Genomic DNA, 57,671 nt, shown 5'->3' with positions numbered 1-57,671 from the left:
ACTTTATCTAGCGCACCATGCACCCGCTTTTCGATTTGTTTATGGTGTGTGCCCTCAATAACCAGTGGCAAGGCAACGTTATCAAAAATAGTATGACGTTCTAATAAACGGTGATTTTGAAAGATAATCCCGATATCGCGGCGAACGTAGGGAATTTGTCTTGATTTAACAGCACTTAAATCAACACCATTAATTAATACCTGACCGGCAGATGGGCGTTCCATTAAACTAATTAATTTAAGTAAGGTACTTTTACCCGCCCCACTGTGGCCGGTTAAGAAAGCCAGCTCACCAGGTTTGACATGGAAACTTACTTTTTCCAGTGCTCGGTGGCCACCTGGGTATGTTTTACTGACTTGCTGAAAATTTATCATTCTTATCCCTCAGCTAAAAAAGGCCTAAACCAGTTTGGTTTAAGCCCTTTTTTAAAAATTTATGCTTCGTCCTCGTCTTGGCTAAACAGCGCATCGATAAAGTCGTTACTATTGAATGCTCTTAAATCATCAATACTTTCACCAACACCAATATAGCGGATCGGAATATTAAACTTATCAGCGACGGCGAAGATCACACCACCTTTAGCTGTACCATCTAATTTAGACAGGGTAATACCTGTTAAGCCAACACACTGATTAAATAGATTTACTTGGCTAATTGCATTTTGCCCCGTACCTGCATCAATCGTTAGCATGACTTCATGCGGCGCATCAGGGTCAATTTTCTTCATTACACGGGCTATTTTTTCAAGCTCTTGCATTAAGTTATCTTTATTTTGCAAACGCCCTGCTGTATCTGCGATTAACACATCGATATTACGGGCTTTCGCCGCTTGAAAGGCATCAAATACTACAGATGCACTATCCGCACCGGTATGCTGCGCAATGACAGGAATTTCATTACGCTCACCCCATACTTGCAACTGCTCTACCGCAGCGGCACGGAAGGTATCACCTGCTGCAAGCATCACAGACTTACCTTCGTTTTGAAATTGCTTAGCAAGTTTACCGATTGTCGTGGTTTTGCCAACACCGTTAACACCCACCATTAAAATAACAAATGGTTTTTTATCGGCAGGTATTTCTAATGGTTGCTCTGCTGTTTTCAGCATTGCAGCCATTTCTTGCTTCATTAATTCGTAAAGTGCATCGCCGTCTTTTAATTGCTTACGATCGGCGGCATCAGTTAGGTTATCAATCAGCTTCATGGTGGTATCTACACCTAGATCAGCTGTTAATAATTGTGTTTCTAACTCTTCAAACAGATCATCATCGATTTTCTTGCCGCTAAATATCGACGCAAAGCCAGAGCCTATATTTAGTTTGGTTTTAAGTAAGCCTTTTTTAAGGCGAGAGAAAAACCCTTCTTTTTTAGGCTTTTCAGCCTGTTTGGCTTCATCTTTGGCAAGCTCTGCAGTTAAGCGCTCTTGCTCTATGCGTTCTGCCTCAGCTTCTGCGGCAATACGTTCTTGCTCTAAACGTTCAGCCTCTGCTTTCTCTGCTGCAATACGCTCTTGCGCTACACGCTCAGCCTCTGCTTTCTCTGCTGCGAGGCGTTCTTGCTCTAAACGCTCAGCCTCTGCTTTCTCTGCAACAATACGCTCTTGCTCTACACGTTCAGCCTCTACTTTTTCTGCAGCAAGTCGTTCTTGCTCTACACGTTCAGCCTCAGCTTTTTCTGCAGCAAGTCGTTCTTGCTCTAAACGCTCAGCCTCAGCTTTTTCTGCAGCAAGTCGTTCTTGCTCTACACGCTCGGCCTCAGCTTTTTCTGCAGCAATACGCTCTTGCTCTACACGCTCGGCCTCAGCTTTTTCTGCAGCAATACGCTCTTGCTCTACACGCTCGGCCTCTACTTTCTCTGCAGCAATACGCTCTTGCTCTACACGCTCGGCCTCAGCTTTTTCTGCAGCGATGCGTTTTTGCTCTAAACGCTCGGCCTCAGCTTTTTCTGCAGCAAGTCGTTCTTGCTCTACACGCTCGGCCTCTGCTTTCTCTGCTTTCTCTGCAGAGATGCGTTCTTGCTCTAAACGTTCAGCCTCTGCTTTCTCTTCAGAGATACGTTCTTGCTCTATACGCTCGGCCTTTTCAGTCGCAATGCGTTGTTGTTCTAATTCAGCATCATGTTGCGCTTGCTCTGCTGCTTTGCGCTCAAGCTCCAAACGCATTGCTTCTTCTTGCTGTGCTAAGCGCTCAGCTTGCTCACGACGAAGTTGCTCAGTCTGCTCTGCTGCAAGTAGCTGCTCATGCGCTTTTTCTGCTGCAATACGCTCTTGCGCTGCACGCTCAGCCTCTGCCTTTTCTGTAGCAATACGCTCTTTCTCTAAAAGTTCAGCCTCTGCTTGTTCTGTAGCAATACGCTCTTGCTCTAAACGTTCAGCCTCTGCCTTTTCAGCAGCAATGCGCTCTTGCTCTAAGCGTTCAGCCTCCGCCTTTTCAGCTGCAATGCGCTCTTGTTCTAAACGTTCAGCCTCTGCCTGTGCTGCTAATTGCTTTTGGTTATCAGCCTCTGCTGCCTGCTCTGTTTGTTGTTTGTTTTCTGATTTGCCAAAACCTAGCCAAGACAGGAATTTACTTTTTTTTGCCATAGTTGCTAATAACCACTTATAAAAATCTGATAAACTAATGCAAATAGTTTTATTACGAGCACTTTTAAAGCCGTTGTTAAAACTATTGTCCAAGATGCTTATGGTAACACTTTTAGCGCAGTTGAAAAATGACGCGCTACGATATCAGTACAATATTATCTGAGCCGCGTAATAGATTCCATTTTTTAGTGAGTTAAATGAGAAAAAAATCATCACAAAAACAGCCAACTAATAAATCAACAGATGGCTTTATTCGCATAATTAGTGGTCAGTTTCGCGGTCGCAAACTACCAGTAAAAGATGTGCAGGGTCTACGCCCCACCACCGATCGTATTAAAGAGACTGTATTTAATTGGTTAATGCAAGATACCCGTGATGCTAAAGTACTTGATTGCTTTGCCGGCTCTGGCGGTTTAGGTTTTGAGGCTTTGTCTCGTTTTGCACGCTGTGCGACCTTTTTAGAAATGGACAAATCCGCTGCAGGCCAATTAACAGCAAATGTCAATATGCTTAAATTGGACAACGCCACTGTAAATTGCACCGATAGTTTGCATCATCTAAAGCAAAACCCAAACGAACAGCAGTTCGATTTGGTCTTTGTTGATCCGCCTTTTCGTCAAAATTTAGCTAAACCATGCTGTGATTTACTTATAAAAAATAACTGGTTAAGCGAACAAGCAGTTATTTATGTTGAAGTTGAAAGTGAACTTAATAATTTAGATCTTCCTAGCAATTGGTTGTTATTAAAAGAAAAAGTCGCCGGACAAGTACTTTGTAGACTCTATCAATTGCAGTGAAATTAATAACATACAAGTATTTTTAGTTTACTATTAGAACAGACAATATTTATCCTTTACATGTGGTGCGGCTTCAGATTACAATACCGCACCATTTTTGAACCACTTGATCATTGTTTGATCAACTTGAGCAACGCTCATTATTTAGGTAGGTGAATTTTTAATGCCAGTAATTAAAGTAAGAGAGAACGAACCGTTTGACGTAGCACTTCGTCGCTTCAAGCGTTCATGTGAAAAAGCAGGTATCCTTTCAGAAGTTCGTCGTCGCGAGCACTATGAAAAGCCAACAGCTGAGCGTAAGCGTAAAAAAGCTGCAGCGGTTAAGCGTCACATGAAGAAGCTTTCTCGCGATAACGCACGTCGCGTTAAATTATACTAATCGTATTTGGTCTTGTATAAATGAGCCTTTTAATAACGCTAAAAGATGCACAAAAAGATGCGATGCGAGCGAAAGACAAAGCACGTCTTAACCCAATTCGTATGGTACTTGCTGCAATCAAGCAGCGTGAGATTGACGAGCAAATAACACTTGATGATGACGGTATTACCGCAGTCCTAGTGAAGCTTGTTAAACAACGCCGCGATTCTTACACTCAGTACAAAGATGCTGGGCGTGATGATTTAGCTGAAGTTGAAGCCAGTGAGATTAAAGCACTTGAAGAGTTTTTACCTCAACAATTGAGTGAAGACGAAATCATTGCCCTCATTGATGCGGCTATTGCTGATACTAATGCAGCAGGTATGCAAGACATGGGTAAAGTAATGGGTATAATCAAAAGCAAAGCCGAAGGTCGTGCCGATTTAGGTAAGATTTCAGTTTTAATTAAGCAACGATTAACAGCCTAATACTCCCACATACATAAAGTATGATTGAAGCAAACCGAGCCAAGTGCTCGGTTTCTTCGTTTAGCGCTTTTATAAATTTGCATTGTGTGTTGAAATTACACCTCATCAATTGCTAGGACTACTTACACAGCATGGCCGGAAAGATCCCACGAAATTTTATTGACGATTTACTCGCCAGAACAGATATTGTCGAGCTCATTGACTCAAAAGTAGGTCTTAAAAAAGCCGGAAAAGATTACCAAGCCTGCTGCCCCTTCCATAACGAAAAGTCGCCTTCGTTTACTGTTTCACAAGATAAACAGTTTTATCACTGCTTTGGCTGTGGCGCTAATGGCAATGCTATCTCTTTTGTGATGGAATACGACAAACTTGAATTTGTTGACGCGATTGAAGAGCTCGCAAGCCTTTTAAACTTAGACGTTCCACGAGAGCAAGGTAATACTAACGCTGGCCCACAAAGAACCGCTGAGCAAAAACGCTCTGATTACGATCTAATGCTGCACGCCGCCCGTTTTTATCAGCATCAATTAAAACACCATGCAAATTCTGCTGATGTTATTGAGTATGTGAAAGGTCGCGGCTTAAGTGGCGAAACCGTGAAAAAGTTTATGATGGGCTATGCCCCGAGTGAATGGGAAGGCTTATGCCTACAACTAGGCCGTAACAAAGAACAAAAAGAGCAGCTAGTAGAACTAAAACTTGCTTCAGAGAAAACCCCTGGCAGACAGTTTGATTTTTTCCGTGGCCGCTTAATGTTTCCCATTCGAGATAAGCGAGGTCGTGTAATCGCTTTTGGCGGCCGAGTCATGCAAGCTGATCAAGGTCCAAAGTATTTAAACTCCCCTGAAACCCGTATTTTCCACAAAGGCTTTGAGCTATACGGTTTGTATGAAGCTAAGCAAGCACACAAAAAATTAGATCATATCCTCATTGTTGAAGGATATATGGATGTGGTGGCGCTCAGCGAGCAAGGAATAGAATACGCAGTTGCAGCACTAGGCACGGCGACAACAGCCGAGCACATGCATACTTTGTTCAGAACCACTGACAAGGTAATTTGTTGTTACGATGGTGATCGTGCAGGTCGTGATGCCGCTTGGCGTGCACTTGAAAATGCACTGCCCTATTTGAGTGATGGTAAAGCACTGCAATTTGTATTTTTGCCTGATGGCGAAGACCCTGATTCACTCGTGCAACAAGAAGGCAAAGACGCGTTTGAGCAACGCTTAGCTAAAGCGGATAACTTTACGCAAGTATTGTTTAATAAGCTAAGCCAAGAAATTGATTTAACAACTGATGCAGGTAAAGCAAAGTTACTTAGTGCGGTACTGCCTCTGATTGAAAAAATCCCTAGTGAGTTTTATCAAGAAAACTTACTAGAGCAACTAGGTCGCCTTATTGGGCGAACTAAAGAGCAGTTAAATAGTCGCTTAAAAACACCGAAACAACAGCACTCTATTGAGCGTAAATTTAAAATAACGCCGATGCGCCGCGCTATTGGTTTATTGGTACAGCACCCTAATTTAGCAAATGCAGTGCCTTATTTACCCGATCTTGCGCAAATGAACATAGCGGGTATCGCTTTATTAATAAAAATTCAGCACTACGCATTACAAAAACAAGCTATCACGACTGCCCAATTACTTGAGGCATTTAGAGAAAGCCCTGAATATGAAGCACTTATCAAACTTGCTACCTGGCGCCATGAGATTAATGACGACCGGTTAGAGGATGAATTTAAAAATACTTTTAAATTTATTGAAGATCAGTGTTTAAATTATCGACTAGAGACCCTATTAATAAAGGACAAGACCCAAGGGTTAAATAGCGATGAACGACTTGAGTGTCATTTATTGACTCAAGCGTTAAAAGGCACTAACGGCTAGTCAAAATTGATAAATGCTGTTATACTGTGCTATTCACTGCGTCAAATTATACTTAGCTTGGCTTTATATGTAAGCAAGCTGGCGCCTGTTGTATCAACTTATCAGAGTGGAAGAAACAATCTCTATGGATCCAACTCCTCAGTCACAATTAAAACTTCTGATTCAAAAAGGTAAAGAGCAAGGTTATTTAACTTTTGCAGAAGTTAATGATCACCTTCCACAAGATATTATCGATTCAGATCAAGTAGAAGATATCATTAGCATGATCAATGATATGGGTATCAAGGTTAGCGAAAACGCACCTGATGCCGATGAATTGATGATGCAAGAAACCACGACAGATGAAGACGCAGCAGAAGCCGCAGCCGCTGCGCTTGCTACTGTAGATAAAGAAATCGGCCGTACTACGGATCCGGTTCGTATGTACATGCGTGAAATGGGCACAGTTGAACTACTGACCCGTGAAGGCGAAATTGTCATCGCGAAGCGCATCGAAGAAGGCATCAACCAAGTACAGATCTCAGTTGCTGAATACCCTGAAGCAATTACTTACTTGCTTGAGCAATGGGACAAATTTGAAGCAGAAGAAATGCGCTTAAGCGACATTATTTCTGGTTTCTTTGATCCTAACGAAGATGAAACGCAAATTTCTGCAACCCACATTGGTTCTGAGTTAAGCGAAAAAGAGCTTGATGAAGAAGATGAAGACGATGCAGATAGCGACGATGATGATGACGAAGAAGAAGTAGATACAGGCCCAGATCCAGAAGAAGCCCGTGTACACTTTGAAAACCTTCGTGATCTTTATAACAAAGCGCGCGAAACTTTTGATAAAAAAGGCCGCTCGCACCCTGATTCTAAAGCCGCTATTTTTGAAATCGGTGAGTTATTCAGAACATTTAAATTAGTACCTAAGCAGTTTGATCGCATGGTTAATAACATGCGTGAAATGATGGACCGAGTGCGTGTGCAAGAACGTCTTATCATGAAGCAAGCGGTACAATTTGCTAAGTTACCAAAGAAAACCTTTGTTAAGCACTTTGCAAATAATGAAACAGATGCAGCATGGCTCGACTTAGAAATTGCAGCTAACGAAAAGCACTCAGCGAAACTCGAAGAAGTGAAGCCAGAGATCATTCGTTGTATTAACAAACTATGTGTAATTGAAGAAAGCACAGGTTTAAGCATTGAGCGTATTAAAGACATCAACCGTCGTATGAGTATTGGTGAAGCAAAAGCCCGCCGTGCGAAAAAAGAAATGGTTGAAGCAAACTTACGTCTTGTAATCTCAATTGCGAAAAAATACACCAACCGTGGCTTACAATTCTTGGATTTAATCCAAGAAGGTAACATTGGTCTGATGAAAGCAGTTGATAAGTTTGAATATCGCCGTGGTTATAAGTTCTCAACTTATGCTACGTGGTGGATCCGTCAAGCAATTACTCGTTCAATTGCTGACCAAGCGCGTACAATCCGTATTCCGGTACATATGATTGAAACGATCAATAAATTGAATCGCATTTCACGTCAAATGCTACAAGAAATGGGTCGTGAGCCAAATCCAGAAGAATTAGCAGAACGCATGATGATGCCTGAGGATAAAATCCGTAAGGTACTTAAGATTGCCAAAGAGCCAATTTCGATGGAAACACCAATCGGTGATGACGAAGATTCGCATTTAGGTGACTTTATCGAAGATACCACCATTGATTCGCCAATTGACTCGGCAACAATGGAATCTCTTCGTGGTGCTACCAACGATGTTCTTGCTGGCCTAACAGCCCGTGAAGCTAAAGTATTACGTATGCGTTTTGGTATCGATATGAATACCGACCATACTCTAGAAGAAGTGGGTAAACAGTTTGACGTAACACGTGAACGTATTCGTCAAATCGAAGCGAAGGCATTGCGTAAATTACGTCACCCATCGCGCTCTGACTTATTGAAAAGCTTCTTAGACGCTAAGTAATTAGCAAAAAAACATGTAATAACCTAAAAGGCCGCTGTAGCGGCCTTTTTTCTATTTCAAGGAAATAATCATGGCTTGGATCCAAATCCGTATCAATGCTAACGCAGCAACCGCTGATGCAGTCAGTGACTTATTAATGGAAGCTGGCAGCGCATCAGTTACATTTATTGATGCTAAAGATACGCCTATCTATGAGCCTAAAATTGGCACCGTCGAGTTTTGGGCTGATACCACCGTAATTGGTTTATTCGAAGCTAATCACGATATGAACGCGGTTATTGAGCTATTAAAACGTCATGACGAGATAAGAGACTCGTTGGTTTATAAAGTAGAACAACTAGAAGATAAAGACTGGGAACGTGAATGGATGGATAACTTCCACCCTATCCAATTTGGTGAAAAGTTGTGGATTTGCCCAAGCTGGCGCGATATTCCAGATCCAGATGCCGTAAATGTACTCCTTGATCCGGGCCTTGCCTTTGGTACTGGCACTCATGCCACTACCGCATTGTGTTTAAAATGGCTAGAAAGCCAAGACTTAACCGGTAAAACCGTTGTCGACTTTGGTTGTGGCTCAGGCATTTTAGGCATTGCAGCAATCAAATTGGGGGCTGAGCGTATGATAGGCATCGATATCGACCCTCAAGCACTTGAGGCAAGCCTTGATAACGCACAGCGCAATGGCGTTGCCGATAAGCTTGAAGTCTACTTACCAGAAAATCAGCCTGAATTTACAGCTGATATTGTGGTTGCCAATATTTTAGCCGCGCCATTACGTGAACTACACAGTGTGATTTTAGGGCTGTTAAAACCAGGCGGTAAAATTGCCATGTCAGGTATTTTAGAAGAACAAGCACAGTCAGTTGCTGATGTTTATGCACCATTTATTGCACTTGATGAAATTGCTGTAGAAGGTGAATGGACACGAGTCAGTGGCGAAAAGCACGCTAATTAATCCAGTTTACTGTTTTAAGTATTAGCTCTAAACACGTTTGTAAAGCCTGTAATTAACAGGCTTTACCTATTATTCACACATTTATTTACTGTGCAAATTTTAGCTTTAAATTTGTTTTGTATAAATATCAAACAAATCAACCCGCCTGTCAAACTGTTATCAAAAGTCAATACGAAAAAGGCAAAAAAAAGTTACTTTTGTTCAATTTATAGCCTTTGATTTTTAGGAAAAACACCGTAAACTTAGCGCCCCTTGAAAAGAGGCCTATTGAATACAGTGCGTATCGGTTCATACCAACTTGAGAACAATGTAATTGTCGCGCCAATGGCAGGCATTACAGACAGACCATTTAGACAGCTTTGCCGACGCTTAGGTGCGGGGCTTGCCGTGTCTGAAATGCTATCGTCAAATCCAAAGGTTTGGAAAACCGAAAAATCGATGAACCGTATGGATCACAGCGGTGAGTCAGGAATACGCGCGGTGCAGATCGCAGGAGCTGATCCTGAGCTGATGGCTCAGGCCGCACAATTCAATGTCAGTAATGGTGCACAAATCATAGATATAAATATGGGGTGCCCAGCTAAGAAAGTGAACAAGAAACTCGCAGGCTCAGCGTTATTGCAGTTTCCTGAGTTAGTCGAAGAGATTATTGATGCAGTAGTTAATGCTGTTGATGTACCTGTGACACTAAAAATCCGAACTGGATGGGATCAGGACAACCGTAACGGTGTAGAGATTGCGAGAATAGCTGAACGTTATGGCATTGCTTCATTAGCCGTACATGGGCGTACACGCGCATGTATGTATAAAGGTGAAGCAGAGTACGCCACAATTAGGGATATTAAACGTTCAGTGTCGATACCTGTTGTTGCCAATGGTGATATTACATCACCTGAAAAAGCAAAGCAGGTTTTGGACTATACGGGTGCAGATGCCATCATGATTGGTCGAGCCGCCCAAGGTCGCCCTTGGATATTTAGGGAGATAGACCACTTTTTGCGAACCGGAGAACATTTACCTACACCTCCAATTGAGGAAGTACGTGGTATTTTGATGGAACACTTAGTGAACCTTCATGCGTTTTACGGGGAACCAATGGGAGCGCGCATTGCTCGCAAACATGTATCTTGGTATTTGCAAACCCATGACAGTGACGGTCAGTTTAGGCGAGTATTTAATGCTCTCGATAATCCACAGGCACAAATCGAGACATTAGAGCAATACTTTAAAACACTAGCAGCTAACTAAGAAAGAAAGAGATATAAACAATGTTCGAACAAAACGTGACTTCTCCATTTATCACTAACCCTCATGTTCAGTCACACGAGAAACCGCAGCCATTACGCGATGCAGTGAAAAAAGCTGTTCATCACTATTTAAAACAGCTTAACGGTCAAGATGTACAAGACGTTTATGACCTTGTTCTTTCTGAGCTAGAAGCACCATTACTTGAAGAAGTAATGACTTACACTCGTGGTAACCAAACACGTGCGGCAATCTTACTAGGTATCAACCGTGGTACTTTACGTAAGAAACTAAAGAAATACGGCATGAACTAATACTGCGCAGTGAAAACTTTCACTGCCATGTTAAAAAAGCACCTTCGGGTGCTTTTTTTATATCTTTAAAAATCCTCACCCTTTAATTATCGTTTTTTAAGCGATATTCAGTTAAAATAGCGCCTTTCTAAGCTAGCTCAAACACTGAGGTAATCAAACTACAATGGATACACATCGTCCAATTCGTCGCGCACTACTAAGTGTGTCAGATAAAACAGGTATCGTTGAATTTGCTCGTGCACTTGAATCACAAGGTGTCGAACTTTTATCAACTGGCGGTACTTGTAAATTACTTGCTGATAACGGCATTAAAGTCACTGAAGTATCTGACCACACAGGTCACCCTGAGATCATGGATGGTCGCGTAAAAACTCTTCATCCAAAAATTCATGGCGGCATCTTAGCGCGTCGTGGCCAAGATGAAGACGTAATGGCTGAGAATAACATCTCTGCTATCGATATTGTTGTAGTTAACTTATACCCCTTTGCGAATACCGTCGCTCAAGAAAACTGCAGCCTTGAAGATGCCATTGAAAACATTGATATCGGTGGCCCAACTATGGTTCGTGCCGCAGCTAAGAACCACAAACACGTGACTATCATAGTAAATGCAAAAGATTACGATCGCGTGATCAGCGAAATGCAAAGCAATGATGGCTCAACAACGTATAAAACACGTTTTGATCTTGCCATTGCCGCTTACGAACACACCGCACAGTATGATGGCATGATTGCTAACTACTTCGGTAAAATGGTTGCTGACTACACTGAAGAAGCGGCAGAGGAAACAAAGTTCCCACGTACCATCAATATGCAGTTCACGAAAAAGCAAGATATGCGCTATGGTGAAAACTCACACCAAGATGCGGCTTTTTATGTTGAAAACGACGTACAAGAAGCCTCTGTAGCAACAGCCGTACAACTTCAAGGTAAAGCCTTATCGTTTAACAACATTGCAGACACTGACGCGGCCCTTGAATGTGTTAAAGAATTTGACGTGCCAGCCTGTGTTATCGTAAAACACGCTAACCCTTGTGGCGTATCAATCGGTGAAAACATTCTTGAAGCCTATGATCGCGCATTCAAAACAGACCCTACATCTGCGTTTGGTGGCATCATCGCGTTTAACCAAGAACTTGATGCCGACACTGCAGAAGCGATTGTTGCACGTCAATTTGTTGAAGTAATCATCGCACCTAAAGTATCTGATGCAGCTGCTCAAATTGTTTCGGCTAAACAAAATGTACGTTTGCTTGAGTGTGGTGAGTTCTCTGCTAAAGGCACAGGCCACGACATCAAACGCGTTAATGGCGGTGTGTTAATTCAAGACCGTGATTTAGGTATGGTTACTCAAGGCGACTTAAAAGTTGTCTCTAAGCGAAAGCCTACTGAGCAAGAGTTGAAAGATTTATTATTCTGCTGGAAAGTCGCTAAATTTGTTAAATCAAACGCCATTGTATATGCCCGTAATGGTATGACAATTGGTGTTGGTGCTGGCCAAATGAGCCGTGTTTACTCAGCTAAAATCGCCGGTATTAAAGCAGCCGATGAAAACCTTGAAGTGAAAGGTTCAGTAATGGCATCAGATGCATTCTTCCCATTCCGTGATGGTATCGATGCAGCTGCAGAGGCCGGCATTACTGCTGTAATTCAACCAGGTGGTTCGATGCGCGATGAAGAAGTTATCGCTGCAGCTGACGAAGCTGGCATGGCAATGGTGTTTACTGGCATGCGTCACTTCCGCCACTAATCACACAAAGAGCTAGCTGTATAAGTTAGCTCTTTTTGTTTGCACCAAATTCACGTATTCTGCTTATTCTATAACCTCTTTGAAAATTATAATGTGAAGGAACAGACGATGAAATTTGCACTAAAAACATTACTGGTTGCTACTTTAGCTGTCACTGCAACTGCCGCCGTTGCTCATAATCACGGCCATGATTCAGCATTAACCCATGCAGTTAAAGCGACAGAACGTAACACTGAACGCGATCAATACCGTCATCCAGTACAAACCCTAGAGTTTTTTGGTTTTAAGCCAACAATGACCGTGGTTGAAATTGCCCCTGGTGGTGGTTGGTACAGTGAAATTTTAGCGCCAGCACTAAAAGAGCAAGGCACGTACTATGCCGCGCACTTCCCTGCTGATTCATCTGTTGGCTATTATCAACGTTCACTTGCTGGCTTTAAAAAGAAAGTCGCTGAAGATGAACGTTTCAGTAAGGTAAAAATTACTGAGTTTGCACCTTCTACACATTTAGACATTGCACCCGCTGGTAGCGCTGATTTAGTTTTAACTTTCCGTAATGTACACAACTGGTATATGAGTAAAGATAAAGACGCAGCCGCAAACGCTTTTAAGTCTTTCTACAAAGCACTTAAGCCAGGTGGCACATTAGGTGTGGTTGAGCACCGCTTACCTGAAGAGCGTAATGATGAAATGCAAAAATCATCGGGTTATATGAAACAAAGTGTCGTTATCGCACTTGCCAAACAAGCAGGTTTTGAACTTGAAGCAAGCAGTGACATAAATGCAAACTCTCTTGATACAGCCGATCACCCTAAGGGTGTATGGACACTACCACCTAGCCTTAGACTTGGCGAACAAGACGCTACTAAGTATAAAGCCATTGGTGAAAGTGACCGTATGACGCTGAAATTTAAAAAACCGCTTTAAATAGGATATTCGCCATGAATGTATTAGTCATTGGCAGCGGCGGCCGCGAACACGCACTAGCGTTTAAAGCCGCTCAAAATACAAAAGTAAACACTGTTTATGTTGCTCCAGGTAATGCGGGCACAGCCCTTGAGCCAAAACTTGAGAACGTAGCAATTAACGTTGAAGACCTTGATGGGCTTCTTAGCTTTGCACAACAAAATAATGTTGAGCTGACCATTGTTGGTCCAGAAGTGCCGCTAGTATTAGGTGTTGTTGATAAGTTTCGTGAACACGGCTTAGCTATTTTTGGTCCAACCGCCGGTGCAGCCCAGCTTGAAGGGTCTAAATCGTTCACTAAAGACTTTTTAGCACGTCATGCTATCCCAACTGCTGATTACCAAACGTTTGAACAAATCGACCCTGCGCTTGCCTATTTAAAAGAGAAAGGCGCACCGATTGTTATAAAAGCTGATGGTTTAGCGGCCGGTAAAGGCGTGATTGTAGCCATGAACGAGCACGAGGCTGAAGAGGCTATTCGCGATATGCTTGCGGGTAATGCCTTTGGTGAAGCTGGCAGCCGTGTTGTGATTGAAGAGTTTTTAGAAGGTGAAGAAGCGTCATTTATCGTGATGGTTGATGGAAAAAATGTACTCCCATTTGCTACCAGCCAAGATCACAAACGTGCTTACAATGGCGATAAAGGTCCAAACACTGGCGGTATGGGTGCATACTCACCAGCTCCGGTGGTGACTGACGAAATCCACCAGCGCATCATGAATGAAGTGATCTACCCAACAGTAGAAGGTATGGCAAGCGAAGGTCATCCATACACAGGCTTCTTGTATGCTGGCCTGATGATCGACAGCGATGGTACACCTAAAGTTATCGAGTATAACTGCCGTTTTGGCGACCCAGAAACACAACCTATGATGCTACGTTTACAATCAGATTTAGTAGAGCTGATTGAAGCTGCAAATCGCGAAGAGCTAGATAAAACCACCATTGAGTTTGATTCACGCGCAGCAGTAGGTGTGGTTTTAGCTGCTAAAGGCTACCCTGATAGCTATCCGAAAGGCGATACAATCAACGGCCTTAAAATCAGTTACGCTGAAGGCGAAAAAGTGTTTCACGCAGGTACCAAGCAAGACGGCGATAACGTAGTAACCGCAGGTGGCCGTGTCTTATGTGCCACGGCTCTTGGTAATACAGTGACTGAAGCACAGCAACGTGCTTATGAGCTTGTAGACGAAATCAGCTGGCAAGGTATGGAATATCGTACTGATATAGCTTATCGTGCTATTGCTCGTGAAAAATAATTAATTGGTATAACCAGTTAATATTTAATAAAAAGCGCAGTTTATCTGCGCTTTTTAATGCTACACTCATTTCTAGGTACTAAAAAAGAACGTTAAAAATTGAAAAAAAATTACCTTCGTTATCACTTTATCGCTATTGCTATCTTATTTTTCGTGTTCTTTGTGATTGCCAATTTTTCCAATCATTTAGCCACACCAACAAAATATACGATAGATAAAACAACCCCTATTTATTTGTCTCATCGCTACTTGGTGGATGATTCTAAAAAGCTACAAATCGACCAGTTCAGCAACAATATCGACCGCTTTATTGAACAGCCCTTTTCCGAGATAGACTGGAATTTCGCACCTCGTAATTATTGGTTACTCATCGAACTAGATAACCGTAGCCAGCAAGCAGAAAAAATAGTCGCTCATTTTGATAACCCTATGGTAGATCATTTGTCGGTCTATCATTTGAGTAACGATAATACGATTTTAACAGCCAAAAAGCTTGGCGATTTAGAGCCTGATCTCACCCTATTTCAATACAGTGTACCGCATATTCGGTTAACCATTGCAGCACAGAGCAAACAGAAACTGCTATTGAAAATAGATACCACGGGTATCAGCAAAACTCCTGTTAATCTATATGGCGAGGCTGAATTTCAAGATCTCACTCGCTCACAAGCTGCTATTTGGGGCATATTTGTTGGCGTATTGATCATGGCCGCGCTATACAACTTAGTGCTGTTTTTTGGCATTAAAGACCGGGTTTATTTAATTTATATAGGCTATATCATCAGTGCCATCATTTTAATGGGCTGTGTACTGGGTTTTGGCTTTTACCTTTGGCCGCTGCAATGGCAATTATTTTTTCAAAAACATGTTGTGATGAGCAATTACGCTATTGCGTTATTTACACTCGCATTTTGCACCATGTTTTTACGCTACCATAAAGAAAAATGTTGGCGGTATAAAGTTAGTAAATACTTAATGAGCTTAATGTTTGTGCTGGGTATCAGCTGCTTGTTTGTGCCTGAAAATATTGCTGCGCCAATATTCTTTTGCGTCTTATCACTGTTGTATATCGTCTGTATTATCATGATTTATAACAAGCTGCGCAGTGGATTTCGCTGGGCTAAGTTTTATGTTATTTCATGGGTACCACTCATTATAGGTGCGGCGATTCAGCCATTAGAGTTAACAGGAGTGCTGCCCTATAACTTTATATTTCGTCATGCATTTCTAATTGCCATATTATGCGAGGTGGTGCTCATGGCCATGGCCTTGGCTGATAGAGTGCGCTATCAAAGAGAGCGAGCGCTTTATCATGCTACTCACACCCAGCAAACCAAACTTCTTAATAGTGCAATGTTAAAGCAAGCTTATATGGCACTTGAGCAACAGCAAAGACAAAACACTCTGTGCTTGATTAAGATCCGCTACTTTCATTCGCTTGATACCTTACTATCGCCAAGTAAAAGTATTGATTTATTAGTCAATGTTGCTCACGCACTTGAACTGCAATTAGTCGGTGAGCGCCAATTTACTTATTTAGACTCCACATTAGACACAAGCTCAAAACTTGCTGATTTAGGCACTGGTGTATTTGCCTGTATTTCAACTAAAAGCCAAACTGCTGAAGAGTTATCGCAATGCTTAACTAAAGTTATTAAAGGTTTACCTAAGCATTACCAACTTGAAGGCTTAAATTTACAGCTAGAATATGCCGTAGGTATTAGCTTTCCAGACGCTATTGATAACTTTGAAGCAAGCCTACAGCGTGGGTACGTCACCTTAAAAGAAGCGAAAGATACCGCTAGCCGTATCAGTAACTCACAACAGCAAACAGATCAGATCATGGATATTGATCTCGCAGCAAAGCTGCAAAATGCAATCAATACTGATCAACTGGCTTTGTACCATCAACCACAATTAGACTTAGCCACTAATCGAGTAATAGGCAGTGAGGTTTTATTGCGCTGGCCCATAGAGCAATATCAACAGATTAACATAGAGCAGCTAATCCAGTTAGCTGAACGTACAGGGCTCATTAACGAGCTCACTTTATGGGTATTAGATAAAGCATGCCAGGATATTGCAGCACTCAATAAGTTAGGCTACAGCGAACATTGCGTGAGTGTAAACTTAAGTGCTAAAAACATTAGTATTGCGCAGCTGGCTGAAAAAGTTGAGAACGTGTTGCTCAAACATAATGTACCTGCCAAACAACTTAAATTTGAGTTAACTGAAACAGCACTGATAAATAACCAACACCAAATGCAAGCATTGATAACGCAATTGCATAAATTGGGGGTGGTTGTCGTCCTGGATGATTTTGGTACAGGCTACGCCTCACTCACTTATTTACTGCATTACACTTTTGCCAGTATAAAAATAGACCGCTCCTTTATTAGCAACCTTGAAGAAAACGCTAGCAATAAAGTGGTGGTAAAAACTGCTATTGATATGGCCCATAATTTAGGTATAACCGTTACAGCTGAGGGCGTGGAAGATAAGCATACTCATGACTTATTAAATGCAATGGGAGCTAATTTCAGTCAAGGGTATTACTACGCTAAACCCCTGCCCTTTGGCAGTTTCACTGATTGGTTAAGTAAAAAGGCATAATCGGCCATGGTAAAATTGCCACAAACATAGCAATTACTGATAAAATCCCCTTTTTAAACATCTTTAGGGGCGTAAAGATGCAAGGCACAATTAAGAAGTTAAAATCTTCTCTAACCCAACCAATTCAATACCATTTACCTGTGGGCGATGAATTAGTTGATCTAAATGCATACATTGGCAAACAACTCACATTAACCTTCAGCGGTACTATTTTATGTTCTAACTGTGGCAAGAAGACTAAAAAGAGCTATTCACAAGGCCATTGTTTTGTTTGTATGCGTAAACTCGCTAGCTGCGATATGTGCATTATGAAACCTGAAACCTGCCATTATGATCAAGGCACCTGCCGTGAGCCGCAATGGGGCGAAGAAAACTGTATGATCCCGCATTATGTTTATCTTGCAAATACGTCCGGTCTTAAAGTGGGTATCACCCGTCACACGCAAATTCCAACTCGCTGGATTGATCAAGGTGCGACCCAAGCGTTACCTATTTTTAAAGTACAAACTCGCTTACAGTCAGGGTTAGTTGAAGTTGCACTGGCACAGTTTATTGCTGATAAAACTAACTGGCGGAATATGCTGAAAGGTCAAAGCGAAACCCTTGATCTTAAAGCGGCTGCCGCAGAGCTTATTCCTCAAATAGCTGATAAACTAAATGAACTTGCAGAGTTATTTGGTGCTACAGCCATTGAGCACTTAGATGAAGAAGTGGTCGACCTTGAGTTTCCTGTCAGCCAATACCCCACAAAAATCAGCTCATTTAACTTTGATAAAGAGCCGGTAGTCAGTGGTATTTTACAAGGTATAAAAGGTCAGTATTTAATTTTTGATAACGGCGTTATCAACATTCGTAAATTTACTTCTTATGAAGTAACGGTTGCATAAGTTCGACTCAAAATATACAAAAAGATACAAACAATTATCCAAGCTTGACTAAGTAATTGTTTGTTTCTATCACAGTAAGGAGGCTATATGGAACGCACATACCCTATCATCATTATCTACAATGGAGAGTTAGACTTGATTGAGCAGGCTTGCGATATTGATAGCGCACTATACGGTTTTAACCAACAGCAAAAAGATGAGATTATCATGCTAGATAAGGTACATGGTTACCAAACCTTAAGTGGCGTGCAAACCCCACCGCTTAATGCAAAAGAGCTCGCCTACCTGGTAAAAGACTACCTAGCCAAAGAGGGCCAATGCTGCTTGGGGAAAATTGATTCGCTTACCCCAGCTCAAGCATTTACATTATTAGCTATCGACTAAGGCTTTTACATGAGCGATGGCACTTCTACCAAGCGCAGACAGCGCATAACCACCTTCAAGGTATGAGATGATCCCCTTGCAACCTAACTGTTTACTAAGTGTCGCTAATTGCTCTGTAAGCCAAGCATAATCATCTTCCACAAACTTTAAGCTTGCCATATCATCTTCTAGGTGTGCATCAAAACCTGCACTAATAAAAATAAGTTCAGGCTGAAACACACTGAGTTTAGGTAACCACTGCTGCTCATATAAGGCTTTTAAATCTGAACCATCACTGGCAATCGGCAACGGTGAATTAACCAGTGTGGCGTTATTCTCAACCGCAGTATTAGGGTAGAAAGGGTATTGAAATAACGAACAAAACAATACCGAATCGTCATCAATAAAAATATCTTGAGTGCCATTACCGTGGTGAACATCAAAGTCAACAATGGCAATACGCTTCACCCCTTTGCTTTGTGCATACTTTACCGCAATGGCTAAATTGTTATAAACACAAAAACCAGCAGATGTCGCGCGTGTTGCATGATGCCCAGGCGGTCTGACCGAGCAAAATGCGGCATCAAGGTTATCTGCTAATATTTCATCAACGGCAAGTAGGCCTGCACCTACTGCACGCTCAACAGCCTTTTGCGAATCAGGGCATAACCATGTATCACCATCTAGTGATACAAGCCCTTCAAGGGGTAAAGTACGCTCAACGTGATTAACTAAGGCTTCGTCATGCGCTAATAAATAATGTTCACGCTGCGCTTTAGGTGCCTGCTTTTGTTGGACTGCAATATCAAGCCCACTGGCCAATAACCGATCGGCAATCGCATCCAAACGCTCTGGGCACTCAGGGTGATCATCAATCATTTTATGTTTACGGCAATGTGGGTGAGAAATAATCGCGGTACGCATACCAAGCTCCAACTAAGTTAATCGAGCCATAATAACAAAGCCACCAAATGGTAGCTCTGCGACTTTGGTTTACTTTGCTTTTAAATTAAGGTTTCTAAAATCAAAGCTAAAGTCTGTCACCGCGGTTGATACTGCTCGCATTTTAGCACTTTGCACACGGTTATTAGGCGTCATACTAAACTCGATATACGCATCTGCTTCGAGTAGTTTCTCATCCCACTTCACAATAAAAGTATTGCCAGTATAGTGCTCAAGCTGGCCTTTTAAACGTTTAGTATGAGTAAGATCAATACGTAACTTGCCGTCTAACTCTTCCACTACCACATCACCATACCAATCATCATGCAAAGTACCGGTGTAACTAATGTTTGGTAGTTGTGGTTGGTAATCTGCCGGCGCTTCAGGTTTGGCATTAGCGTAAGCTTTTTGTTTTCCTTCAAAATGTTTTTTCGCTAAATCCTCAACCCAGTCTTTATCTTCAAGCTCAAAAGCATCTTCTAACACTTCATAGGTAATCGCAGAAAGTGCACTGAATGCTTGCTGGTTACTCAAGATAACGATGCCTAGGTTTTTCTCTGGCACTAAGGTAACTTGCGACACCATACCTAAAATACCACCGCCATGACCAAGCTTTTTAACCCCATGAAAGTCTTCAATACTCCAGCCTAAACCGTAACCTCTAAACTGTTGACGATATACCTCATAGGCTTTTTCTGACGCCAATGAGGTAATATGTGGGTGCCACATTTGCGCTTGCTGCTTTTCACTAAAGAGCTGCTCACCATTTGGCATTTTGCCACCAGCAAGTTGTGTACGAAGCCATTGACTCATATCACTAACGCTAGATGCAATCGCCCCTGCCCCGCGAAAATCTTCTAGGTAATTAACAAAGAATGGATTCAGCTTGCCATCCATTGGAATATGCCCTGTTGCCCAATTTTTATTACTGCTTGGAATACGAGAAAAACCAGCACGGGAGTTATTCATTTTTAACGGTTGAAGAATATTTTCTTCGATGTAGTCATTCCAGCTCATCCCAGATACACGGGCAACCACTTCACCTGCGGTGACAAACATTAAGTTGTTATAAGCGTATTTACTACGAAAACTGCTAGCAGGTTTGAGGTATTTTAAGCCTGCAAGAATCTCTTCAACCGATTTATCGGTATCAGGCCAGATCATTAAATCACCTTGGCCAAGCCCTAGACCACTGCGATGACTGAGTAGATCTCGAATGGTCATTTCACGAGTGACATACGGGTCGTATAAGCGAAATTCCGGTAAGTGATCAATGACCTTATCGTCCCAGCTGATTTTTTCTTCATCAACCAATTTAGCTAATGCCGCAGCGGTGAATGCTTTACTATTTGAAGCGATACCAAATAAGGTATCTTTATTAACTTTGTTGCCGGTATCTATATGACTGACACCAAAGCCTTTGACAAACACCACTTTGTCATTTTCGACAACCGCGACTGCCATACCCGGTACATCAAAACGTGCCATTGAATTTTCAATTACTTGATTGAGCTGCTTAGTGTCTATCTCAGCATGGCTATTAAATGCAAAGCCAGTTAATAATGAGGCAGCAATGGCGAGTTTAGTTAATTTCATAACGTTCCTTGGCGTTTTATTATTGTTGATGTACGGCAAACTCTACGGCAGCTCGTACTTTATCGCTATCTGGGCGGGTTGGCCGAGATTTAATATTCTCACTGTACTCATTTGGCAAGCCCGCTTCAAGCGCTCCGCGATGAACGTGCTCTATGTACCAGTCATAGGGGAGGATTGTCTCATCTGTCGTATTAGCTATATAACAATGTGCTGCTATTTTTTCGCCATCAAGTAATGTCACTTCAATGTCGACACAATCGTAACGTGGCCCTTCAATGCTATCGAGCACTTCTTTTTCCGCAGGAGTTAATTGATAAACAACACCATACACTTGCGCCCCAGGCTCAGCACTTTCTTTAACACTGCACTTACCTGAGCCATCAAGACTTACCATATCAAAAGTAAGCTCATAGCCGATTAACCGAGCCGTACCAACACGTTTAACTTCAGGCAGGCGGGCCAATAATCGGTTTGACGACATATTTGAGCCAAACGAAAAATTATAAAGTGCCATGTTTATTTACTCCTATAAAACGACGCGTATTGCTAACGCGATTAAAATCACGCCTATACCACGGTCAAACCAATAACCGCTTCTTTGAAAAAAGCCACGTACATTAGGTTTAGATAACACCAGTGATAAAAATGAAAACCAAAGCCAAGTTGCAACAGCCATATAAAGACCATATCCAGCTTGCATCAAAAGCGGTGTTGTTTGACTGATCACCAAGGTAAATAACGACATAAAAAATAAGGTCGCTTTGGAGTTTAAGGCATTCGTTAAAAAACCACGCCGAAAAGCAATCCAGAGTGACTCTTCACTTTGGCTTTGTGTTACTTCTTCGCGAGTGTTTGCAGCGGGTTTAGCGCTTCGTAGCGCTTGTAATCCTATATAGGCTAAATAAGCGCCAGCTAAGTATTTTAGTGTCATAAATACAGCTGGCGATTGCGCTAAAAGAACCGCAACTCCTAATAAGCAATAGCCAACATGAAGTAATATCGCTAACCCGACACCAAAGCTAGTCCACAGTGCATTGCGTCTACCATGCTGGATACTTTGCTTTAGTACAATCGCAAAGTCGGGCCCTGGACTGGCAACTGCAAAAAAGTGTGCTAAAGCGATAAGAAAAAATTCATCTAAGTAATTCAAACTGTTATCCGGCCTTCTTTTCATCAAGTATTAATAACAAAGGGTTTGCAGTGTCATTAATTAATGCTTTGATTTCTCTTTGCGCTCTTTTAAATTGGCTGCGTAAATGTGATTTTAAGAACTTTTTAGAGTCTTGATGCCCTTTGAAGTGGCATACTAATGCATGCAGGAATAATGTTTGCGTTTCCGTTAAGGCAGCTTGCCTATTGGCATAAGGGTTATAACAAGAGCCACAGCCCCCTTTAAACTGATAAACCGTGTTACTCATCATGACACCAAAACCTAAAAAACAGGCTAAGGCATCTGTTGCTTGTGGTAGCAACTCTTTACCGCCAGGAGGTAAAACACCCACATGGTGAATCATAATGGTGGCAAGAGTCCCGGCAAAACTTGCCACTAAATCTTGCGGTTGATTTATTTGGTTAGGGTTGAACGACACATTTACCTTATGTGGCGGTGCCGTAACTAATTCACTGTGCTTGCCTCGCAACCTTCGCGCAAATGTAAAATGTGGAAAAACTTGAGGCTGCAACTGCGCCGGCGCAACTAGTTGAATTGGCCAAGCTTGCATGCCGGCATAACCCACCACGCGTTCAAATACTTTACTTGCCATTTCTTCAATACTTGATACCGGATCAGGAAAGCATTGGTGATTAGGCAGGACTAATTGGGTCTCATTAATAAAGTAATCACTGTCGAAATTCTCTACAGCCCAAATAAAAGTATCAATTAACCACTGCTGCTCTTGTGTGTCTAATAGGGGCTTGGATTTAAATAACGCTAACATAAAGTACTCTTTTGATTATTGTTGCTGTAGTGCCCACTGCCATGCTTGCGTGTTATATAAAGGCACTGTCGATAAGGCATGATGATGGCTACCTGTAGACTCTTTGGTAGAATACGATAAATATAGTAACGTTCGTGTTTGCGCATCATAAATACGGCGTACTTTCAGTGATTTAAATAAAATACTTTTTGACGATTTAAACACCACCTCACCTGATTTACTACGATCGATTGCTTGTAATTGATCCGCGGTGATTGGCCCAGTTTGTCGGCATGCGATTGACATATCTGACGGATCAGAAAAATCTAGGTTGGCTTCAATATGACTAATATGGCACGTTACCCCTTCCACTAAAGGGTCTTGCTGAGAGTTAACTTTAATATCTTTGGTGGTAAACAACCCTAAACTCACTGAAGCAGCATCATCTGAACACCCTACTTGCAAAGCTAAAAATCCCAATAAGCCCATTACTTTTAATGATTTCATACCTTTCCTTTTATTCAATGTGTCAACAAATCCACTACAATAGTGCGCTGCGTGGTTACATTTTAACAATAGCTATGCTTCAATAGTAACTGAAAATTTCTTCAACAACGAGCTCCTATACAATGAAAAAGATTCTGATCCCGCTGTGCTTTTTTATCGCCAATGTTTGCGCCCAAGATGATTACTCCGTCACTGTATACGCTGGTAAAAACTTTAATCAGTCACTTGAGACCAAAGAAGCGCTAGAAATTGAGCTAAACGATGGTGAGCACTTTGCCTTTAGTATTGATAGAAATATTGACCGTGCACGCTACGGTTTTTACTTTGCACAAAGTAACAATGAGCTTGAGAATACAAATAATAAAGATATAACCATGAAGTACTTTTTATTCCAAAGTGCGGTTGAAGTAGCATTAAGCAATCATATAAATAGTTATGTAGGTGCACAACTAGGCGCCAATTATGTACAAACTAACTTCACAAGTAACGACGTATTCTTTGCCAGCGGACTTTATGGTGGTGTTGAGTATTTGTTTAGTGACAAAGCTCGGGTTTTATTTGAAACCCGCTGGTTGGCAACTATAGTTAACAACGAAAGCACGGTTAACTGCACTTTGCCCACCGACGAAGATGAGCAATGTTTATGGCATTTTGATGGCGATGTACTAAACCAATTTCAAACAAGTTTAGGTTTTACTTACCGTTTTTAGGAGCTTACGATGCCCCATATTGTGATTGAGCATTCTGAAGATTTACCACTTTTACCTCAGGTTTTGGTCGATAAGGTACATCAAACCACCTATGAAAGTGGTTTATTTGAACTATCAACAATTAAAACTCGGGCTATCGCCTATCAGCATTATCAGTTAGGCGAAGGCAAAGACGGCTTTATTTATATCGCAGCCTACATTATGGCAGGCAGAACCACCATCGAGAAACAAGACCTAAGTGAGCGGTTACTTAACTGCTTACGCACCTACTGTAGAGAATCATACAGTTTGAGTGTTAATATTTATGAAAATAACAGCGACACTTACCGTAAGTGCTAGTTTACTCAGGTAAGTCTTGCGCCTTAATACGCTTAATATCTATTTGTGGTGATTTGTACGCGGTGTATACCAACCAGTCTAAATTAGGAATGAACGTTAACCCTGACGAACGACTAAATGCACGCTCTGGCAAGCGCATAACATCTTGATGCTGCTTGGTTGCCAGATCATAAAAACTTAAGCGATAATCACCTTGATTGACATTAAAGTAAAATATTTTTTCTGAAAGCCCATCTCTGGCATGCACATAATACCAAGCAAAACGGTTTGATAAGTTAATATCTGCAACCAGCACACTTTCAATTCCGGTGATATGGTCTTTAATTAACAATTTGCTGGCATCTTGGTTAGCAAATACCACATCCTGCTGTTCTGTTTCAAAGGCATAATAAGCAGGTTGCTCAATCGCTTTGCCTAGGTTCTCACCCTCTAAATTAAAACGATAGACATATGTTTTATCTGACACAAGTAAACTTTGACTATCTGCACCCCATGCAGGTTTCCCATGGAACTTAAAGCCTGTAGCAAACACTGTGCTGCTTAACTTTTTAAAATCATAGATAAACAACTTATTTTCATCATCAACATGAGCAGTATACGCAATATAACGGCCATCATAAGACCATATAGGGTTGTATATACTGGCTTGTAAGTTACTTAATTGTTCTCGGTTTGTGCCATCAGGGTTCGCAATCCACAACTCATGATTACCAGACTCATTAGAAACAAATGCGATTTTATTTCTGGTACGATTGTAATCAGCAAAGCGCATATTAAAGTGCATAGATAGAATTGGGAAAGGCGAACTAACTAATGACTTATTTGTTTCTATGCGCATCAATGCAGAATCTATATGCCATTGATGAAAGTATAAACTACCATCTGTAGCGTACTCTGGGTAACTCAAGCCCTTAATTTTTGTGTCCGTGAGCGTACCGCGGTCTAGATTAAAAACATAGCCGCGTCGTTCACCTAGTTTTACTCCGGAGAATACCACTTGATTCTTAAATGGGTGCCAATCTACACCACGAATATCTATAAACCCTGAAGTAAGCGGTTGCGCTTCACCACTTGCAACACTAATTAAATAGAGCTCTTCATTACCGTTAGGTAAATGCCGTGAAACAACTAACTGTGTCGCATCAGGCGAAAATGCGACAGACTCATCGTAAGTATTGCACATATCTAAGCAAGGTATTTGTCGAGTAGTCGGTTTCGCGGCCGTCAAATCAAGAATATTAAGCACCGTATGTTTACCTGAGACATTTCGAACTTCACTGATAAAAACCAATTCAGTACCTTGTGAATTAACGTCAAGATCTGTTGCGAAACTCGTCGGGCAGTTGGCTAATACTTTAATCTCTGCACTGCGAATTATATGCTCGACTATCTCACACTGTTGGTTGTTTAAACGTCTATAATAATATAGCCGTTGCAAATCACGACTAAAAACAGCACGCCCTTCAACAAACTCGGTATTAGTTAACGCTTTAACCCCTTGCTCTGGTGAAAATAGATCACGTAAATATAAATTAGTTGGCCTACCAGGACGGCGCCATGAATAAACCATAAAGTGGTTATCATTAGAAATTGTTGGGAACAATTCCCGCCCTGGACTACTAGTAACTGGTTCAATGAAACCGCTAAGGTTCGCTGGTTGCACAGCTGGTATGCTTGTGCGCCATGAGTGAAGTATATATAGGCTTAGAGCAACCATTATCAATATAGCTAGAGCGATAACATAAACAGGTTTTGTTTTAAAAACCTGCACTTTCTTGGTTCTTTCCCCCTTTACTTCAACGCTAGGGGTTACGGTGGGGGAAACCATTAATCGATACCCTGTTTTTCTCAGCGTTTCGATATAGCTTTGACTTGGGTCTAATTCTTTAAAAGATTTCCTAAGGTGCCAGATAGCGTTTGTTAATGCTTTTTCCCCAACAAAATGATTACCATCCCAAACCTTTTCAATTAATTCATCACGGGTGATTGCATCGGGGTAACGTGAAGCTAAAAGACACAGTAACTCAATAAACTTAGGCTGCAATACCACTTCCATATCCACACAAGTCAATTTATTTTCAAGTAAACAAACCTTGCACTGTGCAATCAAAAATGGCTCTCGAGTATTCATAAATAGTAAAAAACACCTCATTTAGAAGTCTAGAAGGATAACCTGATATTGAAACAAAAAGCAAAGAAATAAGATAAAGTAAAAATAAACTCAATAAAAAATACACGTAGCTAATTGTTTTAAAAAGAAATAGATATTAAATAGATGTAAAATAGGGATATAAACGAGACACCTTCTATTGTGATTTTATTCACGATTACATACAACAGCATCCAAGAACCCATCGACTACTGTGTTAGCGTCACTCTTTGAACTGCCCTTCAATAGTTAACGCAGTAGTTTTTATAAAATCATAAAAAAAGGGAAATCGATGAGCAAAATATCAACCAGAAAATGTGCTCTCGCGCTAGCGATTACGGCAAGTCTATCTGGCCAATCACTTGCAAACGAGACATCTATTGAACGCCAATCAACAGCAAATAAAACCACTGTAACGAGTGAACAAGAAAACAAACCAGAAAAAATAGTCGTTACAGGCTCTCGTATCAAACGGGATAGCTTTTCAATTGCAACACCTCTAGTGACAATGGACAGAGATGCCGTTGCGGATACCGGTTTAAGTAATTTAGCTGATATTCTAGTCGAGAATATGCCAGCGCTAACAGAAAGTATTGGTAACACAACTAGCCAATCCAGCGTCTCAGGTACCGGCTTATCAACCGTTGAGCTACGCGATTTAGGTCCTAACCGTACACTAACCTTAATTGACGGGCGCCGTGTTGTTTCAAATAGTTACAGTGGTAACTACGTCAGCCTAAATACCATTCCTAGCGGCATGGTTGAGCGAGTTGAAATAATCAGTGGCGGCGCATCAGCCACCTATGGGGCAGACGCCGTAGCAGGCGTAGTTAATATTATTACCCAGTCAAAAAAAGAAGGGTTTGATTTTCAAGCCCGAACAGGTGAAAGCACAGATGGCGGAGGTAAAGAGTTTACCCTTGATTTGAACTACGGTGACTCATTTGCCGACGGTCGCGGTTATGCTTATTTCAGCGCTAACTGGGACCGTGACTTCGGTATGACTTTTTATGATCGCAAGCGCGCCCAAATTGAAGACTCTTACAATTACGACGACGAAGCCATGTGTAATACTATGCTCACAGGGGATGGCCGACAATGTATGCGTGACATTAGCCAAGCTGATTGGGCCAGTAAAAGTGATGGTACACTTGGTGGAGTTTTCTTAGAAAACGGCAATAATGAGACCCAATTTTGGTATGATGGTCAAACATTGCGCGATGACTGGAAAGATAACGAAGAAATTTACGGCATTAACTCCAACCAATACGTGATGCTGGATGTACCCAGCGATAATTTATCGACCGCAATTAAAGTCGACTTCGATATTAATGATGACGTGATGTTCTACGGTCAGTTGCAATACAGTGAAAGTAGCTCATTTAACAATAAATCACCAGAAGATGAATATGAGAGCGCTTATGTACCACAGTTTAACCCGGTAACAGGTGAACCTGCAGGCGATGTTCGCCCTGGCTATATTCCTATCGATAACCCTTACGTGCCACAGGCTATTCTTGATGCCCAGCCTTATAAAGATCGCATTTATTGGGATCGCCGATTTGGTGAAGTGGGTGATATCAGTACAGATAACACCCGAAAAACGATTCGTAGTTGGGCTGGCTTACAAGGTACCTTATTTGATCATGAGTGGGATTGGGATGTCTCAGCCAGTTATGGCCGTTTTACACAACACCAAATTCGCAATAATGAACTTAACACTGTAAAGCTAAACCAAGCATTACAAGCGGAACAATTAGCCGATGGTACAATTCAATGTAAAGATGCTGATGCCCGTGCAGCAGGCTGTGTTCCTATCAACTTATTTGGTGAAGGCTCTGTAACTAATGAGATGGCCGACTGGATCCGTACTACACCAATTATTGATACTGAAATCGAACAATATGGTGTAGTTGGCTATATTTCAGGGGATTTATTTGAACTTCCAGCTGGCAGTGTTTCGGCTGTGTTCGGTGGTGAATACCGTAAAGATACACAACAAGTTAGCACCAGTGACGACATGAAAGCAGGTGGTATTACATTTAACTACGTACCAAACTTTTATGGTGAAGTAGATGTTTATGAAGCGTTTGCTGAATTTGCAGTACCACTATTAAAAGATGCCCCCTTGGCGAAAAATTTATCAGCAGAAACTTCATTACGTTTGGCAAATTACAGTATGGAAAATGTCGGCACTGTTGCCAGCTATAAATTAGGTGTATTTTGGGAACCCGTTAGTGGCTATGCATTCAGAGCTAATTACGCTCGAGCCCAGCGCGCACCGACTATCACCGAGCTAATGTCACCGGAGCGTGGTGATTACGATAGCTATTCAGACATTTGCGACGGTTTAACTGCAACATCAACAAAGCCAGGTCATGATAATTGCCGTAAAGAGCCTGTATTCCAAGAGTTATTGGCGGCAAATTCAGAGTTTGCTTTTGAAGATGAAAACAACAGCTACTCACCAGGTGCCGGTAATTCAGAGCTAAAAGAAGAAACTGCAGACACATACACATTCGGTGTAACCATTGCACCAGAGTTTATCGAAAACTTTAGAGTAGCTATCGACTACTACGATATTGCCATTGTCGATGCTATTTCAACCATTAGCAATGAAAACATTCAGCGTGAATGTTATGACTCAGAATCAGAGTGGGGCGACAGCAATGCGTTTTGCAGTGATATTACTCGCAACAATGAAGGTAATATCATTAAGATTTTACAACGCCAATATAATCTAGATGAACTAACATCCCGTGGCTATGATGTTGCAATGCAATACAATTTTGACTTTGATGGTATAGGTTCGTTTGTATTAAAAGCGGATTACAATCATACCATTGAGTACTCACAAACTTATCTTAGTGATGATGGAAGCTATGTAACCAGCCAATATGCAGGCTATGGTAAAAGTAAAGATAAAGCCGCACTTTCCTTAACTTGGCGCAATGACGATTGGCGCGTACGCTGGAGCAGTAACTTCTTGGGCTCATTTAAAGCAAGCCAAAGCTTAGAAGAAGACTGGCAGGGTTATATGGCCGCAAATGATGAACGTTGTAACACTGGTGCAGAAGGCTGTATCACGAACCCTGAACCATTAAAGTACCAAAACTATGGCTCATTTATGAAGCATAATTTATCCGCTTCATACACTATGGGTTTACAACAGCACGGTGATTTACGCATATTTGGTGGCATCAATAATCTATTTGATGATAAAGGTGCATTTTACCCATATGGCCGCGGTAATTATTACTCAAGCTATGGCGGTGGTACTGGTCGCTATGTTTACGTAGGAGCACAATATAGTTTTTAAAAAAATACCTACGGTTAATGCCCGTTAACCATATCCCTACTAGGTTGTTAGCAAAGGCACGTATCTATGATCGTGCCTTTTTTCTTTTTACCAATTTTGCATTTCAATAAGCCGTGATTCGGTGCGGGCATATTCAAACGCTAACTTTTTACCGCGATATAACTGAGAAATATCATCCTGTGCACTGATCACTAACAACTTACCTCGGTCATAAAACTCATCAACTAAGGCAATAAAACGACGAGCTTCATCGTCTAAAGTGTGTTCTTGTAGCACTTGCTTTTCACGCTGATAGCTATCTTCAATCCCATGCACAATCTGCTTTCCTGTAGCTTGAGCAACCATCACTGGGATATTACACACATAGACACGCTGATAATGCTGCGCTAAATAGATGTAATCTGCGGTACTGCGCGGCCCAGAGCAAAGCGCCATAAAGTCAAACATAATGGCATTCGAACTATGCTGTAAACACCTTAAAGTGCGCCCCTTAATGGCAACACTAATATCGCTTAGTAATGGCCCTGAAAAAACAGAGAAATTGGCCTGAAATTGCTGTTCGCCACTGCCATGATCAAAGTAATAAGTAGCATGCTGACCAAACCGTAAACGATGATCAACCTCCCCTGTTACATTAATCAAAATACAATGTGTTTTTAAAAGTTCTATGGTGGGTAAAAATCGCCCCCGCTGTAAACCGTTGTAATAAAGTTGTTCTGGGTGACAATTTGACGTTGCAACCAAAATAACGCCTTTATTAAAAAGCGCTTTGAATAGTTCAGCCATGATCATAGCATCACCAATATCACTGACAAAAAACTCATCAAAGCACAGCACCCTTATTTTCTTTGCCCATTGCGCTGCAATATGAGTGAGTGGATTTTTCGCGCCCTGTAAACTGTTTAATTGTTGATGAACTTGCGCCATAAAATGATGAAAATGTAGGCGTTGTTTATTTTCCATCGGTAACTGTTGGTAAAATAAGTCCATCAGCATCGACTTTCCACGGCCTACCGGACCATGTAAATAAACGCCCTGAATCTGTGGTTGTGTTTGCCACCAAACACGTTTTTTAACTAAGCTTTCAGCAAGACTTTGCAAGGTATTGACCGCTGTTAGTTGAGCTTGGTCATACTGTAACTCTTTTTGCTCTACACGCTGCTGATAGGTGGCTAAAATTTGTATTTGTGACACTGTTCTGGCTGCTTACTATCGGCTATACTCGCGCCATTGTAGCCGACTAAAAATGTGAACCCAATGAAATTCCCTTGCCGTTTAGATAAATTTGTTAGCCATCTTGCTCAAATTCCTCGCAGTAAAGCTAAAGCTGAAATCAAACAAAAACAAATAACTGTGAACGGCGAAGTGGCCACTGCATTTGATCACCCAATCAATCAAACGGACGTGGTATTATTATGCGATGAGCCACTTGAATACTTAGGTAAGCGGTATTTCATGCTCAATAAACCTGTCGGATATGTGTGCGCCAATGCGGATGAATTACACCCAACGGTATTTGATTTATTGGATGAACCTAATATGAAGGATTTTCATGTTGCAGGTCGGCTCGATATAGACACCACAGGTTTAGTGCTAATCACAAATGATGGCGAATGGTCACACAAAATCACCTCTCCTAAACATAATAAATTCAAAACTTACTTAGTTGAAACACAAGAACCACTTACAGAACAAGCACTAGATCAACTTCGTCATGGCGTGCAATTACACAACGAAAAAGAACTCACTCGCCCAGCAATCGCTGAAGCTTTAGCAAGTTACAGCTTACGCTTATCAATCAGCGAGGGAAAATACCATCAGGTGAAACGTATGCTCGCCGCTGTAAACAATAAAGTAATTGAATTACATAGAGAAAAAATCGCAAATATCGAATTAGATAGCCAACTTGCCAGCGGTGAGTACCGCCAATTAACACAATCAGAAAGCAAACTTTAAAGTACCCATAACAGACACTTGAGCAAAAGTCACGTAAAAACACAGTGAAAATGCTAATTAAAACTAACATCTGGCCGATAAACGTGGTAATAATTTAAAGTAATATAAAAATAATAAGGGGCTCATTGTGCTGTCAGGTTTAGCATTAAGAACTAAAATAATCCTGTTTGCTGGGGCTATGTTTATCGCGCTTAACGCGATAGCGTTACTCGGCTTACAATCACTGCGTTATGCCAGTGAAAGCGATAATATCGCACGTATCAATCAATTAATGAAAAGTACAACCAATATTGTGCAACAATTTGAGCTGCTTGCTCAAAGTGGTCAGTTATCAGAACACAAAGCCCGAGAATTCGCCATACAAATGCTGCGAGAAAATAAATACCACGACTCAGAGTATGTATATGTAGTGGACGATGCACTGGATTTTGTTGCCACTCCCCACGATCCACAACTGCACGGAACTAGTTTTAACGACTTTAAAGACGCCAATGGCAAAAGTATTGGTCGCATGGTAGAGGCTTTAGTTGGTAATCAAACGAATAAAATTATCACCTATCACTGGGATTCTGTTCGTGACGGTGAAACCGTCGATTTAACTTCTGTAGTACAAAAAACCCCGCACTTTGGCTGGTATATTGGTACCGGGATCAGTGAAAAAGAAGTAAATGAGCGCTACTGGAACACAGCCAAATGGCTTCTGGGCTTATCGTTAATCATCGCGGTAGCACTAACAGTAGCAATAGCACGCTTTGGAATTTCGCTTAGTAATGCCCTAGGCGGTGAAGTCAATGAAGTGATAGAAATCGTTAAACAAGTCTCGCGCGGTAATTTAAACTCTCATATTCGAACCGATGCGCAACCGGAGAGTATCATCGCAGCCATGCACTATATGCAACAGGGTCTTCGCGGTGTAGTTGGTAGCATTAAAGACGTAACCGATACACTCAAAAATCAAAGTACTGATAACGAAGCACGCTCTACCGAGCTTGATAAGTTAACTCGCAGCCTAAATGAAGAAACGCATATGGTGGCCTCTGCGATCACTGAGCTAACAGCATCTGCTCAAACGGTTGTCGAGCATGCTGAACAAGCCGCTCACTCAGTGCAAGAAGCCGAAAGCCAAGGGCAAAATGCTAATCACCTGACAACTGAGGCTGCGGATACCATCGCTCTTTTAGAGCAGCAAATTGACAGCGCTGGTAATAACATCCAACTCCTTGATGATGAAGTAAATAATATCGCAAATGTGCTAAGTGTGATTCAAAGTATTGCGGAGCAAACAAACTTACTTGCACTTAACGCCGCAATTGAAGCAGCCCGTGCTGGTGAGCAAGGAAGAGGCTTTGCTGTTGTTGCCGATGAGGTTCGTCAACTGGCGCAACGCACTCAATCTAGTACAGAAGAAATACATAAGATGATTGGCAAATTACAAACTGCCACTCAAGATGCCAAAGCATCCGTTAATTTAAGTATAACCACCAGTGAGCAGACCGTTGCTAAGTCAAAACATGTCAGTGAAGAGTTACAACGCGTTGCTTCGTCGCTAAGTGCTATCGCGCAAATGAGCCATCAAATAGCCATTGCAGCGAAAGAGCAACTCGATGCAGGGGAAGATACTGCTAAACGTATAGTTACTATATCAGATACGGCGGCACAAACAGCTGATGTTTCACATCATGCTCATGCTGCGACAGATTTAATTAAAGGGCTAACCAATGATTTGGAGGCTGAGACAGATAAGTTTAGGTCTTAGTTAACTTTTAAAAAACACCTTCCCTAACAAAACCCGCCATATAAATGCGGGTTTTTATTAAGTTAAGACTTAATTTGCACTAGGTCGTAGCCAGCAAGATCTGGCACGATCATTTGTAAGCGCGACTCTGTTACATCTAATGAGTTTAAACACTCACAATATTCAGAGGCCTTAAGCTCAAGTTGATGGGCTTTCTTTTGTAATGATTTATCTATTTCTTTTGAAATAATATCCATTCGTTGGCCCATGTCGTTAATACGATCTTCGATATTACCTTCACGAGATTTAAATGCATCCCCTAATGAAACTAATATAGCCCCTAATGAGCCATGAACGGCCGAATGAATTTTTTTACTGATCTCTTCGGTAAAAAAGTCGTCAATTTTAGAAAGGGATTGTGGGGCAATAAAGTAAAAATCTTCACCCCGTTTAAACTTATCCATTAACGCGCGCTCAACGTACTGAAGCTGAGTTTTAAGTACTTCAGGCTCTTTATCTGACATCCCTTCAACCACTTGCTCAATGGCACTGAGGCCCAAATTCACCCCATCGGTAGCAAGTTCTACCAACTCAGGAACGGTATCTCGAATACCTTTACTGAACTGCTCCAAGACTTGGCTTTCTTCTTGGCTCAAATCAATCCAATAACCACGTATAAAAAGTTGATTGTTATTATTGATCTGTACACGAGTTTGGCCTTTATCAACAATACGAATAACATCATCAGTTATAATCAGGCCATGGCCAAGTTCAACTTCGCACTGCGCTTGGGCAAAAGCCAGAGGACTTGAAAGTGCTATAGATAACGCCAATATCGAGCGAGATAAAAACGTCATAAACACCTCAAAGAGTCAAAATGGAAGACGGCTAGGTTAACAAAAAACCATTTTTATGCAAGAAAAACTAGCTAGAGTTCGGCTTCTCTAGCTAGGAAATAACTTTACCCCACAATGCCAAGAGGCTTAGCTGTTTGCCAGGCTCCCCGGGTGAAGTCAGGGATATCTATAGATGCACTTCGATTAGCGACAGACTCAGCAGAAAGCGGTGAAATCACTGACCAAGCTGCGCCATCATACACATCTTGATCTAAAGGTTCGCCATTACGTAAACAGTAAATCATGCGCCAGAACATGAGAAAGTCCATACCACCGTGACCACCATTACGCTGAGCTTCTTCACCCATTTTAAGCCATAAAGGGTGATCGTACTTTTGATACCAGTCAGTCATGTCATGATCCCACTCATGAAAACTGCCTGCACTTCCCTCTTCTAGCGCAATGCGGTTAGGAAAACCAGCAAAAACGCCATTAGTGCCTTGAATCAAGTTATGACGAGAGTAAGGCCTTGGCGTGGTAGTATCGTGTTGCACCATGATACTGCGGCCATTTACCGTTTTAATAAGCGTGGTATTCATATCGCCAGCAATATAATTAAGCTGATTACGCTGATGCCCCGCTGGAAACTCTCGTTTAGCATAGGCTTGACGACCCAGCGCGGGTGAGCTCATTGAAGTTAAAAAATCAAAACGGTCACCTCGGTTGATATTCATATATTGTGAAACCGGGCCTAAACCATGAGTTGGGTATAAATTGCCATTGCGCTTGGCGTGCCATGCTGTACGCCATGAACCTGTTTTATGTTCCAACTCCTTCATTTGCCAGCGCAGTTCATGAATGTATGCCGCTTCACCATGGAGCAACTCACCAAATACACCTTGGCGAACCATATTAAGCACCATCAACTCATCACGACCATAGTTGACGTTTTCCATCATCATGCAGTTTTTTTGCGTGCGTTCAGCTGTATCAACAATTTGCCACATTTCATCGACCGTCAACGCCAGTGGCACCTCTACAAATGCATGTTTACCACTGTTCATGGTATCAATGGCCATTGGCGCATGCCATGCCCACGGGGTTGAAATAATAACAATATCGATATCATCTCGGGCAAGCATATCTTGATAAGCATGTTCAGAGCCAGAATAAAGGGCGGGCTTCGCTATGCCCTTCTCAGTTAAGTAATTAGCTGAACGTTGTAATACTTCATCATGGGTATCACAAATTGCAACAATTCGTGTACCATCAATATGGCTCATTCGTTTTACGTGGCCAAAACCGCGTTGACCCACACCAATAAAAGCGACCCTAACAATATCCATTTTTGGAGCGACTATGCCGATAACAGATTGGCCTTGCTGAGCGGGCGTAACTGCGCCATTGCTACCACTGCTTGCGCAACCGGCAACTACACTGGCGACAGCGGCTGTACTGGCCGCTTTTAGAAAATCTCGACGATTAAACTGCTTCATTATTTTATCCTTGATTCACCTAATTTAAAGTTACCTAAAATAGGGTTTAAGGTAAAGAAAATGAGCTCAATCAGCAAAGGTTCAGACGAAATTATGAATGGAAAAAGACAGGTTATTCTAGCAAGAAAAAATAATGAGGCAGAGCTACACCAGCCTCTATATTTTCTTTTATTCGTGGCTGAACAACTTAAACATCACTTAAAATGGCTTTTAATGTGTGTTTTTTGGCAAGAATATCGCGATAAAGAGCAAATTGGTTTTGCGCTCTTTCTAAATTATGTTCGGCATGTTTTATCGCAAAATAGTTATCACCATCAAGGTAATCAGTTAAAAAGCGTAGCCCGATCATAAAGGTCATGACTTTTGTGCCTAACCAGAAGCTTTGCTTTTCTTGCTCAGTAATTAAGTCTTTTAATGGCTCAACATAACCTTTAACTAACGCCGCAAAAATCTCTTCACGAACACCTACATTCTCAAGGTTAGTTGAATCTTCTTCTTCTGGAGAGCAAAAAGTACGCACCATGTCGCCAAAATCATATAACCAGTAACCCGGCATACAGGTATCTAAATCAATCACTGCTTTTGCCGTATGAGACTTGTTACAAAAAAGCATATTATTGATTTTAGTATCATTATGGCAAGGTCGTACTGGCACAACTCCCTGTAGATCTTTAAGCTCATTAATTAAGCCAAATTGCGATAAACAAAAATCTACCTCAGCCTGGCAACGCGCTAAACGATCTACTGGGTTTTTAGCAATAACAGCTTTAAGTGTTTGAGCTCGCATTGCCAAGTTATGAAAATCAGGGATAACATGATAAAGCTGCTCGGCATTAAAGTCTCCTAATGCTACCGCAAACTGGCCAAATGCATTGGCGGCAATTTCTGCTTGTGAAGTATTTTTAACTACATCTTCACTATAACTGCCGCCAATAAATTCGAGTGCTCGCCACACACCATTATCGCAATCAACTAAAAACTGCTGTGACTGCGTCGGCACATGACGAATAATGTCTAAATCATACTCACCCAGCTGATGTTTTTGCGATAAATGGGTTTCAATTAAGCGAGCATTTTTAACTAACATCTCGGGCTCTGGAAACACTTCAGTATTGAGCTTTTGTACAACCAACGATTTCTCATTTGCTGTCAATAACATAGTACTATTAATGTGACCATTGCCGATCGGTTTCATGCTTATGCGTTCACTGCCTAAGCCAAAGCTCTCGGACAAATGAAGTGCAACGGGGTTTGACTTCATACTTATTTCACTATTATCACGCCCAGAAAAAGGCAATATAGGGGACAACTCATCCATGACGTAGCTCATATAACTTTCCTGCAACTTCCTGTAACTCTGACTTATATGTCACACCATACCAAGGCTCTTGTGCTATATATACAGAGATTTTCTTACTTCTCGTTAAAATTAATTTTTGTATCTGATCCGGTAAATAATACTCTTTAATGACATCGTTGTCATGTTTTTGCAAGAACTCATGAAAGCCATGCTCTAAACTAGCAAATAAAGCAGGGGTGATCCCCCAAAAACTCATTGAGCCAAGGGCATCCTCCATGATTTCCTCAGGACAACCTTCGGGATTCTCTCCCTTCAATATACCTTGCTCATACTTAATATTTAAGTACTCAACAACACCTTGTAAACTGCCATTTTGTACTTGGCATACCCCTCGGTTCACACCTCCCTCAGCAGATAAGGTATTAACAATAGGGTAACCAACCATGGCCCAACTCTGTTGTTGTTTAAAATGCTCACTCAATAACTTAAATGACGTTGCACCATAGTAATCATCAGCGGTGATCACAATCGCAGGGTTATGAATATATTGTTTTGCACATAATAACGCGTGGCCAGTGCCCCACGGTTTTGTACGCAGCTTAGCTAACCCAGCAAATTGTTTTGGCACTAAATCAATGTGCTGCTCTACTAATACAACTTCGAGTTGCTGTGGTAATCGAGGTAGGATTGTATTTTCAATTTCAGCTCTTACGGCTTGATTAATCACAAGCACAACTTGCGTAACGCCTGCAGCGTAAGCATCATGAATACTCAGCTCCATAATCGTGCAGCCTAAGCCTGCAATTTCTACTATTTGCTTATTACCACCAAAGCGACTACCTAAACCGCCCGCAAGAACCACTAAACTTAATGCATGTTTTGTACTTGCCATGTCTTACCTAATATTGCCTTATTGTAAATAATTGTACCAGTTTTACCTATCAATTCTAGCCTGTGAGGGAGTTATACCCAAGCCACCTCAAGATGCGAGTTTCAGTTGGAATTAAAAACGATTTAGACAAGGCATTGATTGCAAATAATAGTGGTTCTATTGTTAAAATCAATAACGCAGTATAAATCGCTTTTAAACCAACCCGTTGGGCGTTTCACAGGAACTTACTCTCATCGTTGTTACTTATTAAAAGGGACTGCCATTCTTGCAAAGTAACGCCTTGATATTAAGCCCCTGTGAAGCGCTGAATTCTGCATCTTGAGGTGGTTTGGGTATGTATTACTCCAACAAAAACGGTGACTTAGTACTAAGTCACCGTTTTAAAACTAATCTAAAATAAGCATATATTAAAAATCGAGTATATTAATTTATGCTTGATATAGATTAATGCTTACCAAATTTTTACGCGTTCTTCTGGTTTGATATACATTTTGTCACCTTCTTTTACATCAAATGCTTGATAAAACTCAGGCATATTCGACAATATACCAATTACACGATAATGACTTGGCGAATGTGGGTCTGTCATTAAGCGATTACGTAATTCTTCATCACGATACTTACGACGCCAAATTTGTGACCAACCCATAAAGAAACGCTGATCGCCAGTGTAACCATCAATCACAGGCGCTTTTGCGTCACCAAGTGACAACTGATACGCAGTATAAGCAACGGTTAAGCCTCCTAAGTCTCCAATATTTTCACCTAGAGTTAGCTCGCCATTCACGTTTGCATCTGCAAAGGGCTTGTATTCAGCGTACTGTGCAACTAATTGACCGGTTCGTTCTTCAAATTGCTTAAGATCTGATTCGCTCCACCAATTACGAAGGTTACCATCACCATCATATTTAGCTCCCTGATCGTCAAAACCATGGCCTAATTCGTGACCGATCACAGCGCCAATTGCGCCATAATTCACAGCATCATCCGCTTCTAGGTTAAAAAATGGTGGTTGCAAAATCGCAGCAGGAAATACAATTTCGTTATTAACTGGATTGTAATAAGCATTTACAGTTTGTGGTGTCATATGCCACTCAGAGCGATCCACTGGTTTACCTAATTTTGCAACCATATCAGCATACGACCATTGACTATGGCGAATATAGTTACCGACAAGATCATCCGCTTTAATTTCAAGTTCTGAATAGTCTTTCCATTTATCAGGATAACCAATTTTCGGCGTAAACTTATCAAGCTTTTCTTTTGCCGCAAGCTTAGTTTCAGGGCTCATCCATTCAAGGTTTTCTATGGCAACGGCATAACCACGAATAACGTTATCTACCAGCTCTTCCATGCGCGCTTTAGCTTCAGGTGGGAAGTTTCCTTTAACGTAGACTTTACCTAAGATCTCACCTAATACACTATTAGATGCATCAACTGTTTTTTTCCATAGTGGTGCTTGCTCTTCTACACCACGTAAAGTAGTACTGTAAAAGTCGAAGTTAAGGTCAACTAAGTCTTTATTTAATAAATTTGCGTAGTTACTTACAAAATGAAATTTTAAATAGTGTTGCCAAGTCGCTAAATCGGTTTCAGAGTATATATTTGCAAACTGCTCAAAATAACTCGGTTGACCAACAATCACATCTTTTGTGTCTATTCCTGAGGCTTTAAAGTACTCAACTAAATCAAAGTCACCAGTCAATTTACTCGCATCTGCTAGTGTCATTTTATTGTAGGTTTTCGTCGCATCACGTCTTTCTACACGGCTCCACTGCGCTTGAGCTATGCTTTTCTCTAGGGCAAGAATATTATCGGCAGCTTGCTGCGCGTTTTCTACGTTAGCACGCTCGAGTACTTGTGTAATATAAGTGAGGTATTGCTCACGAATTTTGCTAAACTTTTCGTCATCTTTTAGGTAATAATCACGATCCGGTAAGCCAAGTCCTGCTTGATAAGCATATAATGCGTATTCACTTGAGTTTTTGGCATCGTTATTTACATACCAACCAAATGGTACACTACCACCTTGCAAACGTAGTTGTGCCATTAATGACACGAGCTCAGGCTTAGCTTGAACAGCATCGATGCTAGACAGCACAGGAGACAATGGCTTAACAGCAAGCTCTTCTCGTTTAGTTTCATCCATATAGCTGTTGTAAAAAGCAGCCAGCTTTGCTTCATCAGAACCTGGTTCAACATTTTTATTTGCTGCGGCTTTTTCAAGCACTGCTTTCATTGCCTTTTGTGAGTCATCGTATAACTGGGTAAATGAACCGTAGTTGGATTTGTCACCTGGGATCTCAGTGGTTTCTAACCACTGACCATTTACATGGTAATAAAAATCATCTTGAGCACGCACTGATTTATCCATATTGGCAAGCTCAATACCTGAATTTAATTGCTCAACAGGTGCCGCTTGTACCGTGGTTTCTGCTGTATTTGTTTGTTGTTGTTTATCACCGCAGCCAACCAATCCTAATGCAAGTGCAATGCTTATAGCGCTAAAAGTTACTTTGTTCATAAGAATCTCGATTGTTAGATAGAGTTTAATTACATGCAGTATGATTCTGCAGGCAATTTGCACCCACTATATTAAACTTGTTATGGATAACAATAAACCGACCAGTTAAAACAACGGTTTTTAATATGTAACAAAATTTATCTAACCTGTTGCACGCTACACTTAAGGGATTTTATAACTGCCAGTAATGCTCAAATTACGGGCATAAAAAAACCGCTAAAAGCGGTCTTTTTCATGCACTACAAATTATTTTATAACTCGTAAGTGGGAGCCTTTTTTCTTGTCAGGCTTAGGCGGGGTTGGCTCATCATCAGGGATAAACTCTTCCTCTAAGTCGACACTTTCAAGCTCAGGTGCAAAGTCGTCTTCGTCCTCTAAAAACTCATCTGCAGTAAATACGGTGCCTTCTCCATTCTCGCGAGCATAGATAGCAAGTACAGCACCTAATGGTACGTATACTTGCATCGGCTGTCCGCCAAAACGAGCATTAAAACTTAATTGTTGTTTATCCATCGAAAACTGCGTGACGGCTGAAGGACTAATATTCAATACAATTTGACCATCTTGAACAAATTGCGTTGGTATTTGCACAGCAGGAAAATCAGCATTAACCACTAAATGAGGGGTGCACTGATTATCGACAATCCAATCAAAAAATGCGCGAAGTAAATAAGGACGATTAGGCGTCATTACAAACGGATCTCACGCTCAGCTTCAGTCAGAGATGCTTGGAAAGACTCACGTTCAAATAAACGGATCATGTACTCTTTCATCTCTTTAGAACCAGCACCATTTAGCTCAATACCAAGTTCTGGTAGGCGCCATAGTAGTGGTGCTAAGTAACAATCAACTAAACTGAATTCTTCGCTCATGAAATATGGCGCTTCAGTAAAGATAGCTGAAACAGCAAGTAATGCTTCTGTTAGTTCTTTACGTGCTTGCGCTGATTCAGCACCGTTTGCGTAAATTTTAGCAGCTAGACTATACCAGTCTGTATCGATGCGATGCATCATTAAACGGCTACGACCACGCATTACCGGATAAACAGGCATTAGTGGAGGATGAGGAAAACGTTCATCAAGGTATTCCATGATGATGTTTGCCTGATATAAACCAAGCTCACGGTCGATCAGTGTTGGCACTGTACCGTAAGGATTAATTTCATGAAGTGCTTCTGGTAAGTTATCCTTTTCAGCCAGATGAATATCTACACTTACGCCTTTTTCAGCAAGTACAATGCGTACTTGGTGGCTATACATACAGTTAGCACCAGAAAAAAGGGTCATTACAGGGCGCTTATTGGCAGCTACGGCCATGCCTACCTCCATTAAATAACAAAAACAGCAATAGGGGCTTAAGCCCCTATTGCAAAATTACCTTTAAATATGTTCAAAATTAATGAACATCTCTCCAGTATTCTTTCTTCAGCATAAATGACAAGATAAATAGGATGATTAAAAATCCAATTACCTTAATACCCAGCGCTTCCGATTCAAGACGCGTAGGTTCACCTACGTACTCTAGGAAGTTCGTTAAATCACGAACTGCTTGGTCATATTCATCTACACTTAATTCGCCTGTACCATCTGTTTTGGTGCCAACAACTTTAGTCACTGTGTGACCATGCTCTTGTACTTCTTCAGTAATAGGCATAGGTAAACCTTGCAGCTCTTGCAGAACATGCGGCATACCTACCGATGGAAATAACGTATTATTTACACCGAATGGGCGAGATTCATCTTTGTAAAATGATTTTAAATAGGTGTAAATCCAATCACTGCCACGCACACGCGCAACATTTGTTAGATCCGGCGGAGCCGCACCAAACCATTTTGCAGCATCATCTTTTTCCATTGCGTTGGTAATGTGGCTACCTACTTTTGAACCATCAAAAATAAGTTGCTCTTGCCCTACTTCTGTAGGGATACCGATATCGCGGAAAGTTCGTTCATAACGCTGATACTGCATTTGGTGACAACCAAGGCAGTAATTCATGAACAACTTTGCACCACGTTGCAATGAAGGTTGATCTGTTAGGTCATTACCCGCTTCCATTAATGGAACTGACGGACCCGCCGCCATTGCCGGTAATACGTTTATTGATAAAGCAAATAAACCGATAATTAGCTTTTTCATCATTTCGTTAACCTCTCTGGCAATGGCTTAGTTTTTTCATTCTTACTGTATACAAATAACAGTACGAAGAACATAAAGTAAGTCACAGTACAGATTTGCGAAATAATCGTTTTCAAATCAGTTTGAGGAGTCGCACCCACCCAACCTAATAGTACGAAAGTCACAACAAAACCTGCAATGTTCCATTTATGGAAGCCACAACGGTAACGAACTGATTTAACTGTACCACGGTCAATCCAAGGTAACAGAGCCAGTACCACAATAGATGCACCCATCGCGACAACACCGATTAACTTATCAGGGATTGCACGTAAGATTGCATAGAATGGCGTAAAATACCAAACTGGGAAAATATGCTCAGGTGTTTTTAACGGGTTTGCCGCTTCAAAGTTTGGCGCTTCTAAGAAGAAACCATTCATCGCTGGCATAAAGAACACAACCCAGCAGAACAAGATTAAGAAACCAACCACGCCCATAATATCTTTAACTGTGTAGTATGGGTGGAACGGTATCGCATCAACAATATCTTTCTTGTCGGTGTAATACTCATGGAATTTAAATTTAGGCTTATCTTCTTCAGCAACAGAGCCTTTCTTACGCTTAATCTCAACACCATCAGGGTTATTTGAGCCCACTTCGTGAAGTGCAACAATGTGTAAGAATACTAAGATAACAATAACCAGTGGTAATGCGATTACGTGTAATGCAAAGAAGCGGTTAAGCGTTGCACCCGAAATTACATAGTCACCACGGATCCAAAGTGTTAAGTCATCACCAATAACCGGAATCGCACCGAATAAAGAAATGATTACCTGCGCACCCCAGAATGACATTTGACCCCATGGTAATAAGTAACCCATGAAGGCTTCAGCCATTAATGCTAGGAAGATAAACATACCAAACAACCACAGTAATTCACGTGGTTTTTGATAGGAACCGTAGATCATGCCACGGAACATATGTAGATAAACGACGATGAAAAACGCAGAAGCACCCGTTGAGTGCAAATAACGTAATAACCAGCCATATTCAACATCACGCATGATGTATTCAACAGATGCAAATGCACCTTCTGCTGAAGGAACAAAGTTCATCGTTAACCAAATGCCCGTTAGGATTTGGTTAACTAGTACTAACATGGCTAGTGAGCCAAAGAAGTACCAGAAGTTAAAGTTTTTAGGTGCTGGATACTGTGCAATATGCATGTTCCAAACACGAGTCATTGGGATACGGTCGTCGATCCAACCAATAATCTTACCAAACATTAGGCTACCCCTTTTTCTTCGCCCACTAAAATAGTGGTCTCATCAAGAAAAGTATAAGGTGGTATTTCTAAATTTAATGGTGCAGGTACCGCTTGGAATACTCGGCCAGCCATATCGAATTTAGAACCATGACATGGACAGTAGAAACCATCATCCGTGCCTTCTACTTTTTCGCCAAAGCCGCCATTAAGGAAACCCGGTGAACACCCTAAATGAGTACAAATACCTACAGCGACAAAAATCTCTGGACGTATTGAACGGTAGTCATTTGTTGACGATTCTAATTGTTGTGGCTCTTGCGATTGCGGATCACGAAGTTGATCTTCGTGAGCTTTCATCTGCTCAAGCATTTTAGGGGTCCGTGATACAACCCATACAGGTTTACCACGCCACTCGACACGTATTAATTGCCCTGGCTCAAGTTTGCTGATATCTACTTCTACAGGCGCACCCGCAGATTTAGCTCGCTCACTTGGATTCCAAGACGCAATAAAAGGAACAGCAGCCCCAGCCGCACCAACACCACCAACAACAGAGGTAGCTATGGTTAAAAAGCGACGTCGGCCATTGTCTACAGGCGCATTGCTCATCCACTTATCTCCACTATGATTCCCAACACTTGCCATATTGAGAACATCAGTTACAGCAGTTTAATTTTTCGAAATTTTAAAATAGAAGCGATCATAATTAAAACCCATGATTAAAACAAGGTTATTAACAGCTTCATGCTCGAATATTCCCGACTTTATCAACTCGTTGACTAAGTTAGCTCGAGCATAGAGCCGTTTTTATGATATTACTTTTACAAAAACAATATACTGACCGAGATCAACCCCACTAAGAGGAAGCAGATAAACTGCAGTTGGTGCTGTTGAACTCACTCACATTACTTGCCAGACAATTGTAGCAAAAAAATCCACCAATTAACTGATGGATTTACACTTATTATGATTATTATTGAACTTTTTTTTAACTTATACGCAGTAAAGGCCTTAGCAGGTTAATTATTAGGCGCATATTTGATACGAGTTTGCTGGTTACAGATAAAAAGTGCGAGTTTGTCTATCTCTGATAAAAGGTGCGAGTTGGCTTATCTCTGGTAAAAAGTGCGAGTTGGCTCAGAATAAATTTTTAAACGCGGTAGTCAAGTACTTCGTCTCTTTACCCTCGCTAGCTTTATATAGCTCCAAAACAAAAAACCCAGCCGAGGCTGGGTTTTTGGAATTCTGTAAAACGTAATATTAACGTTTTGAGAATTGTGGACGCTTACGTGCTTTCTTAAGACCCACTTTCTTACGCTCAACTTTACGCGCATCACGAGTAACGAAACCGGCTTTACGAAGTTGTGGACGTAGTGACTCGTCAAACTCCATAAGTGCACGAGTGATACCGTGACGGATTGCGCCAGCTTGACCAGTAGTACCACCACCAGCAACGGTGATGTGTAAGTCAAACTTTTCAGTCATATCAACAAGCTCAAGAGCTTGACGAACAACCATACGTGCTGTTTCGCGACCAAAGTACTCTTCTAAAGAGCGCTTGTTGATTACGATGTTACCAGTGCCTGGGCGTAAGAATACGCGAGCACTTGAACTTTTACGACGACCTGTACCGTAGTATTGATTTGCCATGATAGTGCTCCTTAAATGTCTAGAACCTGAGGCTGTTGTGCAGCATGGTTGTGCTCAGTACCCGCGTAAACTTTAAGTTTACGGTACATAGCGCGGCCTAAAGGGCCACGTGGCAACATGCCTTTAACAGCTTTTTCGATGATCATTTCAGGCTTTGCAGCTTGAAGTTTATCAAAAGTAGTAGACTTAAGACCACCTGGGAAACCAGAGTGAGCGTAGTAAACTTTATCTTTGAATTTGTTACCAGTTACAGTAACTTTCTCCGCGTTGATAACGATGATGTAATCACCAGTATCTACGTGTGGAGTATATTCAGCTTTGTGCTTACCGCGTAGGCGATGAGCGATTTCAGTAGCGATGCGACCTAAAGTTTTACCTTCAGCGTCAACTACGTACCAGTCACGTTTTACTGTTTCTGGCTTAGCAACAAACGTTTTCATTTATAAAAATCCAATGTTTTTCAATTAAAACCACAGGTAATTATTATTAATTACCGCTCTAAATGTTTGCTCCAACCCCTTCGAGTTTAAGACTTTTGCGCCATTCAATAGAGGCTAAGCTAATGAAGGCAATAGAACGCAACGTGGCAGACGCGGGAGTATACCAGCACTTAATCGACATTGCTACCTGACGGTTGTTTTTTCCGCAAGAATTTTAAAAATTGTCGGGTTACTTCGTTTTTTTCCCGTGCTGCGCCAAACGCTCTAATTTTTCACGTAGTGATGGTGGTGCGTTTTGCGCAATGGCGTTTAGGTAATCTGAGGTTTGTTCGCTCATGGGGAGTTTTTTAGCAAGAGTAGCATTAGCCATTTGGTCTGGATTATTTTTACTTAATCGCTGGCTAGACTGTGGGTTGGCGATAATCTTTATTTGCCCTAACTCCGCGAGCCCATTACCACGAAAGTGAGACTGCATATCCATTTTAAGGTAGTTCAAACGCAGAGCTATTGACGCTGACACCGCTTCAATCGTCAATGTGCCATCTTTATAATTACTCACTCGGCATTTTTCAGCTAGATTAGGACTTAAAAATTCCGTTAACAATGTTTGTTGTTTATCAAGCGCTTGGCTTTTACCTGCATAGCTTGATAAACGACCACTTAAGCCCGCTATAATATCGTTTAACGGTTTTGGCGCAAATTTATCTTTAGCCATCACATACACCAAAATAACTTAATAGGCCTCAATTCTAATCCAAATAATAAAAAAGCTACAGCGCCGATTAGCAATGTACCAAAGTTCGCTATTGTAATGATTTAATTTTATCGATAATCTCAACATTAGCAGCTGGGAAGTTATAGTCATCTAACTTATTAAGTGCTACCCATTCACTTTGTTGCCCTTCTGCACCATGTGCATCGCCGCTAAAGTCGGTCACTAAATGTACATCTAGCTTCACGCACTTATCACCATAATCATGTTCAATAACCATTAGCTCAGTTGAACTATGAATAGTGAGTGCAACTTCTTCTTGTAATTCGCGTTTAAGTGCCTCAAATACGCTTTCACCGCTTTCTACTTTGCCACCAGGAAACTCCCACAATCCACCTTGATGCTTATCATCAGGGCGCTTACAGATAAACAATGTATTGCCAGATTTAATTACACCCACGGCAACATGGACTATTTTTTTTATCATTATCATCTTACCTTTATTATTAATCTACACAGCTGCGGGCTTCAGGTTACGGGCTGCGAGTAAGAATACAGCTAGAACCTTGTACCTTCAATAATCGTAGGAGAGCGCTTTAGCGCCGATTGATTCGACATAACTCCCAAACAATCACGGCTGAACCCTGTTCCCACAAAAGCCAAATATACCTAGTCACTTCCCTAGAACCTTTAGCCTTTTACCTCTTAAGCGCAGCGCCTCTTAGCCTCTTTGTGAACAAATCACTTACACTTTTCGCGGCTAGAACCTTGCACCTTCAATAATCGTAGGAGAGCGCTTTAGCGCCGATTGATTCGACATAACTCCCAAACTATCACGGCTGAAGCCTGTTCCCACAAAAGCCAAATACACCTAGTCACTTCCCTAGCACCTAGCGCCTTTAACCTTAATTTACAAACAAAAAAGCGACGCATGCGTCGCTTTTTCAAACTTAAGCTGTCGTTATTTTAACTTACCACAACATTGCTTAAATTTTTGACCTGAGCCACATGGACACGGCTCATTACGGCCCACTTTTGGCTCAGCCCGTGCAGTTACGGTTGCACTTGCTGGCGCTTCGCCACCAACGTGTTCAGCTTCTTCATGTTGATATTCGCGAGGAGCCGTTTCACTCTTACGGTGTTGCTCTTCCACTTTTTCAACATCTTCTTCTGCACGCACTTGCACTTTACTTAAAATACCAACAACGTCGACTTTCAAGTTCTCAAGCATTTCAGAGAATAGCTCGAACGACTCACGCTTGTACTCTTGCTTTGGATTCTTTTGTGCATAACCACGTAAATGAATACCTTGGCGTAAATGATCCATAGCAGCCAAGTGATCTTTCCAATGCTGATCTAAGCTCTGTAGCATAATTGCTTTTTCAAATTGACGCAGAACCGATTCACCGACTTGTTGCTCTTTCTCTTTGTAAGCATTAGTAACAGCTTCTTCAATGCGCTCACGTAGCTTTTCTTCGTATAGCTTACTGTCTTCTTCTAACCATTGTGAAATTGGCAGCTCTAATAAGAAGTCTTGCTTTAAGCGCTCTTCAAGGCCCGGGATATCCCACATCTCAGCTAAGCTTTGCGGTGCAATGTACTGATCAATTGTATTGTTTAGTACGTCACCACGAATTACTGTGATTGTTTCTGAAATATCACCTTCAACGAGTAACTCATTACGCTGAGCATATACTACACGACGTTGGTCATTCGCCACGTCATCGTATTCAAGTAGTTGTTTACGAACATCAAAGTTACGTGCTTCTACTTTGCGCTGTGCGTTTTCAATCGCACGGTTTACCCATGGGTGCTCAATTGCCTCACCACGTTGCATACCTAGTTTACGCATCATATTAGTCATGCGCTCACCAGCGAAGATACGCATTAATGCGTCATCCATTGATAAGTAGAAACGGCTTGAACCGGCATCACCTTGGCGACCTGAACGACCACGTAGCTGGTTATCGATACGACGAGATTCATGACGTTCAGTACCAATAATATGCAAACCACCGGCAGCAATTACAGCATCATGGCGAATCTGCCATGCGGCTTTAATTTCTGCGATTTGCTCATCTGTCGGATTATCAAGCTTTTCAACTTCACTATGCCAGTTGCCACCTAATACAATATCAGTACCACGACCGGCCATATTTGTTGCAATCGTTACCGTGCCTGGTAAGCCCGCATCAGAAACAATGTCAGCTTCTTGCGCGTGGAACTTAGCATTGAGGACGTTATGCTTGATTTTTTCTTTTCGTAAGAATTGCGACAAATACTCAGAGCTTTCAATTGAAATAGTACCCACAAGTACCGGCTGCCCGCGCTCTTGACAATCTTTAATATCAGCAAGAATCGCTTCGTACTTTTCATCTTGTGTTAAATAAACTAAATCAGCGCGATCATCACGGATCATCGGCTTATTCGTTGGCATAACAACCGTATCAAGGCCATAGATAGACTGGAACTCAAACGCTTCAGTGTCAGCAGTACCTGTCATACCAGCAAGTGTTTCATAAATACGGAAATAGTTTTGGAATGTAATTGATGCCAGTGTTTGGTTTTCGTTTTGAATTTTTACACTTTCTTTAGCTTCTACAGCTTGGTGTAAACCTTCAGACCAACGGCGGCCTTCCATAGTACGGCCAGTATGTTCATCAACAATGATCACTTCGTTTTCTTTTACAACGTAATCAATGTCTTTTTGGTAAAGTTTATGAGCACGTAAAGCAGCATACACATGACTTAGCAAGGTAATACTACCAGCAGAATAAAGCGAGTCGCCCTCTTCTATTAAACCACGCTCAGTCAATAACTCTTCAACCTTAATTTGGCCGCGTTCTGTTAAATGAACTTGCTTAGACTTTTCATCGATAGTGAAATCACCGTCACCTTCAACACCTTCTTCATCTTCTTTCTCTTGTAATTCAAGTAACGGAACGATGGTATTAATTTCAGTGTAAAGTTGTGAGCTATCTTCAGCAGGACCAGAAATAATAAGCGGTGTACGTGCTTCATCGATAAGGATTGAATCCACCTCATCCACAACGGCGTAATAAAGTGGGCGCTGAACACGCTCATTGATGCTAAACGCCATATTGTCACGAAGGTAATCAAAACCAAATTCGTTATTAGTGCCGTAAGTAATATCGGCGGCGTAGGCTTCTTTTTTCTGTTGCGGCATCATACCTGGTACGTTGCAGCCAACTGTTAAACCTAAAAACTCAAATAATGGACGGTTAGTTTCAGCATCACGCTTTGCCAGGTAATCATTCACCGTAATAACGTGAACTCCCTTACCTGTTAACCCGCGTAAGTAAGCCGGTAAACTTGCTGTGAGCGTTTTACCCTCACCGGTACGCATTTCTGCGATGCGACCTTGATGCAACACCATGCCACCAAGTAGCTGTACGTCAAAGTGACGCATGCCATTAACACGCTTTGATGCTTCACGTACTACAGCAAACGCTTCAGGCAAAATATCGTCAAGGCTTTGCCCGTTATCGTAACGCTCTCTAAATTCTGCTGTTTTGGCTTTTAAATCTTCGTCTGAAAGCGCTTCAAGTTGCGTCTCAAGTGCGTTAATTAGCGCGACCGTCTTTCTTAAATTTTTAATAGTGCGGTCATTGCGACTACCAAAAATCTTGGTAAATAAATTAGATATCATGATAAAACCGTTACAATGTATTCTTTGCTAGCTAATTATTAGCTAACCCATTTTATGCACCCAAAATACGCATGGGGATCATTACTAATTAATATATTGCTCAATAAAAGCACATATTAATTAGTAATTTTGCTACATGCTGTTAATTTCAGCATTAATTACGTGCGCTACTATACCAGACTCTGCGAAACATCAAACCATCGCGTAGTTAAGATACCCATTTTATGCAAGAAAAATTTAACTATTGCTATAAATTACAATTTAAATTTTCCTGATAAAAATGGATTACTAAGGCAACAAGCTATAGATATGGCGACAATAAACATTAAATCAAGAGCGCAAAGTAAACTTGTCACAGTTAAAGCTTTTGCTCATACCCTAAGTTTCTAAACAAAGTTTAAGCCAAATGTTCTCGAGCTAAATATTCTAATGATTGCATTTCCTGTAACCGACTAATGCAGCGCTTAAACTCAAAGTTGAGATTTCCTTGCGTGTAAAGTTCGGTGATTGGCTTTTGCGCAGAGATGATCAAAGTGACATTGCGCTCATAAAACTCATCCACTAAGGCAATAAAGCGCCGTGCAGCATCGTCATTAGCTTGGCCAAGCTGCTTCACGTTAGACAGTATAACCGTATTATATAAGCGACTTATTTCCATATAATCAACTTGACTGCGAGCAGTCTCACATAACTCGCTGAATTCAAACATCACAATACAATCAGCCACTTTACGGGTTTTGATCATCCGTCCTTCTATTTCGATAGCAGTATCTATTGTGCCTGGCTCTGGCGACAACTTATCAAAATATTCAAATAAATTAGCATCTGCTTGTTGGTCCAATGGGCTATGAAAAATTTCCGCTTGTTCTAAAGTTCTTAAGCGGTAATCGATACCAGAATCAACATTAACAATTTCGGTGTTTTCATTCACAAGCGCTATAGCAGGTAAAAAACGCGCTCGTTGTAAGCCATTACGGTAAAGCTCATCAGGCACAATATTGGAGGTCGCGACAAGTACAATACCTCGTGCAAACAAAGCCTCCATTAAACCACCTAGTAGCATGGCATCTGTAATATCCTGCACAAAAAATTCATCGAAGCAGATAATGTCTGTTTCAGCTTTGAAAATGTCAGCAACAATTTCTAATGGATTTGATTTATTGTTTAACTTTTTAAGCTCATCGTGTACGCGATGCATAAAGCGGTGAAAGTGCACACGCATTTTTCGCTCACCTGGTAGCGCTTCATAAAAGGTATCAACCAAATATGTTTTACCGCGCCCGACACCGCCCCAAAAGTACAAACCTTTGATAGCGGGTGCGCTATCTTTATTAAACAACTTTGCAAGCCAGCCCTTTTCTGCAGGCTTTGCAGTCGTTAAATCGTCATATAATCGTTGTAAATGACGTACTGCGTTTTCTTGCGCTGCATCATAAACGAAGTCATCACGCTGTAAATCTTGCTGGTATTTTTGCCAAGGAGTCATAGATAGTTACAATAAAACACGGTTTAATTTGCGCAATATATTAACACGCATCGTAACTCGGGGTATATTAGTGACAGTAAGATTTATTTAACCTAGGTTCAGGTTACTTAACTAGACTTAAATTTATTAATCACACACGCAATTTTTCGTTATTTTTGTATTTCCCAAAGGGGTAGAACATATGGGCACAATTACTTGGGTTGGTATTATTATCATCGTTGCCGTAGCAGCATTCTTTTTAGGCGCATTTGTTACGAAAAAACAATTTAAGCAAGATGAGCTAGAAGAACAAGCTGAGCAAGCTAAAACGGCTCTTGAACAATATCGCCAAGATGTTGCCGATCACTTAGCAAGCACTGGTAAGCTTGTTAATCGAATGAAGGACAACTATGACCAGCTTTTAAATCACGTTGATGAGACCAATAAACTATTATTAAGTGATAAAAAGCAGCACCCGGCTGAACCTTTCTTTTCTAAAGAAACAACGGAACAATTACAACGTTCACTGAAAGAGCGTCAAAGTGATCGCTCATCAGCTCACGCTCAACCTGCAGATTATGTTTCAGGTGAATCAGGACTTTTTGCTGGAGAAGAAGAAGTTTCAGAACATTCTAAAGCCTCTTGATGAACTTTTTTTTGACCCCATAGTCTTTAGATATAACAGCTTTATATCTAAACCTTAATGAGGCTGCTATATGCAGCCTTTTTAGTTTTTACTTTTCCTGTGATGTGGAGTAAACCCTGACTATGAAAATGAAATTATCGTTAATCAGCGCAGCTGTATTATCTGCGAGCTTATTATTAAACCCTGCCGTATCAATGGCTAAAATGCCAGTTGCAGTGAATGGTCAACAATTACCAACTCTTGCGCCTATGTTAGAGCAAATCACCCCTGGCGTAGTCAGCATACAGGTCTCAGGCTCGAAAGAAGTCCGAAGACGCGCAGATCCTCTCGATTTCTTTTTTGGCAACCCACAACCGCGCAGCCAAAAGCGTGAGTTTAGTGGTTTAGGCTCAGGCGTAATCATTGACGCTGATGAAGGTTATGTTGTTACCAATAATCATGTTGTGCAAGATGCTGAAAAAATGCTGGTGACTCTGGAAGATGGCCGTGAATATGAAGCTACCCGCATAGGTAGTGATAAAGAATCAGACATCGCGTTATTACAAATTGATGCCGATGATCTAGTTGAAATAAAATTAGCCAATTCAGATAAGCTACGAGTTGGTGATTTTGCCGTGGCCATTGGTAACCCATTTGGCCTCAGTCATACTGTGACATCAGGCATTGTCAGCGCACTTGGTCGAAGTGGTTTAAATATTGAAGGCTATGAAGATTTTATCCAAACAGATGCCGCAATTAACCAAGGTAACTCAGGTGGTGCACTCGTTAACTTAAATGGCGAGCTGATTGGTATCAATACTGCTATTTTAGGCGCATCGGGTGGTAATGTAGGTATTGGCTTTGCTATTCCGTCTAATATGATGAAAAACTTGGTTGATCAGATTGTTGAGCACGGTGAAACACGCCGCGGTTCACTAGGTATTTCCGGTCGCCCACTTGATGCAGGCCTCGCAAAAGCGCAAAAACTTGATGTCAAACAAGGTGCTTATGTAATGCAAGTGATGGATGATTCGGCGGCAAGTAAAGCAGGCATTAAAGCCGGTGATGTGATTATCAGTATCGATGGTAGTGAAATCAGCGGCTTCCATGAGCTACGAAGCAAAATAGCCACCTTAGGTGAAGGTAAAAAAGTTAAATTAGGCATTTACCGAGACGGTAAAGTAAAAACAGTTAAAGTCACCTTAGATGGCGCATCAGGGTTAAGCGCATCAGGGGATGAGCTACACCCAGCATTCCAAGGTGCCACCCTCGAAAGCATCCAGAAAAATGGTGCTAAAGGAATTGAACTTACTTCGGTAGATCCGCGCTCACCAGCTGCACGAGTCGGCTTAGAAGAAGGTGATATCATCATGCAAGTGAATCGTCAGCGTGTTGAGAACATTCGCGATATGAATAAGATCATCGAAAACACTAAAGGCAATATTGTACTTGGCGTAAAACGAGGCCGTGAATCTGTATTTGTGTTAATTCAATAAAACATATTTTGTGCAAATAGCATAAAAAAATAACAGCGGTACTTGCCGCTGTTATTTTTTTTGTGCCATCATAAAGAGATTGCCCATTAACAATAAGAATACCGTGCTGAAATTTATAAAGTTTGTTCTTCCCCCACTCTTCGCCGGACTTGGCATTGCTTTTTTAGTGGTGTTTTTTAGCCCAAATATGCGTACAGCTTTATTACCCAATGTCACCTTACCCAGCGCTATAACAACGCAACACCTAAGCTTTGCAGACGCAGTTAAACGAGCGGGCCCCTCTGTTGTGACTATTTTTTCAGAAAGCATCTCAAATCAACCGCGGTATAAGCGCCAAAACACAGTGCAAGAGTTAGGCTCTGGGGTGATCATGTCTAGTGATGGCTATATTTTAACTAACTATCATGTGATCAATAATGCCGATCAAATAATGGTGATCCTCACCGATGGCCGTCGCTTTTTTGATGTGCAACTTATTGGCTTTGATACCATTACTGATTTAGCACTGTTAAAAATTAACGCTGAGCATTTACCAGTGATCCCCGTTAATAATGATTTTAACCCGCGAGTTGGGGATGTTGTTCTCGCCATTGGTAACCCACTTAATTTAGGCCAAACGATCACCCAAGGTATTATTAGTGCCACTGGTAAACAAAAAATTACTGACAGCCCTTATAACAGCCTGTTGCAAATGGATGCAGCGATTAACGTCGGTAACTCAGGCGGTGCCTTGGTAAATTCTAATGGCGATCTTGTCGGTATTACCTCAGCTCAATTTAAAACTCGCGAAAACCTAGATATTCAAGGCATCTTTTTTGCGGTCCCCTACTCACTTGCTAAAGAGGTCATGGATAAACTGATTCGCCACGGACGTGTTGTACGCGGTTATTTAGGTTTTACAGGCACGGCAGTGGATAGCACGGGCAAAGAGGTGAGTGATAGTTATACTCCTGTTGCAGGACTTCGTATCACCAATTTAGATCCACTAGGCCCAGCATGGCAAGCCGGCATTAAAGAACAGGATATTATCGTAAAGATTGCAGGCGAGGATGTGAGTAACCCACAAAAAACCCTCACCACCATTGGTAACTCTGAACCTGGCCATGAAATTGAGTTTCAGCTATACAGGAATGGGGAAATACTGAAGGTGATGGTCAACGTAGCGGAGCTTGAAACGAAATTATGATATTAGTTTAAAGGTGTAAGGACATAGGTTAAAAAATAAAAACAAGGTTCTCATTGAACCTTGTTACTTTCATGTTTCAACTCGAATTTAACTACTTCTTCGCTTGATATTTGCACCAAGTGCACTGAGCTTATCCTCAATACGTTGGTAACCTCGGTCAACGTGATAAATACGATCGACAACCGTTTCACCTTTTGCCACGATACCGGTCAAAATCAAACTCGCTGATGCACGTAAATCTGTGGCCATCACTTGGGCTCCACTTAAGCTCTTAGTATCGCCACAAATAGCAGTGTTACCTTCTAAGCGAATGTTAGCACCCATGCGTTGTAACTCAGGAACATGCATAAAGCGATTTTCAAAGATAGTTTCTGTGATTGTCGCGCTGCCGTTTGCAACCACATTCAGAGCGGTAAATTGAGCTTGCATATCAGTTGGGAAACCAGGATGCGGCATCGTTTTTATATTCACCGCTTGCAGCTCACGATTGCGCATATCTAAATATATGCTGTCATCGGTTACTTCTACTAGCGCATTGGTTGCGCGAAGCTTTTCAATAACAGGCTCAAGGCTGTGAAAGTCTGTGGCTTTACATAACACTTCACCACCGGCCATGGCTGCGGCAACTAAAAAAGTACCGGTCTCAATACGGTCAGGTAAAATGCGGTGTTCACAACCATGAAGTTTTTCCACGCCCTCAACTTCTATACGGCTGGTACCGGCACCAGTAATTTTAGCTCCCATAGCAACCAAGCAGGCTGCAAGGTCGGTTATTTCCGGTTCGCGTGCCGCGTTTTCAAGTACCGTTTTACCATCAGCTAAAGTTGCTGCCATAAGTAGATTTTCGGTTGCGCCAACACTCACCATTTCCATGTAAATTTCAGCGCCTTTTAAGCGTCCATTTACGCTGGCATTAATATAGCCGTTTTCAACCTGTATCGTTGCCCCCATACGCTCAAGGCCTTTGATATGGATATCTACAGGTCGAGCCCCAATCGCACAACCGCCTGGTAATGACACTTGGGCTTGACCAAAACGAGCAACCAATGGGCCTAAGGCTAAAACTGATGCACGCATTTGTTTTACTAAGTCATAAGGAGCAAGCGTTTTATCAACCTTAGCGCCATCTATAACAAGTTGCTCACCTTGCCACTGTACATCTGCGCCTAAGGTTTTGAGTAATGCTTCTGTAGTACCGATGTCACGCAGTCGAGGCACATTGTTAAAGGTACTTTTACCATCAGCTAAAAGTGCAGCGAAAAGAATAGGAAGCGCCGCATTTTTAGCGCCTGAAATAGTTACCTCACCGGCAAGTCCAGTGCCACCTTGAATTACAAATTGATCCATGAGGAAGCCTTAGTTATTGAGGTAAAATAAATTTCTGTTCGCGCTTCCACTCTGTTGGGGTAAAGGCACGAATAGATACGGCGTGAATTGTGCCATCTGAAATAGTATTCATTAATGGCGCATAGACGAGTTGTTGCTTTTTGACTCGACTAAGTCCATCAAAACACTCGCCCACTGCAATCACTTCATAATGACTACCATTTGCTTTCACATGTACTTCAGCTAATTGTAGTTCATCGCGTAATAATGTTTCGACTTCGCTTGTTTGCATAACTCTCACTCAAATAGGGTTGTAACCTGCCCCAACTGCATTAATTTTTGCAATTGCTCAGGAATATTTTGCAATTCAAGGCGAATGCCTTGCTGCTTTAATTCTGCGAAAGAGTGAATTAACCAAGCTAAGCCCGCCGTGTCAACCCTTGAGACCTCAGAAAGGTCAAAATACCAAGTTTTATGGTTAGTTTGTGAGTTTTTATTAAGAAGCCGTTCAGCAGCAATTGAGTTTCGGGTTAATTCACCGCTTATTTTAAATTGCTGCTCGTCGATTTGAGTAATACTTACTTTACTCATTACCACCTTCGCCTCTAAATTGCACTGGCAGCTTACTTTTTTGCTCTAATAAGTTACTCACATGCTCAATACCTTGCTGGCGTAAAATACCTTGTAGTTCGCTTTGCTTGGCATCTAACAGACTAATACCTTCTGCAACCATGTCATAAGCACGCCATTCACCGCTTCTATCTTCGCGAACTTTAAAATCAATTTTAATATCCGGTTTACCAGGCTCTACAATTTTAGTTTTCACTAATACTACATCTTGTCCGGCGAAATCCCGTGCAGGAGCAAACTCAACATGCTGATTCGTATATTGCGTAAACACACCTGCATAGGTGGCAATTAAATACTCTTGAAATACATCAATAAAGCGCTTGATATCTTCCACCGCTTGCTTTTGCTCAGCAGGGTCTTTAATCGCGCGTACCTTTGACACATGGCTACCTAATACACGTAGTGCAGCATACTTATAATCAATATAAGGCATTAATTCAT

General features: G+C 41.5%; 52 protein-coding genes (2 of these 52 only partly in view). 22 read left to right on the top strand and 30 right to left on the bottom strand.

From position 1 onward, the window contains the following. Nucleotides 1-374 carry the 5' portion of a cell division ATP-binding protein FtsE gene (gene ftsE / locus NQT69_RS16295; RefSeq protein WP_256828729.1) on the bottom strand. The gene continues 304 nt to the left of window position 1, outside the view, so only the first 374 of its 678 coding nucleotides appear in the window; it begins with the start codon at nucleotides 372-374; the stop codon falls past the left edge of the window. Nucleotides 375-433: 59 nt separating this feature from the next. Then, entirely contained in the window at nucleotides 434-2,581 is a 2,148-nt protein-coding gene (ftsY, locus tag NQT69_RS16290) for a signal recognition particle-docking protein FtsY (protein WP_256828728.1), read from the bottom strand. Between the two features lie 197 nt (nucleotides 2,582-2,778). Here ftsY and rsmD point away from each other — a divergent pair, with 197 nt between their 5' ends. The 14 genes from rsmD to NQT69_RS16220 all read left to right on the top strand — a co-directional run bounded on the left by rsmD (nucleotide 2,779) and on the right by NQT69_RS16220 (nucleotide 18,452). Then, a complete protein-coding gene (gene rsmD, locus NQT69_RS16285; RefSeq protein WP_256828727.1) occupies nucleotides 2,779-3,378 on the top strand; it encodes a 16S rRNA (guanine(966)-N(2))-methyltransferase RsmD in 600 nt (199 codons plus the stop codon). Nucleotides 3,379-3,541: 163 nt separating this feature from the next. Then, on the top strand, nucleotides 3,542-3,757 hold the full coding sequence (gene rpsU, locus NQT69_RS16280; protein ID WP_002957797.1) for a 30S ribosomal protein S21: 216 nt from the start codon (nucleotides 3,542-3,544) through the stop codon (nucleotides 3,755-3,757). Nucleotides 3,758-3,777: 20 nt separating this feature from the next. Next, nucleotides 3,778-4,224, top strand: a complete 447-nt coding sequence (locus NQT69_RS16275) for a GatB/YqeY domain-containing protein (protein ID WP_256828726.1) — start codon at nucleotides 3,778-3,780, stop codon at nucleotides 4,222-4,224. Between the two features lie 131 nt (nucleotides 4,225-4,355). Then, nucleotides 4,356-6,110, top strand: a complete 1,755-nt coding sequence (gene dnaG / locus NQT69_RS16270) for a DNA primase (RefSeq protein WP_256828725.1) — start codon at nucleotides 4,356-4,358, stop codon at nucleotides 6,108-6,110. Nucleotides 6,111-6,234: 124 nt separating this feature from the next. Further along, nucleotides 6,235-8,079: an RNA polymerase sigma factor RpoD gene (gene rpoD / locus NQT69_RS16265; protein ID WP_256828724.1), complete on the top strand. Its 1,845-nt coding sequence runs from the start codon at nucleotides 6,235-6,237 to the stop codon at nucleotides 8,077-8,079. Nucleotides 8,080-8,149: 70 nt separating this feature from the next. Next, nucleotides 8,150-9,034, top strand: coding sequence for a 50S ribosomal protein L11 methyltransferase (gene prmA / locus NQT69_RS16260; protein ID WP_256828723.1), 885 nt, complete (start codon nucleotides 8,150-8,152; stop codon nucleotides 9,032-9,034). Between the two features lie 276 nt (nucleotides 9,035-9,310). After that, nucleotides 9,311-10,282 carry a tRNA dihydrouridine synthase DusB gene (gene dusB / locus NQT69_RS16255; RefSeq protein ID WP_256828760.1) on the top strand — a complete coding sequence of 324 codons (972 nt, stop codon included), beginning with the start codon at nucleotides 9,311-9,313 and terminating at the stop codon, nucleotides 10,280-10,282. Nucleotides 10,283-10,302: 20 nt separating this feature from the next. Next, a complete protein-coding gene (gene fis, locus NQT69_RS16250) occupies nucleotides 10,303-10,593 on the top strand; it encodes a DNA-binding transcriptional regulator Fis (protein ID WP_002957804.1) in 291 nt (96 codons plus the stop codon). Nucleotides 10,594-10,756: 163 nt separating this feature from the next. Then, nucleotides 10,757-12,343: a bifunctional phosphoribosylaminoimidazolecarboxamide formyltransferase/IMP cyclohydrolase gene (gene purH, locus NQT69_RS16245; RefSeq protein ID WP_256828722.1), complete on the top strand. Its 1,587-nt coding sequence runs from the start codon at nucleotides 10,757-10,759 to the stop codon at nucleotides 12,341-12,343. A gap of 108 nt (nucleotides 12,344-12,451) precedes the next feature. Then, nucleotides 12,452-13,270, top strand: a complete 819-nt coding sequence (locus NQT69_RS16240) for a class I SAM-dependent methyltransferase (RefSeq protein ID WP_256828721.1) — start codon at nucleotides 12,452-12,454, stop codon at nucleotides 13,268-13,270. Nucleotides 13,271-13,284: 14 nt separating this feature from the next. Beyond that, nucleotides 13,285-14,568 carry a phosphoribosylamine--glycine ligase gene (purD, locus tag NQT69_RS16235; RefSeq protein WP_256828720.1) on the top strand — a complete coding sequence of 428 codons (1,284 nt, stop codon included), beginning with the start codon at nucleotides 13,285-13,287 and terminating at the stop codon, nucleotides 14,566-14,568. A 99-nt stretch (nucleotides 14,569-14,667) separates the two neighbouring features. Further along, nucleotides 14,668-17,181 (top strand): EAL domain-containing protein, encoded by a 2,514-nt coding sequence (locus NQT69_RS16230; protein ID WP_256828719.1) that lies wholly within the window; start codon nucleotides 14,668-14,670, stop codon nucleotides 17,179-17,181. A gap of 77 nt (nucleotides 17,182-17,258) precedes the next feature. Next, nucleotides 17,259-18,068, top strand: coding sequence for a DUF2797 domain-containing protein (locus NQT69_RS16225; RefSeq protein ID WP_256828718.1), 810 nt, complete (start codon nucleotides 17,259-17,261; stop codon nucleotides 18,066-18,068). Between the two features lie 87 nt (nucleotides 18,069-18,155). Continuing rightward, nucleotides 18,156-18,452 (top strand): DUF4144 domain-containing protein, encoded by a 297-nt coding sequence (locus NQT69_RS16220; RefSeq protein ID WP_256828717.1) that lies wholly within the window; start codon nucleotides 18,156-18,158, stop codon nucleotides 18,450-18,452. Here the strand turns inward: NQT69_RS16220 and NQT69_RS16215 are convergent. The 6 genes from NQT69_RS16215 to NQT69_RS16190 form a co-directional block, all read right to left on the bottom strand. Then, nucleotides 18,438-19,355, bottom strand: coding sequence for a histone deacetylase family protein (locus NQT69_RS16215; RefSeq protein WP_256828716.1), 918 nt, complete (start codon nucleotides 19,353-19,355; stop codon nucleotides 18,438-18,440). The genes NQT69_RS16220 and NQT69_RS16215 overlap by 15 nt on opposite strands. 69 nt (nucleotides 19,356-19,424) lie before the next feature. Beyond that, on the bottom strand, nucleotides 19,425-20,969 hold the full coding sequence (locus tag NQT69_RS16210; protein ID WP_256828715.1) for a serine hydrolase: 1,545 nt from the start codon (nucleotides 20,967-20,969) through the stop codon (nucleotides 19,425-19,427). 19 nt (nucleotides 20,970-20,988) lie between these two features. After that, nucleotides 20,989-21,483 (bottom strand): gamma-glutamylcyclotransferase family protein, encoded by a 495-nt coding sequence (locus NQT69_RS16205; RefSeq protein WP_256828714.1) that lies wholly within the window; start codon nucleotides 21,481-21,483, stop codon nucleotides 20,989-20,991. A 12-nt stretch (nucleotides 21,484-21,495) separates the two neighbouring features. Continuing rightward, nucleotides 21,496-22,119, bottom strand: a complete 624-nt coding sequence (locus tag NQT69_RS16200) for a LysE family translocator (protein ID WP_256828713.1) — start codon at nucleotides 22,117-22,119, stop codon at nucleotides 21,496-21,498. Nucleotides 22,120-22,123: 4 nt separating this feature from the next. Beyond that, nucleotides 22,124-22,906 carry a hypothetical protein gene (locus NQT69_RS16195; RefSeq protein ID WP_256828712.1) on the bottom strand — a complete coding sequence of 261 codons (783 nt, stop codon included), beginning with the start codon at nucleotides 22,904-22,906 and terminating at the stop codon, nucleotides 22,124-22,126. A gap of 15 nt (nucleotides 22,907-22,921) precedes the next feature. Beyond that, nucleotides 22,922-23,392: a CreA family protein gene (locus NQT69_RS16190; protein WP_256828711.1), complete on the bottom strand. Its 471-nt coding sequence runs from the start codon at nucleotides 23,390-23,392 to the stop codon at nucleotides 22,922-22,924. 122 nt (nucleotides 23,393-23,514) lie between these two features. Between NQT69_RS16190 and NQT69_RS16185 the strand changes: the two genes are divergently transcribed. After that, the gene (locus tag NQT69_RS16185) at nucleotides 23,515-24,102 is read left to right on the top strand and encodes a hypothetical protein (protein ID WP_256828710.1); all 588 of its coding nucleotides are present in this window, start codon (nucleotides 23,515-23,517) and stop codon (nucleotides 24,100-24,102) included. A gap of 9 nt (nucleotides 24,103-24,111) precedes the next feature. Beyond that, nucleotides 24,112-24,441, top strand: coding sequence for a 5-carboxymethyl-2-hydroxymuconate Delta-isomerase (locus NQT69_RS16180; protein WP_256828709.1), 330 nt, complete (start codon nucleotides 24,112-24,114; stop codon nucleotides 24,439-24,441). A 1-nt stretch (nucleotide 24,442) separates the two neighbouring features. Here the strand turns inward: NQT69_RS16180 and NQT69_RS16175 are convergent, their stop codons facing one another. Beyond that, nucleotides 24,443-26,572, bottom strand: a complete 2,130-nt coding sequence (locus tag NQT69_RS16175) for a winged helix-turn-helix domain-containing protein (RefSeq protein ID WP_256828708.1) — start codon at nucleotides 26,570-26,572, stop codon at nucleotides 24,443-24,445. A 310-nt stretch (nucleotides 26,573-26,882) separates the two neighbouring features. Here NQT69_RS16175 and NQT69_RS16170 point away from each other — a divergent pair, with 310 nt between their 5' ends. After that, nucleotides 26,883-29,909: a TonB-dependent receptor domain-containing protein gene (locus NQT69_RS16170; RefSeq protein WP_256828707.1), complete on the top strand. Its 3,027-nt coding sequence runs from the start codon at nucleotides 26,883-26,885 to the stop codon at nucleotides 29,907-29,909. Between the two features lie 87 nt (nucleotides 29,910-29,996). On the opposite strand, the gene zapE (NQT69_RS16165) is transcribed toward NQT69_RS16170, so the two are convergent. Further along, nucleotides 29,997-31,103, bottom strand: coding sequence for a cell division protein ZapE (gene zapE / locus NQT69_RS16165; protein ID WP_256828706.1), 1,107 nt, complete (start codon nucleotides 31,101-31,103; stop codon nucleotides 29,997-29,999). Nucleotides 31,104-31,166: 63 nt separating this feature from the next. Between zapE (NQT69_RS16165) and rsuA the strand changes: the two genes are divergently transcribed. Together rsuA and NQT69_RS16155 are read left to right on the top strand one after the other, a co-directional pair. Next, nucleotides 31,167-31,865 (top strand): 16S rRNA pseudouridine(516) synthase RsuA, encoded by a 699-nt coding sequence (rsuA, locus tag NQT69_RS16160; RefSeq protein ID WP_256828705.1) that lies wholly within the window; start codon nucleotides 31,167-31,169, stop codon nucleotides 31,863-31,865. Nucleotides 31,866-31,992: 127 nt separating this feature from the next. Then, nucleotides 31,993-33,621 carry a methyl-accepting chemotaxis protein gene (locus NQT69_RS16155; RefSeq protein ID WP_372823380.1) on the top strand — a complete coding sequence of 543 codons (1,629 nt, stop codon included), beginning with the start codon at nucleotides 31,993-31,995 and terminating at the stop codon, nucleotides 33,619-33,621. A 62-nt stretch (nucleotides 33,622-33,683) separates the two neighbouring features. Here NQT69_RS16155 and NQT69_RS16150 read toward each other — a convergent pair whose 3' ends face one another. The 16 genes from NQT69_RS16150 to zapE (NQT69_RS16075) all read right to left on the bottom strand — a co-directional run bounded on the left by NQT69_RS16150 (nucleotide 33,684) and on the right by zapE (NQT69_RS16075) (nucleotide 51,988). Next, nucleotides 33,684-34,457, bottom strand: coding sequence for a YggN family protein (locus tag NQT69_RS16150; protein ID WP_256828704.1), 774 nt, complete (start codon nucleotides 34,455-34,457; stop codon nucleotides 33,684-33,686). 104 nt (nucleotides 34,458-34,561) lie between these two features. After that, nucleotides 34,562-35,932 (bottom strand): Gfo/Idh/MocA family protein, encoded by a 1,371-nt coding sequence (locus NQT69_RS16145; protein ID WP_256828703.1) that lies wholly within the window; start codon nucleotides 35,930-35,932, stop codon nucleotides 34,562-34,564. 187 nt (nucleotides 35,933-36,119) lie between these two features. Further along, nucleotides 36,120-37,193 carry a phosphotransferase enzyme family protein gene (locus NQT69_RS16140; protein ID WP_256828758.1) on the bottom strand — a complete coding sequence of 358 codons (1,074 nt, stop codon included), beginning with the start codon at nucleotides 37,191-37,193 and terminating at the stop codon, nucleotides 36,120-36,122. Between the two features lie 49 nt (nucleotides 37,194-37,242). After that, a complete protein-coding gene (locus NQT69_RS16135) occupies nucleotides 37,243-38,124 on the bottom strand; it encodes a nucleotidyltransferase family protein (protein ID WP_256828702.1) in 882 nt (293 codons plus the stop codon). Between the two features lie 451 nt (nucleotides 38,125-38,575). Further along, entirely contained in the window at nucleotides 38,576-40,648 is a 2,073-nt protein-coding gene (locus NQT69_RS16130; RefSeq protein WP_256828701.1) for a M13 family metallopeptidase, read from the bottom strand. Nucleotides 40,649-40,894: 246 nt separating this feature from the next. Then, nucleotides 40,895-41,338 (bottom strand): ClpXP protease specificity-enhancing factor, encoded by a 444-nt coding sequence (locus tag NQT69_RS16125; protein ID WP_256828700.1) that lies wholly within the window; start codon nucleotides 41,336-41,338, stop codon nucleotides 40,895-40,897. Then, complete coding sequence (gene sspA / locus NQT69_RS16120; protein WP_087533162.1) at nucleotides 41,338-41,964, bottom strand: stringent starvation protein SspA; 627 nt, start codon at nucleotides 41,962-41,964, stop codon at nucleotides 41,338-41,340. The genes NQT69_RS16125 and sspA overlap by 1 nt, the downstream gene beginning before the upstream one ends. A gap of 79 nt (nucleotides 41,965-42,043) precedes the next feature. Beyond that, on the bottom strand, nucleotides 42,044-42,787 hold the full coding sequence (locus NQT69_RS16115) for a cytochrome c1 (protein ID WP_256828699.1): 744 nt from the start codon (nucleotides 42,785-42,787) through the stop codon (nucleotides 42,044-42,046). After that, the gene (locus tag NQT69_RS16110) at nucleotides 42,784-44,049 is read right to left on the bottom strand and encodes a cytochrome b (protein WP_256828698.1); all 1,266 of its coding nucleotides are present in this window, start codon (nucleotides 44,047-44,049) and stop codon (nucleotides 42,784-42,786) included. Before NQT69_RS16110 ends, NQT69_RS16115 begins: the two co-directional genes overlap by 4 nt. Further along, complete coding sequence (gene petA / locus NQT69_RS16105) at nucleotides 44,049-44,639, bottom strand: ubiquinol-cytochrome c reductase iron-sulfur subunit (protein WP_256828697.1); 591 nt, start codon at nucleotides 44,637-44,639, stop codon at nucleotides 44,049-44,051. Before petA ends, NQT69_RS16110 begins: the two co-directional genes overlap by 1 nt. Nucleotides 44,640-45,290: 651 nt before the next feature. Next, complete coding sequence (gene rpsI / locus NQT69_RS16100) at nucleotides 45,291-45,683, bottom strand: 30S ribosomal protein S9 (RefSeq protein WP_024600778.1); 393 nt, start codon at nucleotides 45,681-45,683, stop codon at nucleotides 45,291-45,293. An 8-nt stretch (nucleotides 45,684-45,691) separates the two neighbouring features. Further along, nucleotides 45,692-46,120 (bottom strand): 50S ribosomal protein L13, encoded by a 429-nt coding sequence (gene rplM, locus NQT69_RS16095; protein ID WP_002957960.1) that lies wholly within the window; start codon nucleotides 46,118-46,120, stop codon nucleotides 45,692-45,694. A 229-nt stretch (nucleotides 46,121-46,349) separates the two neighbouring features. Beyond that, nucleotides 46,350-46,835, bottom strand: coding sequence for a DUF721 domain-containing protein (locus tag NQT69_RS16090; protein ID WP_256828696.1), 486 nt, complete (start codon nucleotides 46,833-46,835; stop codon nucleotides 46,350-46,352). An 88-nt stretch (nucleotides 46,836-46,923) separates the two neighbouring features. After that, on the bottom strand, nucleotides 46,924-47,319 hold the full coding sequence (mutT, locus tag NQT69_RS16085; protein WP_256828695.1) for an 8-oxo-dGTP diphosphatase MutT: 396 nt from the start codon (nucleotides 47,317-47,319) through the stop codon (nucleotides 46,924-46,926). A gap of 474 nt (nucleotides 47,320-47,793) precedes the next feature. Further along, nucleotides 47,794-50,502, bottom strand: a complete 2,709-nt coding sequence (secA, locus tag NQT69_RS16080) for a preprotein translocase subunit SecA (RefSeq protein ID WP_256828694.1) — start codon at nucleotides 50,500-50,502, stop codon at nucleotides 47,794-47,796. Nucleotides 50,503-50,899: 397 nt separating this feature from the next. Continuing rightward, nucleotides 50,900-51,988, bottom strand: a complete 1,089-nt coding sequence (zapE, locus tag NQT69_RS16075; RefSeq protein ID WP_256828693.1) for a cell division protein ZapE — start codon at nucleotides 51,986-51,988, stop codon at nucleotides 50,900-50,902. A gap of 181 nt (nucleotides 51,989-52,169) precedes the next feature. Here zapE (NQT69_RS16075) and NQT69_RS16070 point away from each other — a divergent pair, with 181 nt between their 5' ends. The 3 genes from NQT69_RS16070 to NQT69_RS16060 all read left to right on the top strand — a co-directional run bounded on the left by NQT69_RS16070 (nucleotide 52,170) and on the right by NQT69_RS16060 (nucleotide 55,274). Beyond that, nucleotides 52,170-52,613 (top strand): YhcB family protein, encoded by a 444-nt coding sequence (locus tag NQT69_RS16070; RefSeq protein WP_256828692.1) that lies wholly within the window; start codon nucleotides 52,170-52,172, stop codon nucleotides 52,611-52,613. A gap of 122 nt (nucleotides 52,614-52,735) precedes the next feature. Beyond that, nucleotides 52,736-54,088: a Do family serine endopeptidase gene (locus tag NQT69_RS16065; protein ID WP_256828691.1), complete on the top strand. Its 1,353-nt coding sequence runs from the start codon at nucleotides 52,736-52,738 to the stop codon at nucleotides 54,086-54,088. A 103-nt stretch (nucleotides 54,089-54,191) separates the two neighbouring features. Then, on the top strand, nucleotides 54,192-55,274 hold the full coding sequence (locus tag NQT69_RS16060) for a trypsin-like peptidase domain-containing protein (protein ID WP_256828690.1): 1,083 nt from the start codon (nucleotides 54,192-54,194) through the stop codon (nucleotides 55,272-55,274). An 87-nt stretch (nucleotides 55,275-55,361) separates the two neighbouring features. Here NQT69_RS16060 and murA read toward each other — a convergent pair whose 3' ends face one another. The 4 genes in view from murA to NQT69_RS16040 are tightly spaced (at most 13 nt apart) and all read right to left on the bottom strand, a layout consistent with a single transcriptional unit that may run on beyond the window. Then, on the bottom strand, nucleotides 55,362-56,621 hold the full coding sequence (gene murA, locus NQT69_RS16055; protein ID WP_256828689.1) for a UDP-N-acetylglucosamine 1-carboxyvinyltransferase: 1,260 nt from the start codon (nucleotides 56,619-56,621) through the stop codon (nucleotides 55,362-55,364). 13 nt (nucleotides 56,622-56,634) lie between these two features. Beyond that, a complete protein-coding gene (locus NQT69_RS16050) occupies nucleotides 56,635-56,892 on the bottom strand; it encodes a BolA family protein (RefSeq protein WP_087533118.1) in 258 nt (85 codons plus the stop codon). Nucleotides 56,893-56,897: 5 nt separating this feature from the next. Next, complete coding sequence (locus NQT69_RS16045) at nucleotides 56,898-57,191, bottom strand: STAS domain-containing protein (protein WP_256828688.1); 294 nt, start codon at nucleotides 57,189-57,191, stop codon at nucleotides 56,898-56,900. After that, nucleotides 57,184-57,671: the 3' portion of an MlaC/ttg2D family ABC transporter substrate-binding protein gene (locus NQT69_RS16040; protein WP_256828687.1), read on the bottom strand. The gene runs 187 nt beyond the window's last position; the window shows 488 of its 675 coding nt (coding positions 188-675); its start codon lies beyond the right edge, outside the window; it ends in the stop codon at nucleotides 57,184-57,186. Before NQT69_RS16040 ends, NQT69_RS16045 begins: the two co-directional genes overlap by 8 nt.

It is taken from the genome of Pseudoalteromonas shioyasakiensis (assembly GCF_024518675.1).
Taxonomy (GTDB): Bacteria; Pseudomonadota; Gammaproteobacteria; order Enterobacterales; family Alteromonadaceae; genus Pseudoalteromonas; species Pseudoalteromonas shioyasakiensis_B.
The sequence above is the reverse complement of the archived record's forward strand: the minus strand, read 5'-3'. Positions and strand labels throughout refer to the sequence as shown.

Excerpts from the sequence above, each read along its gene's own strand:
- rpsU (WP_002957797.1), top strand. The coding sequence starts at position 3,542 with ATGCCAGTAATTAAAGTAAGAGAGAACGAACCGTTTGACGTAGCACTT.
- NQT69_RS16135 (WP_256828702.1), bottom strand. The coding sequence starts at position 38,124 with ATGGCAAGTACAAAACATGCATTAAGTTTAGTGGTTCTTGCGGGCGGT.
- purD (WP_256828720.1), top strand. The coding sequence starts at position 13,285 with ATGAATGTATTAGTCATTGGCAGCGGCGGCCGCGAACACGCACTAGCG.
- rpoD (WP_256828724.1), top strand. The coding sequence starts at position 6,235 with ATGGATCCAACTCCTCAGTCACAATTAAAACTTCTGATTCAAAAAGGT.
- rsmD (WP_256828727.1), top strand. The coding sequence starts at position 2,779 with ATGAGAAAAAAATCATCACAAAAACAGCCAACTAATAAATCAACAGAT.
- NQT69_RS16090 (WP_256828696.1), bottom strand. The coding sequence starts at position 46,835 with ATGGCTAAAGATAAATTTGCGCCAAAACCGTTAAACGATATTATAGCG.
- NQT69_RS16140 (WP_256828758.1), bottom strand. The coding sequence starts at position 37,193 with ATGAAGTCAAACCCCGTTGCACTTCATTTGTCCGAGAGCTTTGGCTTA.
- NQT69_RS16195 (WP_256828712.1), bottom strand. The coding sequence starts at position 22,906 with ATGTTAGCGTTATTTAAATCCAAGCCCCTATTAGACACACAAGAGCAG.
- mutT (WP_256828695.1), bottom strand. The coding sequence starts at position 47,319 with ATGATAAAAAAAATAGTCCATGTTGCCGTGGGTGTAATTAAATCTGGC.
- NQT69_RS16180 (WP_256828709.1), top strand. The coding sequence starts at position 24,112 with ATGCCCCATATTGTGATTGAGCATTCTGAAGATTTACCACTTTTACCT.
- zapE (WP_256828693.1), bottom strand. The coding sequence starts at position 51,988 with ATGACTCCTTGGCAAAAATACCAGCAAGATTTACAGCGTGATGACTTC.
- NQT69_RS16240 (WP_256828721.1), top strand. The coding sequence starts at position 12,452 with ATGAAATTTGCACTAAAAACATTACTGGTTGCTACTTTAGCTGTCACT.
- NQT69_RS16175 (WP_256828708.1), bottom strand. The coding sequence starts at position 26,572 with ATGAATACTCGAGAGCCATTTTTGATTGCACAGTGCAAGGTTTGTTTA.
- NQT69_RS16050 (WP_087533118.1), bottom strand. The coding sequence starts at position 56,892 with ATGCAAACAAGCGAAGTCGAAACATTATTACGCGATGAACTACAATTA.
- purH (WP_256828722.1), top strand. The coding sequence starts at position 10,757 with ATGGATACACATCGTCCAATTCGTCGCGCACTACTAAGTGTGTCAGAT.
- NQT69_RS16130 (WP_256828701.1), bottom strand. The coding sequence starts at position 40,648 with ATGAACAAAGTAACTTTTAGCGCTATAAGCATTGCACTTGCATTAGGA.
- NQT69_RS16145 (WP_256828703.1), bottom strand. The coding sequence starts at position 35,932 with ATGAAGCAGTTTAATCGTCGAGATTTTCTAAAAGCGGCCAGTACAGCC.
- sspA (WP_087533162.1), bottom strand. The coding sequence starts at position 41,964 with ATGGCCGTAGCTGCCAATAAGCGCCCTGTAATGACCCTTTTTTCTGGT.
- NQT69_RS16275 (WP_256828726.1), top strand. The coding sequence starts at position 3,778 with ATGAGCCTTTTAATAACGCTAAAAGATGCACAAAAAGATGCGATGCGA.
- NQT69_RS16220 (WP_256828717.1), top strand. The coding sequence starts at position 18,156 with ATGGAACGCACATACCCTATCATCATTATCTACAATGGAGAGTTAGAC.
- NQT69_RS16125 (WP_256828700.1), bottom strand. The coding sequence starts at position 41,338 with ATGACGCCTAATCGTCCTTATTTACTTCGCGCATTTTTTGATTGGATT.
- rplM (WP_002957960.1), bottom strand. The coding sequence starts at position 46,120 with ATGAAAACGTTTGTTGCTAAGCCAGAAACAGTAAAACGTGACTGGTAC.
- NQT69_RS16215 (WP_256828716.1), bottom strand. The coding sequence starts at position 19,355 with ATGCGTACCGCGATTATTTCTCACCCACATTGCCGTAAACATAAAATG.
- NQT69_RS16225 (WP_256828718.1), top strand. The coding sequence starts at position 17,259 with ATGCAAGGCACAATTAAGAAGTTAAAATCTTCTCTAACCCAACCAATT.
- secA (WP_256828694.1), bottom strand. The coding sequence starts at position 50,502 with ATGATATCTAATTTATTTACCAAGATTTTTGGTAGTCGCAATGACCGC.
- NQT69_RS16065 (WP_256828691.1), top strand. The coding sequence starts at position 52,736 with ATGAAAATGAAATTATCGTTAATCAGCGCAGCTGTATTATCTGCGAGC.
- dnaG (WP_256828725.1), top strand. The coding sequence starts at position 4,356 with ATGGCCGGAAAGATCCCACGAAATTTTATTGACGATTTACTCGCCAGA.
- NQT69_RS16205 (WP_256828714.1), bottom strand. The coding sequence starts at position 21,483 with ATGGCACTTTATAATTTTTCGTTTGGCTCAAATATGTCGTCAAACCGA.
- NQT69_RS16185 (WP_256828710.1), top strand. The coding sequence starts at position 23,515 with ATGAAAAAGATTCTGATCCCGCTGTGCTTTTTTATCGCCAATGTTTGC.
- rsuA (WP_256828705.1), top strand. The coding sequence starts at position 31,167 with ATGAAATTCCCTTGCCGTTTAGATAAATTTGTTAGCCATCTTGCTCAA.
- NQT69_RS16210 (WP_256828715.1), bottom strand. The coding sequence starts at position 20,969 with ATGAAATTAACTAAACTCGCCATTGCTGCCTCATTATTAACTGGCTTT.
- NQT69_RS16110 (WP_256828698.1), bottom strand. The coding sequence starts at position 44,049 with ATGTTTGGTAAGATTATTGGTTGGATCGACGACCGTATCCCAATGACT.
- murA (WP_256828689.1), bottom strand. The coding sequence starts at position 56,621 with ATGGATCAATTTGTAATTCAAGGTGGCACTGGACTTGCCGGTGAGGTA.
- NQT69_RS16170 (WP_256828707.1), top strand. The coding sequence starts at position 26,883 with ATGAGCAAAATATCAACCAGAAAATGTGCTCTCGCGCTAGCGATTACG.
- prmA (WP_256828723.1), top strand. The coding sequence starts at position 8,150 with ATGGCTTGGATCCAAATCCGTATCAATGCTAACGCAGCAACCGCTGAT.
- petA (WP_256828697.1), bottom strand. The coding sequence starts at position 44,639 with ATGAGCAATGCGCCTGTAGACAATGGCCGACGTCGCTTTTTAACCATA.
- NQT69_RS16045 (WP_256828688.1), bottom strand. The coding sequence starts at position 57,191 with ATGAGTAAAGTAAGTATTACTCAAATCGACGAGCAGCAATTTAAAATA.
- NQT69_RS16190 (WP_256828711.1), bottom strand. The coding sequence starts at position 23,392 with ATGAAATCATTAAAAGTAATGGGCTTATTGGGATTTTTAGCTTTGCAA.
- NQT69_RS16070 (WP_256828692.1), top strand. The coding sequence starts at position 52,170 with ATGGGCACAATTACTTGGGTTGGTATTATTATCATCGTTGCCGTAGCA.
- fis (WP_002957804.1), top strand. The coding sequence starts at position 10,303 with ATGTTCGAACAAAACGTGACTTCTCCATTTATCACTAACCCTCATGTT.
- NQT69_RS16115 (WP_256828699.1), bottom strand. The coding sequence starts at position 42,787 with ATGATGAAAAAGCTAATTATCGGTTTATTTGCTTTATCAATAAACGTA.
- NQT69_RS16150 (WP_256828704.1), bottom strand. The coding sequence starts at position 34,457 with ATGACGTTTTTATCTCGCTCGATATTGGCGTTATCTATAGCACTTTCA.
- ftsY (WP_256828728.1), bottom strand. The coding sequence starts at position 2,581 with ATGGCAAAAAAAAGTAAATTCCTGTCTTGGCTAGGTTTTGGCAAATCA.